The sequence below is a fragment of the Thermovenabulum gondwanense genome (assembly GCF_001601575.1).
In the GTDB taxonomy this organism is placed as follows: domain Bacteria; phylum Bacillota; class Thermosediminibacteria; order Thermosediminibacterales; family Thermosediminibacteraceae; genus Thermovenabulum; species Thermovenabulum gondwanense.
In genome coordinates, this window is the sequence record NZ_LOHZ01000037.1 from 1 (window position 1) to 44602 (window position 44602).

The window sequence follows — 44602 nt, forward strand, 5'->3', positions numbered from 1 at the left end:
ACAACGAGCTACGTAAAGCTTATTTCTTTCTTCTGGATTCATTGATAATATCATCCTTTCATTTTACCACAGTGAGTGACATTTTCACTGAGAAATTTTAAGATGACATTATCACAGAATAACTACATAGTTTTAATTAATTTCTTGACAGAAAATTAAAAACAACATATAATTTTTAGTAATATATTAAAGCAATGAAGGGTGTAAAAGGAATTTCCCCGGTGAAAAGAGAGGGAAACTCATGGGCTGAAAGGTTTCCTGCACCGGTTTTCCGATCCCGACCCTGAGCAGCTGGCGATGAGCTCAGCCGGTATTCCTTACCGTTAAAAAAGGAGGGTATATCCCCAGCTGCTGGGGCGTACCTTAATTGAGCGGGCTGTTTGTAAAATCCTTATTTTTTGCAAACAGTCAATCAAAGGTGGTACCGCGGAGAGAACCTTCCGTCCTTTTTACGACGGAAGGTTTTTTTATTCATCATATTCAAGGGGGAATTAAAAATGGATGGTAAAAAACTGGGTTTTTTTGGAGCCGGTTCAATGGCTCAAGCCTTAATTAAAGGAATATTAGGAGCATTGACTTTTCCGCCGGAAGGGATATATGTTACAAATAAAAATAACGAAGAAAGGCTAAGATTTATTGAAAAAAATTTTTCTGTCAGGACTACACGAGATCACCAGGCTTTATTAAAAGAGTGTGATGTAATTATTATTGCTGTAAAACCCAGGGATATTAATGAGCTTTTGTGTAATATAAAGAATTATATAACCAGGGATCATCTGGTTATTTCCGTAGTTGCCGGCGTCACCACTTCAATGATAGAAAAGTTAGTGGGAAAAAATATAAAGGTTATAAGGGCGATGCCCAATACCTCATGTCAGGTAAAGGAATCGGCCACAGCAATTGCCACCGGAAGATATGCGAAGCCTGAGGATGAAGAAGAAGCCTTTAGAATATTTTCTTCGGTAGGTAAAGTGGTGAAAGTTGATGAACAATGGATGGATGCGGTTACTGCACTTTCGGGAAGCGGACCGGCATATGTTTATCTTATGATTGAATCCTTAACCGAAGCCGGCGTAAAAGCAGGTTTACCCAATGAAATTGCATTAAATCTATCAATTCAAACGGTTTTTGGGGCTGCAAAAATGGTGGTAGAGACCGGGGAAATGCCGGAAAACTTGCGTAAAAAAGTAATGTCCCCGGGAGGTACCACTGTAGCCGCTATAGAAACTTTAAAGAAAATGGGTTTTGGGGACTCAATTATTCAGGCTGTAAAAAATGCAGCACATCGTTCAAAAGAGCTTATGAAGGAAAGGGAAAATTACAATGGTAATTAAAGTAAAAAATTACTCCAATAATTACAAATAATTAATAGCATATAGCTTAATTTTAAATTTAATGCTAATATTTATATTGTAAATTTTTATTAATACTTCACTTTTTTGATCAAATATTTCATAATTATAAGAGATTTTAAGAGATAAATCGATAAAAAGGGTTGATAAAATTTGTATAGATTTTTTCTCAATGTTACAATAGCAATGATTACAGGATATTTAACGGCTTATTTTCTCCCCGATGCCGGGAGATTTTTTTATTATTTTGCCTCAATCTTTATTTTAATTTCTCTTTCTTTATTGTTTTATTATTTAAACACCAGAAAATATAATCATATTATATTAATAACTGCCGTTTTTTTATTAAGCCTTTTATATTTTCATTATTATGAATTAAAGATGCAAAATGATTTTATTGATTACAATGGTCAAGAATTAGAATTAATAGGATATATAAAGGATTTTCCCGAAGTAAAAAGTAATGAAGTGATCTATTCTATAAACACCCTATATATTAAAAAAGATAGTACATATAAAAGAATAAAAGGTATAATAAGGCTTAAAACCGTAGGCAATAAAAACCTTTTCAACTACGGTGATGTTTTGAGGTTTAAAGGGAAGATAAGAATTCCAAAAGAAAGAACCAATCCTGGAAGCGCTGATTATAAAGCTGTGATGTTGCAAAAAGGAATTTTTGCAACGATTTTTTCCCGGGAAATAGAAAAAATAGGTGAGTATAATGAAGGCTTATTAAGGACTTATATTTATAAAGTAGCTTATAATTTAAGGGAGCATTATCGGAAGGTATTACAAAGTAATTTAGATTTAAAATTTTCTTCAGTGATGATGAGCGTGATTTTTGGTATAAAATCAAATGTGGATTCGGAGTTGCTCAAGGAAATGGGAGAAGGGGGCATTATACACGTTCTTGCTGCCTCGGGGCTTAATGTAGGGATAATTTATACCGCTTTCTATAGTTTGCTAAATTTTATAAAAATTAAACGTTCTATTAAAGCCTATATTTCTTTATTTATAGTGTTCATTTATGCTCTTGCAGCAAATTTTTCCCCTCCGGTTTTCAGGGCATTTATTATGCTTCTAATTATGGTTTTGGGAAATATTATAAACAGGAGATCGGATCCGGTAAATAACTTATCCTTTGCGGCTTTTTTAGTATTAATTTTTAACCCTTTTTTATTATTTTCCATTAGCTTTCAATTTTCTTTTTTAGCTACTCTGGGTTTAATCTTATTTTACGGTTATTTTAAGAGGATGTTTTCTTTCTTGCCGAATTTTTTAAATACAACTTTTTCTACTACCCTTTCCGCACAAATATTGTTAATACCTTTTTTGATATACTACTTTCACTATATTTCCTTAGTGAGTATTTTTACAAATATTATAATCGTTCCCATTATAAGTTTTTGTTTATTAATCGGACTGATCTCAGGAATAAATATATTCCCCATTTTTAATTCTATTTTATTAAAATTGAGTGAATTGCTTTTAAAGTATTCCTTGATGTTTAACAGTATTGTAATTAAATTTCCTTATGCAGTGGTACCCGTAGAGGATAAAGGTCTTTTACCATTAATACTGTATTATCTAATTATTGCGATACTGTTTGATTTTCCTAATAATATGTTAAGTAAAGGAAATTATTATATATATTATTACAAGAAATTTAAAGTAACAACCCTAATTTTAAGTATTCTTTTAATTATTTTTATATATTTTCAAAAAAGTCCTCTTCAAATAACTTTTCTCGACGTTGGTCAGGGGGATTCCTGTGTTATAAAAACTGAAGATAATAAGGCGTTTATAATAGATGGTGGAGGAACACCAGGGTATTTAACCGGAGATTTCGATACCGGAAAAGATATTCTTGATCCTTTTTTAAAAAGTAAAGGTTTAAATAATATTGAAGCGTTAATAATAAGTCATTTCGATGATGATCATGCCAGGGGTCTTTTATATATACTTAAAAATTATAAGGTTAATTATCTGATTTACGGTGCCAGAAGTAGTGCAATGCTTTATGACGAAATTATTAGGGTTGCTATAAAGAAAAACGTTAAAGTATTGAGCATAACCGGAGGGGATGAATTTAAATACAGAAATATAAAATTTGAAGTTCTGAATCCTTTAAAAAAATACGACTATAAAGATGAAAATGATGCATCTATTGTACTCAAAATGGATTATAAAGGTTTCAAAATATTATTTACCGGTGATTTGAGCGTGGAGGGAGAAAAACTGCTTTTACAGCAAAAAGCCGATTTAAAAGCCAATGTATTAAAAGTTGGACATCACGGCAGTAGGACTTCCAGTTCCCAAGAGTTTGTTAAAGCGGTAAGCCCTCAGTTTGCAGTGATATCTGTAGGGGAAAATAATTTTGGGCATCCTTCGGAAGATGTGCTTAATTTATTAAAAAAACAAAAAATTTCTATCTTAAGGACAGATGAATTAGGAGCTATTACCTTTAAAATTTTTGATAATAGAATACGTATAGAAACCATGAGAGATAATTAAAGATTTACATGAAATTATGTGAAAGCTAAAATATAAATGGGGGGTGGTTTAAATTTCAAAGGATTCGATGAATAAAAATATTTTTTTATTGTATGGTAGTGAAGGATTGCTAATTGAGGAAGCAGTAGAAAAAATTAAAAAAAAGTATTTAAATAGCAGTTCTGATGAAATAGACTTTATTAAATTCGATGGAGAAGAAAATAATGGATCGGATATTATAAATGCGTGTCTTGTAGTACCTTTTATGAGTAAAAAAAGAGTTGTGCTTGTTAAAAATGCAAGCTTTCTAAGTGATTTTAGAAGCAACAAAAAAATTGAAGAAGAGAAGCTTGCTAATTTTCTTGAAGAGGATTTTCCCGAATACGCATGCCTTATTTTAACCTGCGAAAAAGTTGATAAGAGAAAAAAACTATACAGGACAATTGAAAAAATAGGGTTTATAAAGGAATATAAAATAAATAATCAAAAAGAAAAAATTCAATGGATAAAGAAAAGGGCAATGTTTTATAACAAAAATCTGGATGAAACAGCTGTAGCATATTTAGCATATTATACCGGAGATTTATACCAAACGGAAAACGAGATAAAAAAAATTGTTTTTTCTTTTGACGAAAATAAAGTTATAAAAACAGAGGAAATTGAAGAAATAATTTCTAAAAATGATGAAACAAATATTTTCGAACTTATAGACTGCATAATGGAAAATAAAAAAAATTTAGCTCTCTCAAAGTTGACAGAGCTATTTAAAAAAGGAGAGAAAGGAATATTAGTTTTGCATATGATTTCTAAACATTTGATTAATTTATTCTGTATAAAGATTGCAGGTGAAGAGGGAGAAAAAATTGGAGAAAAATTGGGCTTACATCCCTTTGTATTTAAAAAGCTTAAGAATCAAGCCAATAATTTTTCTATTGAGAGGTTAAAGTACGCCTTACATTTATGCGAACAACTGGACTTTGAAATAAAAAAAGGAAAGATTAATGATAAAATGGGGCTCGAGATTTTAGTAAGTAAATTGTAATTTTATCCTATTAAGTTAAGATATCCTTTTGGTGCCGAATCTGGTTTTTATTACCAAACCTATAGATAGTAAAAATACGAATAGGTTTATTAAAAAGCCTACTATTGGAACAAACTGGAGAAGCCAGATTACTAACGCACCGAAGATAAATTCAATAAACAAATTTTTATTTACTCTTATATTTTCGTTAATTTTTTTTCCTAAGTAAATGCAAATTCCTATATAACCGAAAAAATAGGCTGTTGAAACAAATATAATTACCATCGGAATTAGTGGTATTCCAATAATTGAAAGGACTAAAAGAAAGATTACTAAAGGTGTCAAAATCAATCCTGCAAGACCTAACAGAAAATTATACCCTATGCTTTTATCTACGGATTCAACAATATTGCCGAGAATGTTTGGGAAAAAAACAAGTACAATAATTCCAAGAGTTAAAAGTCCTAAAAGGCGCATAATTTTAAAAAAGAATAGTTGATTGGTATAGAAATTGCCTGTGAATCCGGGTCCGAAATAAATGTTATTTTTGTTAAAATTTCTAAAAATTCCGTTGATGCTATTACCCAGGCTTATTTCATTTGTGTTACCTAAAACCTTACCCGTTGGTTCAATTGTAACCTTTCCGCCTATTGCTACTGCATCCCCATCTACTCGGCCTCTTACCACAACATCGCCCATTATTGCTACAGCGTCTTTTAAAACTTTTCCTTCTACAATTACGTTACCCATTATCGAAACTGCGTTGCCGTAAATTGCTTCATCATTTTTGATATACAAATCTTTGCCAATGTTTACCCTGTCGTTGCTATTAGCAAAAACTATTGAAGGTAAGGCAAAAATAAAAATTAAAAATATAAAGAATATGGATTTAAATTTCATATTTTTTTCCTCCTTTGAATTGGTATTAATATTATATCGTTAAACATCATTATTAACAACAAAATTATAATTATTTAAAAAATAATGCTAAAAATAAAAAAATACCGCTTTTTTAAGCGGCAAATTAATATTAATAAACTATATAAAAAGGTAAGATTTTAATACCAGGGTTGCTGCTGCTGTTTGGCTGGAGGGACTTCCTTGGCTGTATGCTGGCCGTACTCTTGATTATAGGCCTGCTGCCTGTATTCATTGAAGTTTTGCCTTGCAGGAGGAACTTCCTGAGCTTTATAATAAGGTGCTTGATACTGGGTGCCCTGGTATTGGGTTGCGTATTGCTGCGGGGTGATCATCTGCATTACCAGATCCCTTGTTAAACTGTTTAGTTGTTGCAGCTGCTTTACCATATCGTTGAACATTCTCTGCATCTGGTTTAGCTGATCAGTGGCCTGTTGTTCAGCTCTCTGTATTTGCTGTAACCTTTGGGCGACAGTTTGTTCCTCGCTGACTATCTGAGCAAGCTGGGAAACGTGGGAACTTTCCATGCGCTGGAGGTTATTTACAAGCTGAGAGAAATTGTTAATATTATTTTGCAAATTCTGAAGCTGACTCTGAATCTGATTTACCCTGTTATCCATAAAAACACCTCCAGATAAATTTATTTTATTTTCATTATTAGGATTGCCTGAGAACATCTTTTTTAAGCTGGAAATAAAAAACGCGTAAGACATATCTTACGCGTTTTTTAAATTGCAATATTTTGTTCCTTTAACCTTCTGTAAAGGCTGGACTTTTTTCTTGCAGCGGCGTTCTTATGTATAACGCCTTTTGCTGCAGCTTTATCTAAAGCCTTTATAGCATTTTTAAGGGCGATTTTTATTGTTTCTGCGTCTTTTGATTTTAACGCTTCGTTGAATTTTTTTACGGCGGTTTTTATACTGGCTTTTACAATTCGATTACGAATGGTTCTTTTAATTGCTTGGCGAAGCTTCTTTTTTGCAGATGCAGTATTTGGCAATTTTTCACCCCCTTGAAAGCACTAAACCTATTTTATCATTTCAAAAATTAAATTGCAAGAGAAAAGACCTTTTAAATTAGTATATTTAATATTTTTATAGGTTATTATATAAAAAGAAATTAAAAAATAAAGCTAAAGAGGTGAAAATACAAATGATAGGTATGATAATTAGGTTTATAGTTTCGGCTCTGGTGTTGATGCTGGTAAGTTTTCTAATACCCGGATTTCAGGTGGCCGGGTTTACTGGAGCTCTTATCGCTGCAATTGTAATAGCAATTCTGGGGTTTATCGTGGAAAGCTTGCTTGGTAAATCCGTTTCGCCTCAGAGCAGAGGAATAGTAGGGTTTATTACCGCTGCAGTGGTTATTTACCTTGCACAGTTTATAGTGCCTTCCATGAGGGTAACTTGGTGGGGAGCTTTGCTTGCTTCTTTGGTAATAGGTATAATTGATGCCTTTGTGCCTACTGAATTAAGGTAGGAGGGATCGAAAATAAATATTCGCACCGATTTGGCAATTGAAGCCCGGGAGATGGTGGGTAAAGGAGAGGTTCCCGGGGTTTTGTTTGAAAAAGAGGGAACACTAAGTTTAAGAATTAGCAGGGTAAGGGTATTAAATGAAGAGGGGAAAAAAGCTATTGGCAAGCCCATTGGCACTTATATAACTATTGAGACAGATGGTATCAGGAATAAGGAGCAAAAATTTATCAAGAGAATATGTGAAGCCATTGCCAGAGAAATAAACAAAATGCTAAACATTTCTTTAAATTCTACCGTTCTCGTTATAGGTCTTGGAAACTGGAATGTTACACCGGATTCCTTAGGGCCAAAGGTTATTGAAAAAATATTCGTCACAAAGCATCTTATAGAATATATGCCCGAAAGTTACAACCCCGAAGAAGGGATAAGGCCGGTATGTGCCCTTTCGCCCGGAGTGCTGGGTATTACAGGCATTGAAACCGGAGAAATTATAATGGGGGTTGTAAACAGGGTAAAGCCATCCGCTCTTATAGTTATAGACGCCCTTGCCTCAAGAAGCCTTGAGAGAATAGGAGCAAGTATTCAGATATCCGATACGGGGATTCACCCCGGATCCGGGGTGGGAAACAAAAGGATGGGGATTACAAAAGAAATTATAGGAATACCCGTTATTGCTATTGGAGTTCCTACTGTAGTTGATGCAGCCACCATTGCTAACGATACTTTGGAAAAAGTTTTTGACTCCATTGAGCGTGAAATTAAACCCGGAACGGAGCTGTTCAAACTCGTGACAAATCTCAGTAAAGAAGAAAAATATAGAATGATAAAAGAAGTATTATCACCTTATGTGGGAGAGCTTGTTGTAACTCCAAAAGAAATAGATTCTTTGATAGAAGATGCTGCGCACGTACTGGCTCACGGGATTAATTTAGCCCTGCATCCCGGAATTAAATATGAAGATTTAAATAATTTATTGATACATTGAAGCAAAAAAAAGAGGCAAAAAAAGCCTCATTTTTTTTTCTATTTATGAATATCTTTAATCGGAGGGTGATTTAATGCAGGGTATAAAGGTGATAAAAATTAAAAGAATTACTGTTAAAATACTTTTATTAATCTGTTTTTTATTTTTAATATCAAATTTAGGTTTTTTAATTTATAAAAGAGCTTTTTTGCAAGAAACCATTACTGCTTTTAACGAACAAAGACAAATTCAAGTATTTGAGTACATAAAAGCCTTTGATGACAGATTTTTTGAATTCATTTTTTCCCAGACGATTCCCAGTTACGAAGTCTTAGTTGAAAAAGCCCAGCTGGATAAAAAAACAGGAAACAGAAGTAATACACCAATTGCGAGGAGTATTTTAAAACTTGCATTAAATATTAATTCGTTTTCAGGGAAGGATATAATTAACTATCAAATGCCCATTTTAGGTCAGATCCGCTTGGAGGCTGCATCCACACCGGGAGTTGAAATTGACGGCAGCTCAGAAAATGAAGAAAATCCCTTGCCGGAACAAATTCCCGAAAATGAGCATGAACCGGAAAATGAAGAAAATGAAAGTCTTATTCCTCCTGAAGTGGAGCCCGAACAAATTGATGAGGTTGTACCGGTAAAAGGGGCACCTATTGTTCTTATTTATCACACCCATACCACCGAATCCTATATGCCGTCAAAGGCTTACAATTATAAGCCCAGGGACAAAGCCTTTCATTCAGATGATTTGAATTTTACGGTGGTGAAGGTAGGAGAGATTTTAAAAAAGGAATTGGAAAATTACGGGATAAAGGTTTTGCATGATAAAACGATCCATGACGTGCCTACATATATGTATTCCTATTCTAATTCTTTAAATACCGTGCAGGGATTATTAAAAAAATATCCTACTCTTCAGATTCTTATTGATCTACACAGGGATGCTCCCTACTCCGATCCCGATAAGTCCAGGGAATTGACTACTGTTAAGATAAACGGAAAACTTTATTCAAGAATTATGCTGGTTGTAGGGACGGATAAAATGTTTCCGCATCCAAATTGGAAAGAAAACTATAAATTTGCATTGCTGATTCAAGAAAAAATGGAAGAGCTCTTTCCCGGTCTTGCAAGAGAAATAGATCTGAGGGAACAGCGATTCAATCAACATCTTTCTAAAAAGGCCATTCTTGTAGAGATTGGAAGTCATGGAAATACAATGGAAGAATCCATAGAATCGGCTAAGGCTTTTGCCAAAGTACTGAATGATGTGATAAAATCCCTTTCAAAGAAATCGTAACAAAAAAGAATAATTACTACCACCCGATGAAAAAATAATAAAAAATTTAAGAATCCGGGTGGTATAAATGTATGATGATGTCAAATTGATAGTTGTTATATTTCTTATCTCGTTAATTTTATTTTTACATTTTGCTGAAAAAGGCGTTATGGAAATAATGGGCGTACATTTTGATCCTATGATTTTTGATTTTAAGGTAGAAGATAGTGGAATATACATAATAGAAGTGTTAGGCGAAAATTTTGTACTTACGAAAAATATAAAAATTTTTGATATAACTGTGGAAAATAAAAATATTGTAATCAAAAGAGGCGATAAGGAATACTCCTTTTCCCCCTTGATAAAAGTGTATGAAATAGAAAGTGCTACGGAGATTTTTAGCAGGTTGATAAAAAAAATGAGTGAATGTATAATTAAACTAACTGCTGCGATAAATCATTTCAAATGAATGAGGGAGGAAAATGGATGCCGATACCCCAGGAGAGGATTAGAAATTTTTGTATAATCGCTCATATAGATCATGGTAAATCTACCTTGGCGGATAGATTATTGGAATTTACCGGGACCATTTCCCAAAGGGAAATGAAAGAACAGGTCCTCGACAGAATGGATATTGAAAGAGAAAGAGGAATTACCATAAAGGCTCAGGCAGTAAGAATGATCTACAAAGCCGACGATGGTCTGGAGTACCTTTTAAATCTTATAGATACCCCCGGTCACGTAGATTTTAATTATGAAGTTTCCAGGAGCCTTGCTGCCTGCGAAGGTGCTCTCCTGGTAGTGGATGCAACGCAGGGAATAGAGGCTCAAACCCTTGCCAATACTTATCTTGCTTTGGAGCACAATCTGGAAATTATTCCGGTCATTAACAAAATAGATTTACCCAGTGCTCATCCTGAAGAGGTGAAGAAGGAGATTGAGGAAGTAATTGGACTTCCGGCAGATGACGCCTTATTAATTTCAGCAAAGGAAGGGATAGGAATTAAAGAGGTATTAGAGGCGGTTGTCAAGAAGATCCCGGCGCCAAAAGGTTCTGAAGATGATCCTTTGAGGGCTCTTATTTTTGATTCCCTCTACGATTCTTATAAAGGTGCTATTGCATTTGTAAGGGTTATGGAGGGTTCGATTAAGCCGGGGCAAACTATAAAGATGATGTCTACCGGAAAAACCTTTCTGGTGACAGAAGTGGGCATATTCAGTCCCGATATGGAAACTACCGATTGCCTGAGAGCAGGTGAAGTCGGTTATGTGGTGGCAGGCATAAAAAACGTTAAGGATACCCGGGTGGGAGACACCATTACTGATGCGGAGAGACCCGCGCAAAATCCCCTTCCGGGTTATAAAAAAGCCGTGCCTATGGTTTTTTCAGGAATGTATCCTGCCGATGGGGAAGATTATGAGAAATTGAAAGAAGCTTTAGAGAAGCTTCAGTTGAATGATGCGGCTTTGTATTTTGAACCCGAGACTTCTGCAGCCTTAGGGTTTGGCTTCAGGTGCGGTTTTTTGGGTTTACTTCACATGGAAATTATTCAAGAACGGCTGGAGCGTGAATACGATATAAATATGATCACTACTGCTCCAAGCGTTGTGTATAAAATAAAAAAGACCGATGGGGAGGAAATTATGGTGGACAATCCCACCAATTTTCCGGATCCCTCAAAAATAGAGTACATTGAGGAACCTTTTGTGGAAGCTCAAATTATGCTCCCTACCGAATACGTAGGTCCGGTAATGGAACTATGCCAGGATAAGCGTGGAATTTTTAAAGATATGCAATATATAAATGAGAAAAGAGTAATTTTAAGATATCATATGCCCCTCTTGGAGATTATTTATGATTTTTTTGACCAGTTAAAATCAAGAACTCGAGGATATGCATCTTTAGATTACGAATTTATCGGGTATTTCAAATCGGATTTATGTAAAGTGGATATTCTGGTTAACGGTGAAATAGTAGATGCTCTGTCTTTTATAGTTCATAAGGATAAAGCGTATTACAGGGCAAGGCAAATAGTTGAAAAATTGAAGGAAGTCATCCCAAGACAACTTTTTGAGATTCCAATTCAAGCTGCAATTGGTGGAAGGATAATTGCGAGAGAAACAATTAAAGCTTTAAGGAAAAATGTTCTGGCGAAGTGTTATGGCGGTGACGTAACGAGAAAGAAAAAATTATTGGAGAAGCAAAAAGAAGGCAAAAAGCGTATGAGGCAGTTTGGAAAGGTAGAACTTCCTCAAGAGGCCTTCATGTCCGTATTAAAGATGGGGTAAAGTTATGCTATTAAAGGATATTTCTGTTTACATTCATATACCTTTTTGTATAAAAAAATGTTTTTACTGCGATTTTAATTCTTATTCTAATTTTGATTTAGTGGATGACTATTTAAATGCTCTTTTTTATGAGATAGAACGCTATAAAGATTTAAAAAGACCTGTAAAAACTTTATACATTGGTGGCGGGACTCCTACAGTTTTAAATGAGAAAAAATTATATCTGTTGATAAACACCCTGTATAAAAATTTTAGTATAAATAACGAAGTAGAATTTACAGTGGAAGCAAATCCCGAAACCCTCACAAAAAATAAAATTAAGGTTTTAAAAAAAATGGGAGTAAACAGGCTGAGCATTGGTTTGCAGGCTTATGATGATAAGCTATTGAAAGTCCTCGGGAGGATTCACGATGTAAAAAGATTCGAAAAAGCCTATTTTGAAGCAAGGGAAACTGGATTTGAAAATATTAATGTAGATATAATTTTCGGTATTCCCGGTCAGACAAAGGATAAATTTGAAAAAGAATTGAAAAAGTTGATAAAGTTAGAACCTTCCCACATATCCTGCTACAGCCTCACCCTGGAAGAAGGGACAGTTCTTCATTTAATGATGCAAAAAGGATTACTGGAATTACCTGATGAAGATGAAGAAAGGTACATGTATCATACGGCTAAGGAATTACTCGAAAATGAAGGTTATATTCACTATGAAATTTCCAATTTTGCAAAGCCGGGAAAAGAATGTGTGCACAATATAACTTACTGGAAGTGTGAGGAATATCTGGGCTTCGGAGCGGGAGCCCATTCTTTTATTGGAAATTTAAGGTTCAGCAATTATAAAGGAATAAAGGAATATATTGAAAGCATATTTAATAAAAATTTGAGAAGGTATGAGGAGATTTATGTCCTTAGCCAAAAGGATAAAATGCAGGAGTTCGTGTTTATGGGACTTCGAAGGGTGGAAGGGATTTCAAAAAATGAATTTAAAAATCGATTTTGTAAACAAATTAATGATATTTATGGGTCAAAAATCCTTGAGCTGAAAGAAAAAGGCCTAATTTATGAGGATGAGGAAAAGATTAAACTAACCCTAAAAGGGCTTGACCTTGCCAATCTTGTTTTCATGGAATTTATAGATTAGCCTTATCTTGACAAAGAAAATTGAGAGTGCTATTTTTTAAAGTAGGATTTTAGCACTCTCTCTATGAGAGTGCTAAAAAAGAGGTGTATTTTATGCTGGATGAAAGGAAAATAAAAATTCTAAGAGCAATAATAGATGATTATATAGCAACTGCAGAGCCGGTTGGGTCCAGGACAATAGCGAGAAAATACAGAATGGGGATCAGCCCGGCAACTATAAGAAATGAGATGGCGGATTTAGAAGAACTCGGTTATATTTCCCAGCCTTATACTTCTGCAGGAAGAATACCCTCCGATAAAGGTTATAGGTTTTACGTTGATTTCCTGATGAATTGCAAAAAGCTTGATGAGAGGGATATTTTCATAATAAATCAACTGTTGAAAAAAAGAATAAGGGAATTAGAAGACTTTATTGAAGACACCAGCAAAACAATTTCAAACCTTACCAATTATACTGCTTTAATTTTAGGGCCGGAATTGAACAACAGTTTTTTGAAACATATTGAAATAATAAAAATCGAAAATAAGAAAGGTCTTGTGGTAATTATTACTAATCTGGGGAATGTTGTGCATCAAATTATCGATATCCCGGACGGACTCAAAGATAATGAACTTACCAGGATAAGCAATTTGTTAAACACTTTTCTAAAATATAAAACTATAGATGAAATTACTCCCGAACTTATGGAAAATGTAAAACACGAAATAATTGAACATGAAGAAGTCGTATGCATTTTAATGAACATTTTAATTGACACTTTAAATCAATTCAGAGAAGGCGGAAAGGTATACTATTTTGGCAGCTCTAAAATGCTGGATTTTCCTGAATTCAGGGATTTAGATAAAGCAAGGAGCTTTCTTTCATTATTAGAAGAGGAGGACCTTATCTCAAATATTCTGAAATCCATCACAAAACCTAATAAAATTTCTATCAGCATAGGCAATGAAAACCCCTGGAAGGAACTTCAGGATTACAGTATTATTACAACCAATTTTTCCGTAGATAGTAATAATCTTTATATTTTAGGGGTTCTTGGACCTACAAGGATGGATTATTCAAGGGTAGTAACAATATTAAAGGAACTGGTGGAATCTTTAAAAGAGAGAATTAACAATATTCTTTAACAGATAGGGAGGTATTTATTTTGACTTACAAAAACAGCGGCGGTCAGGAAATGGACGAAAGATTTGCTGCTTATATAACAAATGCTAATGCGGTTAGAGCGGTTGCATCGGCAGTGGAAGGCACTATCGGTCCAAAGGGACTGGATATAATGCTTGTGGATAGGTTTGGAGAAGTTACCATTACTAACGATGGAGTTACAATTTTAAAGTTAATGGATATAAATCATCCTGCGGCAAAAATGCTTATTAATATAGCTAAAGCCCAGCAAGAGGAAGTGGGGGATGGTACCACTACCGCCACAATAATGGCTGGAACTCTTGTCACGGAAGGGGTAAATCAAATTATTCGAGGAGTTCCTGTAGCCAGGGTGATAGAAGGAATAAAATACGGAGTAAAAAAGGCTCAAGAAATTATGAAAACGAAAGCAACTCCTGTAAAAGGCATTAATGATGAAAATCTAAGGAAAATAGCATATATTGCAGGAAGGGAACACGACGATATTGCAGATTTGGTTTTTGAGGCTGCAAAGCTGATAGGAGAGGAAAAGTTAAAGGAGAAGAATTTTAGACTAAGAGATATAATAATTGCCAAAGCTGGAGCCGAGAATGAGGTCTTCTTAGGTCTAATAATAGATAAAGAAAAATTGAATAAACAGATGCCGAAAGAAGTATATGGGGCAAAAATTCTACTTATAGATGATGCACTGGAACCCGAACATATTGAAGAAGAAGCGCTGGGTACAGAGGCTGGCTTTGCAAGGTATATGGAATTGCGGGAAGAATTTAAGAGAAATATTGAAAAGATTGTGGAATTAGGAGTTAATGTAGTTTTTGTAGGTAAAAATATAAGCGACAATGCAGAAGAATTGTTTGTAGATAAAGGAATACTGGCTGTGGACAGGGTGTCCAGCAGGGATTTAGAAAAAATTGCAGAACATACCGGGGCAAGGATGATTAAGCGATCGGGTCTTAAAAAGTCTCAAGAAGAGATAAAAAACTACATAGGATTTGCAGAAAAAGTCTATGAAGACGAAAAGTTAGAACATATAAGAATTGTGGGCGGGAATGGAAGAAGAATGGCCACTATACTGGTGGGAGCTGCAACCTCAGAGATAGTCGGCGAAAGGGAAAGAATAGCAAAGGATGCAGCCTCTTCGCTTCAGGCCGCAATTAAAGGCGGTATTGTAGCTGGAGGTGGTGCGGTTGAAATCGCAGTTGCCCGGGAGCTGGAGAGAGAAAAGGAAAAGCTGAAAGGAATGGCTACTTATGGTATTGATTGTGTAATTTCTGCTTTAAAAAGACCCCTTGGACAAATTGTATATAATGCGGGATTTAATCCTCTCGAAAAAGTAGAAGAGGTAATATATACCCAGGCAGAAAAAAATCTGGATTCCATTGGAGTAAATTGTGATACCGGTGAGCTTTCGGATATGTTGGAACTGGGAGTGCTTGATCCTGCACCGGTCAAAATTCATGCTATAAAAGCTGCAGGAGAAATTGCGGAGGCCATCCTTCGCATTGATACTATTATTAAGAAGAAGGACGAAGATGTGGGAAGGGCAAATGTAGATTCAACTCAAGGGATTAAAGATTTAGATTTTTAGAAAGAAGGTGGCATTAATGGAAGAAAGGGAAGAAAGAGAAACCATAGATGACAGAGGTTCCGAGGAGAATAAAGGGAAAAATCCAGATGAACAAATTCAAAACGAAAAAGAAAATTTACTTAACCAATTAGAAGAAAAAGAAAAAATAATTCAAGATTATAAAGAAAGATGGCTCAGGGCGCTGGCGGATTATGATAACTTTAGAAAAAGAATGGAAAAAGAAATAAAAGAAGTCAATTTATATGCGGGAGAACAGCTTATAAAGGAAATCCTTCCCATTCTTGATAATTTTGAAAGGGCTTTAAAATCCGCTGAAAATGATTTAAATTCTACCATTGAAGGAATAAAATTGATCTACAATCAATTAAAAAATCTTCTTTCAAAATACGGTGTTGCCGAGATCGAAGCAGAGGGTAAACCTTTTGATCCTTATTACCATGAAGTCGTCATGCAGGTACAGAATCCCGAGTATGACGATAATATAGTTTTGGAAGTTCTTCAAAAAGGTTACACCTTTCATTCAAGGGTAATTAGACCGTGCCTTGTAAAGGTAGTAAAAAATAATTAAATCCGGAGGTGGCATAAATGGGTAGAATAATTGGTATCGACCTTGGAACTACTAACTCTGTAGCTGCTTACATGGAGGGAGGGCAGCCCGTAGTAATCCCGAATGCGGAAGGATCAAGGCTTACACCTTCAGCTGTTGCCTTTACAAAAGACGGGCAAAGATTGGTGGGGCAACTGGCAAAGCGTCAGGCAATTTTGAATCCCGAAAGGACCATACTCTCCATAAAAAGACATATGGGAACCGATTATAAAGTTCACATAGATGGTAAGGCGTATACTCCACAGGAAATTTCTGCAATGATTTTGCAGAAAATAAAACAGGACGCTGAAAGTTATCTCGGAGAAAAGATTACTCAAGCAGTGATAACTGTACCGGCTTATTTTACCGACAGCCAGAGGCAGGCTACGAAAGATGCGGGAAGGATCGCAGGACTTGAGGTATTAAGAATTATAAACGAGCCTACGGCTGCAGCGTTAGCTTATGGACTTGATAAAGGAGAGGACCAAATTATTCTTGTATTTGACTTAGGTGGTGGCACCTTTGATGTTTCTATTTTAGAACTGGGAGATGGGGTATTTGAAGTTAAAGCTACCAGCGGGAACAACAGGCTGGGCGGAGATGATTTTGACCAGAGAATAATTGATTATATAGCCAATGAGTTTTATAAAGAACACGGTATCGACCTGAGAAAGGACAGAATGGCCCTTCAAAGATTGAAGGAAGCTGCTGAAAAGGCAAAGATTGAACTTTCAAGCATGCTTGAAACTACAATTAGCTTACCGTTCATTACGGCAGATGCTTCCGGTCCGAAGCACATAGAAATGACTTTAACACGGGCTAAGTTTGAAGAATTAACAAGGGATCTGGTAGAAGCTACCATGGGGCCGACCCAGCAAGCTTTAAAAGATGCGGGACTTACCCCACAGGACATCGACAAGGTTATACTCGTTGGTGGTTCTACAAGGATTCCGGCTGTTCAGGAGGCTATACGGAGATTTATAGGTAAGGAGCCCTGCAAGGGAGTAAATCCCGATGAAGTTGTTGCTATGGGCGCAGCTATACAAGCGGGTGTCCTTGCGGGTGAGGTAAAGGATATAGTCTTACTTGATGTAACTCCGCTTTCCCTGGGTATTGAAACCCTTGGTGGAGTATTTACGAAAATAATTGAAAGAAATACCACCATTCCGGTATCCAAAAGTCAGATCTTTACCACCGCCGCCGATGGTCAAACAACTGTGGATATCCACGTACTCCAGGGAGAAAGGCCAATGGCTGCCGACAATGTAACCTTGGGAAGGTTCCAGCTTACGGGTATTCCGCCTGCTCCTCGAGGGGTGCCCAGAATAGAGGTAAAGTTCGATATTGATGTAAACGGCATTGTTCACGTCTCAGCAAAAGATTTAGGGACGGGTAAGGAACAAAAAATTACCATTACTTCTACAACAAATCTGAAAGAGGAAGAAATTCAAAGAATGATAAAGGATGCGGAAAGGTTCGCGGAGGAAGATAGAAAGAGGAAGGAAAAGGTTGAGGCCAAAAATCATGCCGATTCACTGATTTATCAATCGGAGAAAATGTTAAACGATTTAAAGGATAAAATAAATAATGAAGAAAGAGAAAAAATACAAAAAGAAATTGAAAATGTAAAAAAAGCTATTGAAAGCGATGATATTGATAAAATAAGAAAGGCAACCGATGACCTTACCAAAGCATTTTATGATATTTCTTCAAGACTGTACAGTCAGGCAGATTCACAAACTCAAACAGGAACGGGTACAAACGCCGGTGGTAGCACCAATTTTGGTTTCAGTGCTGCTAATGATAATAAAAAGGATGAAAAAGTATTTGATGCAGATTACAAATTTGTAAATGATGATGAAAAAAAATAAAAAAGTCAGCCCTTATTAAGGGCTGACTTTTATTGGAGTGATGATTTTGGCTAAGAAGGATTATTACGAAATACTCGGAGTTTCCAGAGATGCAACGGAAGAGGAAATTAAGAAAGCATATAGAAAGCTGGCGCGGCAGTATCATCCGGATGTGAACAAAAGCGAAGATGCTCAGGAGAAGTTCAAAGAAATTAATGAAGCTTATGAAGTGTTAAGCAATCCGGAAAAAAGAGCTCTTTATGATAAATTTGGTCATGCGGGAGTCGATCCAAACTCTGCAGGAGGGTTTGGTCAGGATTTTCATCAAGGCAATTTTGATTTTGGTGATTTTAGAGGTTTTGATTTTGGCAGCGACATTTTTGGAGATATTTTCGAAAGCTTCTTCGGAGGAATGGGCCGCAGGGAAAACAAAGGGCCAGTCAAAGGAGCGGATGTAAGGTACGATCTGGAAATTACTTTAGAGGAAGCTGCTTTTGGTGCTGAAAAAGAAATAGAAATAATCCGAACTGAGACCTGTGTGAAATGTGGTGGGACCGGTGCAAAAGGAAATTCCCTTAGAAACTGCCCCGTATGTAATGGTACCGGTCAAATAAGACATGAAAAAATGACTCCTTTTGGAAGGTATATCAATATTACTACCTGTTCAAGGTGTGGAGGGAGTGGTAAAATAATCGAAGAACCCTGCAACGTATGTGGGGGCAGGGGCTATACCAGGGTGCCGAGAAAGGTCAAGATAAAGATTCCCCAGGGAGTAGATACGGGAGCCAAACTGCGAATAAGTGGAGAAGGTGAACCCGGCATTAGAGGCGGCCCGCCGGGAGATTTATATGTGGTTATTCACGTCAAACCGCACAAACTCTTCGTAAGACAGGGGGATGACCTTATATACGAAACATACATTTCTTTTGTTCAAGCGGCCCTGGGAGACGAAATTGAGATTCCTACGTTGAATGGAAAGGTAAAATTAAGAATACCGGAAGGGACCCAGCCGGATACCAGATTCAGAATTAAAGGGGAAGGAATGCCGCGTTTAAAGGGATATGGTAGAGGCGATCTTCATGTGAAAGTAAATGTGGTTATCCCCAAAAAGTTAAACGAAAAACAAAAAGAACTTTTAAGAAAATTTGCAGAAATAAGCGGAGAAGAACTTGCGAAACATCAGAAAAGTTTCTTTGATAAAATGAAAGACGCTTTTGGTGTTTAATGTTAAGGAGGAAAAGAATGGACTGGATAGAAATTAAAGTGGATACTACCACCGAGGCTGTGGAGTCTATAACGGGAATATTTTACGAAAAAGGCGCTCAGGGCGTAGTTATAGAAGATCCGAAGGATTTTCTACGTCAGAAAGAAGATGGGGATTGGGATTACATGGAGGTCCCCGAAGGTCTGGATTTCGAAAAAGCGGTAGTAACGGCATATTTACCCGAAAAGGAAGGAATCTACGATATAATAAGTGAGATTGAAAACAAAATTAAAAAACTTCCGGAATATGGTTTGAATATTGGAACCGGTAAAATTACGATAAATTCCGTATCCGATACCGACTGGGCGAATGAATGGAAAAAATATTATGATATATTGCATATAGGTAAAAAAATTGTTATAAAACCTTCATGGAAGGAATATTTTAAGAAAGAGGATGAAGTGGTAATAGAATTAGATCCTGGAATGGCTTTCGGCACCGGTACTCATGAAACAACTATAATGTGTTTGGAATTTATAGAAAAATATATAAAGGATGGCTTTCAAGTAATTGATTTTGGATGCGGTTCCGGGATACTCTCCATAGCCCTGGCTAAATTGGGAGCTAACAGGGTATTTGCTATCGACAAAGATGAAGTGGCGGTCAAGGTTACAAAAGAGAATGTAGATAGGAATGGACTGAAAGATATTGTAGAAGTAAAAGTAGGAGATACACTTGATATAGTAAAGGAGACAGTTGATTTAATAGTATCTAATATTATAGCGGATGTAATAATAAAAGTGTCAGATAAGGCGGCATTTTTACTTAAAGAAAAAGGAATATTCATTGCATCCGGAATCGTAAAAGATAAAAAGGAAAGGGTAAAACAAGCAGTAATGGGAAAAGGGTTAATCCTGCTTGAGGAACAGGTAAAGGGAGATTGGGTTGCACTGGTTTTTATGAAAAATACCGATCAGTAAAAGGGGGTTGACATGATGCCCCTGTTTTTTATAAAAGAAACTCCTGTTGCAGGGAAGGTTGTAAAGATTACCGGAGAAGATGCACATCATATTTCAAAAGTATTGAGGTACAAAAAAGGTGATATTATAGAAGTATCTAATGGCATTTCATATTCAGGAGAAGGCATAATAGAGGAGATAGATAATAAAAACAATATAATTAAGGTAAAAATAATTAAAGAAGAAAAGGATGAATCAGGTTTTACGGAGATTACGTTGTTTCAGGCAATACCCAAAGGTCAAAAGTTTGATCTTATTGTTCAAAAAAATGTAGAAATCGGGGTAAAAAGAATAGTACCGGTTTTTACTAAAAGAATTATTCCCAGATATGAAGAAGTAAAAATATCGGATAAAATTGAGAGATGGAATAAAATAGCAATGGAAGCAGCCAAACAGTGCAAAAGAAAGGATATTCCCTTAGTGGAAAAACCTTTAAATTTTCAACAGCTGCAGGAAAAAATCAAAAATTTTGATTTTTTTTTAGTTCCATGGGAAAATGAAAAGAGTTTAACTTTAAAACAAGTAATGAATAACATAAAAAAAGGAGAAGCTCAAAAAATCGCCATATTTATAGGCCCCGAGGGTGGTTTTGATGAAGAGGAAATAAAAAATTGTGTGGAAAAAGGGGCAATACCTTTAACGCTCGGCAAAAGAATATTAAGAACGGAGACGGCAGGCTTTGTGGTAAGTACAATAATGATGTACGAACTTGCAGATTTAGGAGGTTGATGAATGCCAAAAGTTGCCTTTTATACCTTAGGATGCAAGGTAAATCAGGCTGAAACAGAAGCCATGATGGAACTTTTCAGAGAAAAGAATTATAATATAGTAGATTTCGATGAAATCGCCGATATATATGTAATTAACACCTGTGCGGTTACCAATGAAAGTGAAAGGAAATCCCGTCAAATAATAAGGAGGGCCATAAGAAATAACCCCCTTGCAGTGATAGCAGTCGTAGGTTGCTATTCCCAGCTTGCAGCGGAAGAAATAATGAAGATCCAGGGGGTAGATGTGGTAATAGGTACCAGAGACAGAAATAAAATTGTAGAACTGGTTGAAAAAGCACTTTTCGATAATGAAAGGGTAGTCAGAGTTAGTAACATAATGGAAGTTAGATCCTTTGAAGAAATTGCTTTCAGAGGTTTCAGGCAAAAAACAAGGGCTTTTTTAAAAATTCAGGAAGGATGTAATTTATTTTGTTCTTATTGTATTATTCCATACGCCCGGGGTCCTATTAGAAGCAGGAAGATGGAAAGTATTATAAAAGAAGCGCAGGAGCTTGCTAAAGATGGCTTTAAAGAGGTGGTTTTAACCGGAATTCATTTAGGGCTTTACGGGGAAGACTTTAAAAAAGATCCAAATCTTTTAGATGTTGTAAAAGAAATTTCCAAAATACCGGTTATTGAGAGAATACGATTGAGCTCTATAGAAATCTTTGAGATTGACAGGGATTTTATTCAGGAGGTTTCTAAGCTGAAAAACTTCTGCAGACATTTTCATATACCATTGCAGAGCGGTAGTAATGAAATTTTAAAAAAAATGAATAGGCGTTATACAACTGAGGAATTTTTAAATAAAATAGAAATGATACAAGCATATATGCCGGATGTGGCTATCACCACCGATGTTATTACCGGATTTCCTGGAGAAAAAGATGAAAATTTCAAAGAAACATTGGAATTTATTAAAAAGGTGGGATTCAGTAAACTACACGTTTTTAAATTTTCAGCTAAAAAAGGAACCCCTGCTTATGAAATGAAGGAACAAATACCCGAGAGGATAAAAGAAGAAAGGAGCAAGATATTAATAGAATTAAGCCATCAATTGGAAAAAGATTTCAGAGAAAAATTTAAAGGAAAAATACTCAGGGTTTTGTTTGAAGAGGAAACACAAGAAAGTCTATACGAGGGTTTTACGGATAATTATATACGGGTTGCCGCATTTTCCGGGGAAAATCTTCATAATAAAATTTACAGTGTATTGCTTAAAGAAAACGGCGACGAATATATTTTGGGAGAAGTAATTTCCAGATAAAAAATTTTGTTTTAAGCAGGAAATTTATAATTTTTGTGGAATAAAAAAATAATAGCCATGTGATTTTTCTTAAAAGGAGGTGGAAGACTTTGGAATGTATATTTTGTAGAATAATCCGAAAAGAGATTCCCAGCAATATTGTTTATGAAGATGATAACATCATTGCTTTTAAAGATATAAATCCTCAAGCCCCCGTCCATCTCCTTGTGGTTCCTAAAAAGCATATTCCAAATTTACTGGAAGTTGAAGAAAAAGATAGTTTTCTTATATTGGAAATAACAAGAGTAATAAAGGAATTAGCAAAAACATACAATATCGATGATAAAGGATTTAGAGTAGTAATAAACACGGGTGATGAGGGTGGCCAAACGGTACACCATCTCCACTTCCATTTGCTGGGTGGTAGGTTCATGACATGGCCTCCAGGATAATATATGGCCTTTAATTTTTCTCACGTTAAGCGGAGGGAGGGAAGTTCATGACAGAAGTGCGCATTGGTGAAAATGAATCGCTGGACAGTGCATTGAAGCGTTTTAAACGTGAATGCCAGAAAGCCGGTGTTCTCTCTGAGTTAAGGAAAAGAGAGCACTATGAGAAGCCCAGCGTAAGAAGAAAGAAAAAATCTGAAGCAGCACGCCGCAGAAAATTTAAGTAGTTTTTGAGGAGGTATAAAATTTGTCTATAAAGGATGTTTTAACTGAAGACATGAAAAGGGCATTAAAAGAGGGCGAGAAGGAAAAGCTTTCGGTAATAAGGATGGCAAGAGCAGCAATATTAAATGAAGAAAAAAACAGATTGCACGAACTTGATGATGGTGAAGTAATTGAAGTATTGTCGAGAGAAGTAAAAAAACTAAGAGAAAATAAAGAGGAGTATGAACGCCTTAATAGGCCCGATGTAGCAGCACAGTTAGAAAGAGAAATTGACATCCTTTTAAGTTACCTCCCTCAGCAGTTGACCGAGGAAGAAATAGAGGAAATTGCTCGGCAAGTTATTTACGAAACAGGTGCTAATAGCGTCAAAGATATGGGAAGGGTAATGACTGCCATCATGCCCAAGGTAAAAGGTCGGGCAGATGGCAGGGTGGTAAATCAGATTGTTAAAAAATTATTGGAATAAAATTTTGTGAAAGTTATAACCCTGCAGAAAAAAACTGCAGGGTTTTTTAATTCTGTAATTTTCTCTTCACAAAAAGAATAAATTTAGAAAATAAGGAACAAAAATTGGATAAAGAAGGGAAAAGCATGAATTATAACGAGTTTATGGAAAAACTTGCCGATAAGCTGGATTTGCCCAAGGACGTACTTATAAATTTGCCTGTTATAACCCTGACCGGAGACTTAGTATTAAATGTGGAAAATTTTAAAGGAATAGTTAGGTATGAAGAAAATTCGGTAGTTTTGAATAGCACAATTGGCGATATAGAAATTTTAGGAGAAAATCTATTTATAAAATATCTGGTCTCTGATGAAGTAAGAATAGAAGGGAAAATAAAAAAAATAATTATTAAAGATTGATGAATTAAGGGGGATCCCCGGTGATTTTTTTCAAATTATGGAATTGTTTCGGCGGTTATGTTATTATTAAAGCAAAGGGAGAGTACGTGGAAAGGCTGTTAAATCAAGCTTCAGTAAATAACATCTTTCTTTGGGACATTAAAAAGATTAGTGAATTGGAATTAGAGGCTAAAGTAGATGTAAAGAGCTATTTTAAACTGGTAAAATTATCAAAAAAGGTCAAATGCAAAATAATAGTTGTAAAAAAAGCGGGACTTTATTTTTTGTTGTCCAATCTTAAAAAGAGAAAAATTTTTGTACTGGGGATAGCAATTTTTATTTTGTTGATGTACGCCTTGTCTTCTTTTATCTGGGTAGTTCAGGTAAATGTAAATAATGACGAACTTAAACAGAAAATTGAAAAAGACCTTCAGGAATGGGGTTTAAAACCCGGTATAAACAAATACTATATTGACAAAAAATACGTTATTGATAAAATACTTTTAAATTATAATAATATTTCATGGGTGGAAATTTATTTTAAAGGGACAAGAGCTATAGTGGAAATAGTACCCAAGGGACCGGCTCCCTCCCTGAAAGAAAAAAATCCATGTAATATTGTTGCTTCAAAGGATGGCGTGGTTGAGGAAATCCTGGCGTTAAATGGAGAAGCTAAGGTAAAACCTCATGATTTTGTTAGGAAGGGAGATGTGCTTATATCGGGGAATATTAATCTCGGGGAAGGGAAGGGAGCACTTCAGGTTCCCGCTGAAGGTATTGTCAAAGCCAGAGTATGGTATGAACGTTCTATAAAAGTTCCCCTTATTAAGGTTAGAAAGGAATATACCGGCAGGGAAAGAAAAATTTTAAGGTTGCAAGTAAAAGGTAATGAGATGTATATATATTTTAGTAATATGGAGTTTAAAAAATATGAAGAAACTCTTTTAAAGAGAATCACCCTTTTGCCCGAAGCTTTTGGAAATGTAAAATGTGATTTGGTTTTAATTAAAGAATATGATGAAAAAAAAGAATTTCTTGGGGTTGAGCAGGCAAAGAAAGAAGCAAAAGAAGGGCTTGAAAAAGAAATTGAGGAATTGTCAAAAGCCGGAGAAATTGCGAGAAATAATATGGAGTTTTTTCTGGATAATGACAGCAATGCTGTAATCGGAATATTAAATTTAGAGCTTATAGAAGACATAGGGCAAAAGGAAGCTATAAAATAACATGTATAATTTGAGGAGGAATGTTTTTTTGGGTAAAAATTTGGCACAGGCAAGGTTTACCATTGACAATTTTCAAAATATGTTAAGTCTTTTTGGAAACAGGGATGAGAATATTAAATTCATCGAAAAAGAATTTAACGTTAGGGTAGTGACGAGAGATGGGGAAATAACAATTTTAGGCGAAAAAGAAGATGTATTTTCTGCGGAAAAACTTCTATCCAACCTGTTAAATATAATAAAAAGTGGTAATTATATTACCTTTGCTGACATTAAGTACTTTTCAAAACTTGCAAAAGAGGGGCAGGAAGAGAAAATAAAGGACTTGTTTGATGATATAATTTGTGTTACTCACAGAGGAAAATATATAAAACCTAAAACCTTAGGGCAAAAGCTTTATGTTAATGCTATAAAGAAAAATGATATTGTTTTTTGTATAGGGCCTGCGGGTACGGGGAAAACTTATTTAGCAATGGCAATGGCGATTACCGCCTTAAAGGAAAAAGAGGTAGGGAGAATTATATTAACAAGGCCTGCAGTAGAAGCGGGAGAAAAGCTTGGTTTTTTACCGGGTGATTTGCAGGAAAAGGTGGATCCCTATCTCAGGCCTTTATACGATGCATTGTATGATATTATGGGAATAGAGACCTTTCAAAGGTATATGGAAAAAGGCATAATAGAAGTGGCACCTTTGGCTTATATGAGAGGGAGAACTCTCGATGATTCTTTTATAATTCTGGATGAGGCGCAAAATACCACTGCCGAACAAATGAAAATGTTCTTAACCCGATTGGGATTTGGCTCCAAGGCAGTAATCACCGGGGATATTACTCAGGTAGACCTTCCCAAGGGCGTTGATTCAGGTCTGGAGGTTGTGCAGCAAATTCTTAAAGGGATTGAAGGTATTGAGTTTATATATCTTAATGATAGGGATATAGTTAGGCACGAAGTTGTCCAGAGGATAATAAAAGCTTACGAAAAGTATGAGGGGAGTAAAAAGCTTTTATAGGGAGCTGAGATTAAGTGTCTTTGGATTTAAAGCGAGACAATCGCCGGATCATAATGAAAATCAAATTATTGCAGAACAATAAAGCACAGAAAGTTTTATTAGGCTTGATCTTCTTTTTATCGATAACTTCCCTGGTAATTACAAATGCACTACCCAAAAAATACGACTTAAAAGTCGGGGATGTATTGCAGGAGGATATTATAGCAGAAAAAGAAGCGATAGACACTATTGCTACTAAGAAACTTCAGGAGGCTGCAGCGGAATCGGTTCCTCAAAAGTATACCCTGGACCAGACGGTGGTAAAAGAGGTAAAAGCGCAGCTTACGGAACTGTTTGAAAACGTCAGGGAAATACGATCAAAAGATTATTTAGATATTAAAGAAAAGGCAAAAATTTTAAAGGAAAATGTTACTCTTTCATTATCCAATGAATCCTATTTGACCTTTTTAAATATGGATCTCGTGCAATTAAAAGAACTGGAAACTATAACCAAAGCGGTAATAGAAACAGTAATGGATAGCGGTATAAAGGACGATTCGATTGATAGAGCAAAGGCCTTTGTTATAGAAGAATTTAAAAAGGTAAATCTCCCTCAAAATGTAAAATCCCTGGGAATGGAAATTGCAATTAGTGTAATAAAACCAAATATGGTACTTGATAGAGAAGCTACAGAAAAAGGGATCAAAATGGCCATGGAAGCCGTCGAGCCCGTAAAAATATCAAAAGGACAAGTCCTCATTGAAAAGGGGAAACCCGTAACAGCTGAACAATTAGCCCTTCTTAAAGAACTTGGACTTCTGGCCCAGGATAATAGAGTTAACTTAACAATAATATCCGGTATTTCCCTTTTAGTATTAATACTCGAACTGATTCTGGGCTATTATATTTATTTCTATTTCAGAAATTATTATGATAACAATATTGACCTTTTACTGCTAACAATAGTAATTTTTTCTACATTGGCTTTATCGGTTATTTTTAAACATATATCGCCTTTTCTACTTCCATTGGCGGCCGGGGGCATGCTAATTACAGTTTTATTAAACCCTCAGATTGCTCTTGTTTCTTTGTTTATAATGAGCATAATAACGGGAATTTTAATGGGAAATGAATTTTCCTATTCGATGATGAGTGTCCTCGGAGGAATAATAGGGATACTATTTACCTCCAAAATTTCACAAAGGCCGGATTTGACCAAAGCCGGTGGGGTTGTAGGACTGGTAAACTCTCTTGTAATTTTGTGCGTTGGGCTTTTAGATCATCTTCCCTGGATTGAAATAGCAAGAAATGCTTTCTGGGGTATGCTGGCAGGTATACTTTCCTCAATACTGACAGTAGGAACATTACCCTTCTTCGAGAATGCTTTTGGTGTAACCACATCGGTAAGATTGCTGGAACTTTCAAATCCAAATCAACCCTTACTTAGGAAACTTCTCGTTGAAGCGCCGGGAACTTACCACCATTCTATAATCGTGGGGAATTTAGCTGAGGCCGCTGCCGAAGCGGTGGGAGGAGATTCCCTTCTTGCGCGCGTTGGAGCCACCTATCATGATATTGGAAAATTAAAAAGACCTTACTTTTTCATCGAAAATCAATTTGCTCAGGAAAATCCCCATGATAAACTTAACCCATCTTTGAGCGCTTTAATTATAGTTTCGCATATAAAAGATGGATTGGAATTGGCAAAACAATATAAATTACCCAGAATAATAATGGATTTTATAGCCCAGCATCACGGCACCTCTCTTTTGACTTATTTTTATAGCAAGGCGCTTTCTCAGGAAAAGACTACCGAAGAAGTAAGTTTTCGATACGACGGGCCCAAACCGCAAACCAAAGAAATTGCAATAATAATGCTTGCCGATTCGGTAGAAGCAGCCGTACGTTCAATGAATAAACCTACTCCCGGAAAAATCGATGGTCTCATCCGACAGATAATTAAAGAAAAGTTAGCCGATGGTCAGTTAGATGAAAGCAATTTAACCTTAAAAGATTTAGATAAAATTGCCAATGCTTTTTCAAAGGTATTGACGGGAATCTTTCATAATAGAATTGAATATCCTGAAAAGGTAAAGGAATTGGAAAGGAAGGGGAAATATGTCAACGGTGATAATAAACAATCTGCAGGATGCAATTGAAATTGGAGAAGAAACGGAAGAAATTATTAAAAAAGTATTAATGAAGGCATTAGAAATTCATGGGGAGAGCGGCGTAGAAGTAAGCGTGGTGCTGGTAGATAACGAATATATAAGGGAATTAAATAGAATTTACAGGGGAAAAGATGAACCAACGGATGTGCTTTCCTTTGCGATGCGGGAAGGTGAGGATGAGATTGAAGATGAAATAGGAGAAGAACTGGGAGAAAATGAGCTTCTCGGTGATATTGTTATTTCCTGTGAGAAAGCAAAGTCTCAGGCAGAGGAATACGGACATTCGTTTCAGAGAGAAATAGGATATCTTGCGGTGCACGGAATTCTACATCTTTTGGGATATGATCATGAGACGGAAGAAGAAAAGCAGGAAATGAGGTCAAGAGAGGAAGAAGTGCTGTCATCTATCGGTTTGGTTAGAGAGGATAATTTAAAATGAAAAAGTCGAGGAATATATTTGAGAGTTTTTATTACGCCTTCAGCGGATTAATCTTTGCCTTCAGAACTCAGAGGAACATTCGCATTCATTTTTTTATTGCAATATTTGTCATCATTATTTCCCGGTATTTAAAACTTTCAAATTTTGAGCTTTTAGCTGTAATTTTATCTATTACCTTAGTGATAACCGCAGAAATGATAAATACGGCGATTGAGGCTACCATTGATCTTGTTACGAAAAACTATCATCCCCTTGCCCGTATAGCAAAAAATGTAGCCGCGGGTGCAGTTCTTATTACAGCTATAAATGCTATTGTGGTAGCCTTTTTTGTATTTTTCCCCAAAATTCAAAAAATTTTATTTTAATAAAATAATTGCAGGGGAGAATTTATATGTGGTTCAAAAAAACAATATTTTTATTCATTTTGTTTCTCGTTTTGATCGTAATGGTGCTAAGCGCTTGCGGCAGTAACGGTGGAAATTTAAAAAATAATGGTGAAAATAATTCTTTGCCGGCCAATGAGATTCCTCCCGAGAATAACAGAAAAACGCCGGAAGAAAAAATAATTAATCCTTTGACGGGACTTATGGTCCCCAAAGATAAATTATTAAAAAGACCTTTTGCGGTGGTAATTGAAAATGAAAAAAAATCAAGGCCTCAATCGGGTCTTTATAAAGCCGATGTGGTTTATGAAGTACTTGCTGAAGGCGGAATAACCCGTTTTCTTGCTTTGTATTTAAGCTACGATCCTGAAAAAGATTTGGAAATCGGTCCTGTAAGGAGTGCAAGGCCCTACCTTATAGACTTTGCCAAAAATTACGGTGCGGTATTCGTACATTATGGTGGAAGTCCCCAGGCGTATAGCTATTTTAAAGAAGACAAAAAGTTCCCCCATATTGATGGTATTTACGATAATATTACTTTTTATAGGCAGAAAGAAAGACCTGCACCTCACAATGCATATACCTCTATGGATAAAATTGTAAGTACTGCAAACAGGTTAAATTTACATAAAGATGTGGATATTAAACCCTTCGAATTTTCTGACGCAGAGTCGGATATTAATAACGATTTTCAAACTGCAGAAAAGGTTGAAATACCTTACAACAATAGTTATAAAGTCACATATATTTTTGATAAAAATGAAGGGATTTATAGAAGGTTTATGAACGAAAATATTCATGCGGATAAAAATACAAATAATCCTATAACGACCAAGAACCTGTTAATTTTATACATGAATACTAAGGTAATAGATAAAGTAGGACGACTGACAATTGAAACTTACGGTTATGGCAATGGATTTTATGTTTTCAACGGGAAATGTGTTAAGATATTTTGGGAAAGAAAAGAGGATGGGAATTTAAAATTACTTTCCCAGGACAAAAAGAATATCAAATTAAGAAAGGGAAATATCTGGATTCAGGTAGTACCTCAGAATACAAAAATAAAATTTGATAGTAATAACAATTAAATATCAAAAAGGAGTTTATAAAATGGCTCTATACAAAACAAAGGGAGTTGTTTTAAACCATAGAGAGCTTGGAGAATCAGATAAAATATTGACCCTGTATACTTTAGAAAAAGGTAAAATACACGTGGTGGCAAAAGGGGTAAGAAGACCGCGGAACTCATTGATTGCAGGAACTTTAATCTTTTCTCACAGCAATTTTCTGATTGCAGAAGGAAAAAATATGGATATAATTATTCAAGCGGAAGTCATTAATTCTCATTCAAAAATAAGGGCTGATTTAAAAAAGATGGCGTACGGTGCTTATTTCAGCGAGCTATTAAGGATTTCAACCCCTGAAAGAAATAAAAATGAAAAGCTATACCATTTTTTTTTGAAAACCATAAATTTAGTGGAACGATTCGATGAACTGGATGTTTTAGCAAGGTGTTTTGAAGTAAAATTTTTATCTATTCAAGGTTATACACCCAATTTGAGCCAGTGTGTGGTTTGTGGCAGAGAAAAATCTTCCAGGTTTTATCTAAGTTCATTGTTTGGCGGCTTACTTTGCGAAAACTGTTTTGAAAAGGATAAAAACAGTAAAATTTTAAGCAAACAATCTATTTTACTTATATTAACCCTGCTGTATTCTCCTATGGAAAAAGTGCAATTAATTAACATCGATGGCAAAATACTTAAAGAAATGGAAGATGCGCTGATAAATTTTATTTCAAATATATTCGATAAGGACATAAAAACATATAAGTTTTTGGATGCTGTAAGGAAATTGTGAAGAAGGAGGTTAATATGGAACCAATTTTAAATTCGTTTAAAGACAAAAAAGGATACATAATTTTTTCCATTTTACTTTTTACCGCAGGAGCAGCAATTGGATATTTTGCTTTTAAGCAAGATCCGGAATTTATTCTTTCGAATTTAAATAATTTAATGGGAAATATAATTAATATCGGTAAACAAATTATGGGTAAAAAGAAGTTATATGCTATAGGTTTAATATTTCAAAACAATGTAAAAGCACTGCTTTTAATGATGTTTGGCGGGATTTTTTTTGGTATTATTCCGTTAATAGGAATGATTTTTAATGGTTTATTAATAGGAATAATGCTGGCTATGGTTTTTTATGAAGGAAAGACCCTTGCATTTTTTCTTGCGACCTTGCTTCCTCATGGCATATTAGAACTTCCGGTTATAATTTTGGGTGCGTCCTTTGGTTTAAAAACCGGTTTTGAAGTCATTATTCCCAGTAAAAAACAGAACAGAATGGAAAACTTAAAAGAAAATTTAACAAAATCCGTTTTATCTATGGGAATACTGGTTCCTTTACTTTATATAGCTGCTGTAATCGAAACATTGATTACTCCGTATTTTGCAAAATTGTTCTAAACGGACAAATAAGATAAATTTTCCTTTAACTCTTTTATAAATGTGTTATACTAAAAATTAATATTACTGCATAAATATTTGGAAGGGAGTGAAGTTCGATAGAATTAACTCCAAGACAATTACAAATTATTGATATAGTTAAGGAGAACGAGCCCATTACCAGTGAAGAGATTGCTGAAAAACTAAATATTTCCCGCGCGGCTTTGAGACCCGATCTATCAATATTGACCATGGCAGGAATTTTAGAAGCAAGGCCAAGAGTAGGATACTTTTATGCGGGAAAACACACAAAAAACCTCATTGCTGAAAAAATACGGGAGATAAAGGTTAATGATATTAAATCTGTACCCGTTGTCGTGAGAGAAGATGCATCGGTTTACGACGCGATTGTAACATTATTTGTTGAAGATGTAGGGACTTTGTTCGTCGTCCATGAGGACGGAAGCCTTGCCGGGGTTATTTCAAGAAAAGACCTTTTAAAAATTGCCATAGGAAATGCCGATATAAGACAGATTCCTGTAAGTGTGATCATGACAAGAATGCCCAACTTGGTCACGTGTAATCCTGAAGAATCTGCATATGATGCGGCAAGAAAAATAGTGGTTCATCAGGTAGATGCGCTTCCTGTAGTCAAAACGGAAGAAATCAACGGTAAAGTAAAGTATAAAGTGATAGGGCGGATAACAAAGACGATTATTACGAAACTTTTTGTAGAACTGGGTACCATTTGATTTGAAGGAGGGATTCAAAATAAATAAAAGTGCAAATCCAATCATATTTGCAGTATCTGATTCTATTGGAGAGACAGCCGAACTCGCTGCGCGCGCAGCGACGGTACAGTTTGATTCCGGTAATATTGAAATTATTAGATTTCCTTATGTTACGGATACGGAGTATGCCAGTGAAGTTATTTTGGAAGCGAAAAAACATGAAAGCTGTGCTATAGTTTGTACAATTGTATTGCCCGAAGTTAGGGAATACCTTATTGAAAAAGCAAGGGAAAACAATATTCCTTTAGTTGATATTATGGGTCCTCTTATTGAGACCATAGGCAAAATAACACCTTTAAAACCCAAATTGGAGCCCGGATTAGCCAGGCGTGTAGACGAGGAGTATTTCAAAAAAGTAGAAGCTGTAGAGTTTGCCGTAAAATACGATGATGGTAAGGACCCCAGGGGGTTAGCCAAAGCGGATGTAGTGCTGATAGGAGTATCCAGGACTTCAAAAACCCCATTAGCAATGTATCTTGCACATAAAAGAATAAAAGTGGCTAATTTGCCTCTCGTACCGGAGGTAAGTCCTCCGGAAGAATTGTTTGAAGTTTCTCCTAAAAAAATAATAGGGCTTACTATAAATCCTCAAAAACTTTATGAAATTAGAAAAGAAAGATTAAAAGCCTTGGGGTTAAATGGTGAAGCAACTTATGCCAGTATGGAAAGGATTTTAAAAGAATTAGAATATGCCGATGCGATAATGAGAAAGATAGGATGTCCTAAAATTGATGTCTCAAATAAAGCTGTGGAAGAAACTGCAGCTAAGATTATTGAGATAATAAAGAAAAATGAAGAACCAATCTTATGAAAGATCAATAGTTCTAAAATTTAAGAGGCCTCTGAGCCTCTTTTTTCGTACAAAAGTAATGGCAAAAAGGAGGAACCCAAAATGAGAGAATTTACCCTGAATCTGAGAGAAATAACCGAAGAGAAGGAAGAAAATAATCTATCCCAATATGCCTGCAAGAGCAAATATACAAAGGGAAGGATGTCTCCTGAAGATAAATGCCTGGTAAGGACTGATTTTCAGAGGGATAGGGACAGGATACTTCATTCGAAAGCCTTCCGCCGGTTAAAGCATAAAACTCAGGTTTTCATCTCGCCGGAAGGAGATCACTTTAGAACCCGTTTGACACATACCTTAGAGGTTTCCCAGATAGCTCGGACTATTGCAAGGGCTTTAAGGTTAAATGAAGACTTAACGGAAGCAATAGCCTTAGGGCATGACCTGGGGCATACTCCCTTCGGTCATACGGGTGAAAAGGTCCTTGATGAATTGATGCCTGGAGGTTTCAGGCATGAGGAACAAAGTTTAAGGATTGTGGATAAACTGGAACAGGGGCGAGGATTAAATCTTACCTTTGAAGTAAGAGACGGAATATTAAATCATACAAGCAGGGGAAATCCCGCCACTTTGGAAGCTCAAGTTGTAAGGATTTCCGACTGGATTGCATATATTAATCACGACATTGACGATGCTCTAAGAGCAGGAATATTAAAGGAAGAAGACCTTCCCCGGTGGCCAATAGAAATACTGGGAGAAAAACATAGAAAAAGAATAGATACAATGATAAAGGATATTATAATAGAAAGCTTTGATAAACCTTTTATTAAAATGAGCGATGAAGTGTATAAAGCTACTTATACTTTGAGGGAGTTTATGTTTGAGAGAGTATATATCGGCTCTAAAGCAAAATCCCAGGAAGAAAAGGCTCAGCGGATGCTTGAATTGATGTACAAGTATTTCGTTAACAATGTCGAGAAACTTCCCGAGGAGTATAAAAAAATTGTAGAAAAAGAAGGGAAGGAAAGAGGAGTATGCGATTATATTGCCGGAATGACCGATAGCTTTGCTATATACAAATTCAGGGAAATTTTTTTACCATCTTCATGGCCTATAAAAAGTTAAATATAGGTTAAGTTTATATTAAAAATTTTTGATTCTGATAAATAAAGAAGGAATATTTAATATTAGTGTAGAATATTCATTTATGAAAAATGGGAGATTTATTTATTTTTATTTTTTCGCTGCAAGACTCCTCTTAAAATATGTTGGAGGAGTTTTTTTGAATTAGGTAGGTGTAAGGATGGGTTTATTTTCTGAGGATATTATTAGAGAAATACAAAGCAGGGTAGACATAGTGGATTTGATAGCGGATTATGTCAAACTAAAAAAAAGTGGAGAAAATTATGTAGCTCTATGTCCTTTTCATAGTGAGAAAACTCCCTCTTTTACCGTTAGTCCTAAAAAACAACTATTTTATTGTTTCGGATGCGGAACGGGTGGAAATGTTTTTACTTTTATTATGAAGAAAGAAAACTTGAATTTTCCCGAGGCAGTTCGATTTCTTGCTGAAAAGTACGGTCTCGAGATAAGAGAATATGACGACGCTATAAGCGATTCCTTTAGATTGAAAAGAGAAATTTATAACATAAATAAAATTGCTGCAGATTTTTATACTGATGTATTGCATAATAAATATGAGGGAGAGAAGGCTAAGGATTATTTGAAATCCAGGGGGATTGTTATACAAACAATCGAAGAGTTTTCGCTGGGATACGCACCATCTAACTGGGATAGCCTTTACAACTTTTTGGTAAAGAAAGGCATACCCCCCGAACTTATTTTTCAGGCTGGACTAATTATAGCGGGTAGGGTTAAAGGTTCGTATTTCGATAGATTCAGAGATAGAATTATCTTCCCAATAAAAGATATATACGGACATATAGTAGGATTTGGAGGCCGGGTAATTGGAGAGGGAGAACCAAAATATTTAAATTCTCCTGATACACCGGTTTTTAGTAAAGGATCAATACTATATGGTTTAGATAAAATTAAAAAAGAAGAAGGAAATGGAATATTGCTTGTAGAAGGATATATGGACGTAATAAGTCTTTTTCAATCAGGATTCAAAAGAGCTGTAGCATCCCTGGGGACTTCTCTTACTGAAACCCAGGCAAAGCTTTTAAAAAAATATACGGATGAAGTAATTATTGCCTATGACATGGATTTAGCCGGCAGAAACGCTACAATGAGGGGACTTGAAATTTTAAAAAAGGAAGGACTTAATATCAGGATTTTAACACTTCCGGAAGGTAAAGATCCAGATGAATTTATCCAAAGATATGGGCGCGATGAGTTCCAAAAGGAGCTTCATAATTCAAAGAGCATTATCGATTATCTAATAAAAATGGAAGCAGAAAAATTAGATTTAAATAACAGCACTAACAGGTTAAAGTTCATAAAAAAGGCTGTGCAGATTCTTTCGGAAATTGTGGATGAAGTAGAAAGAAATTTTTATATAGATAAACTTTACAAAGATTATGAGATTCCAAAAAATATTTTAATAAAAGCTTTAACAGGCAAGAATACGGGAAATATTCCAGAGATTGGCTTAAAGTATAAAAATAGCCAATTTAGAAATAATAATAAAGAACTGTTAAGGAAACATTCACCAGTTAAATCATTGAACGATAGCATATACATGGCTGAAAGGGAGTTTCTTAAAATTCTTCTAAATGATCCCGAAAACTGTAAAAAAGGAGCTATAAAGCTCTTACCCATATACTTTCTTTATAAAAATCACAGGGAAATATTTAATGTCATCATGGATCTTGTTAAAAATGGCGAAGTCTTATCCCGGGAGAAAATATTTTTAGCAATAAGCGATAAACAGGAAATTGCTTCTGAAATGGCTAAGTTATTAATGGAAAGTGAATCTGTTCAGAAGGAGGAAAATATTGAAAAATTGGTGTTGAAAATAAAGAAAAATTATCTGAGGTTTGCAATGAAACAATTAAAAGAAAGGATTAAAAAAGCAGAAACCATAGGTGAGTATAATAAGGTATTAAACCTGCTCAATTACTACCAAAAACTAAGAAAAGAAATGGAATTATTAAATGACAAGTTTACAGAGAAAGGGGGAATGTAAATGGCAAAAGAAAAAGTAGAAAACAACAAAGCTGATTACGCAGAAGAATTAAATACTATTGAAAATAACGGCGATGTTTCAAACAAGGTAAAAGGAGAATCCAAAGCAAAGGAAAAAAAGGATGATAGAATTAAAGCTGTAAAGGAACTAATTGATAAAGGAAAAAAGGCAGGAGTATTAAGTTATAAAGAAATAATGGATACACTAAGCGAGTTTGAAGATTTAGACTCGGAATCTATTGATAAAATATATGAATCCTTTGAAGAGCTGGGAATTGAAGTAGTTAATGATGCGGATGAATTATCGGAATCTTTGATTGAGGACCTACCGGAAGATGAATTGGATATTTCTATCCCAGAAGGGATTGCAATAGATGACCCGGTAAGAATGTATCTTAAAGAAATTGGCAAAATACCATTGTTAACTCCTGAAGAAGAAATAGAATTAGCAAAACGCATAGAAAAAGGCGATAAAGAAGCAAAAAGAAGGTTAGCGGAGGCCAATTTAAGACTTGTGGTTAGCATAGCAAAAAGGTATGTGGGCAGGGGGATGCTTTTTCTGGATCTCATTCAGGAAGGCAATTTAGGTCTTATGAAAGCAGTAGAAAAATTTGATTACAGAAAAGGGTATAAATTCAGCACCTATGCTACCTGGTGGATAAGACAAGCCATAACCCGTGCAATTGCCGATCAGGCAAGAACGATTAGAATTCCCGTTCATATGGTTGAAACCATTAACAAACTGGTAAGGGTGTCCAGGCAACTTTTACAGGAATTGGGGAGAGATCCTACTCCCGAGGAAATTGCGGAAGAAATGGAAATGCCAGTAGAAAAGGTTAGGGAAATCATGAAAATAGCTCAGGAGCCTGTTTCACTTGAAACTCCTATTGGTGAGGAAGAAGATAGCCACTTAGGAGATTTTATACCCGATGAAGAAGCTCAGGCTCCGGCTGATGCAGCTGCTTTTCAACTTCTTCGTGAACAACTGGAGGATGTACTGGAAACTTTAACTCCAAGGGAAGAAAAGGTGTTAAGGTTAAGGTTTGGACTCGATGATGGAAAACCGAGGACATTGGAAGAAGTAGGGCAGGTTTTTGGAGTTACCAGGGAAAGAATACGCCAGATTGAAGCAAAGGCTTTGAGAAAATTAAGACACCCAAGTAGGAGTAAAAAATTAAAGGATTTCCTTGAATAATAAGGGGATATTTCCCCTTTTTTTGTTAAAATCGTACAAAATTAAAGGAGAAAATATGAAGGATATTTATTTAAGTGAAAGATTAAAAAAAATTGCTGAAATAATACCTCCAAATTCTATAGTTGCGGATATAGGTACGGATCATGCGTATCTTCCAATTTTTCTGGTAAAAAATAAAATTTCTCCCCGGGTCATCGCGGTAGAAGCCAAAAAAGGACCCTATGAAAGGGCCCTGAAAAACGTTTTTTACTATCATTGCGAAGGGAATATTGAAGTAAGGCTGGGGCAGGGACTAAAAACCATACTTCCCGAAGAAATTGATGTAGCGGTTATTGCAGGTATGGGAGGAGAAACCATAAAGAAAATATTAGTTGAGTCCAAGGGAAAATGGGAGGTTATACCGGGTTTTATTCTTCAACCTATGAAAAACCTTTGTGAACTGAGAAGGTTTTTATTGGAGAATCGATTCTTATTTAAAGATGAGCTGGTTATAAAAGAAAGTAATAGATTTTATGAAATATGGGTAGTGACACAAAGTAAAGATATGGAATTTAGTTTTGATTATGTGGATATCCTTATAGGACCGATTTTGAAAAATAAAAGAGAAGAGATAGTAAAAGAGTATTTAAATGACAGAATCAATAGATTAAAGGAAAATTATAGATTAAGCGCTAAAGGCAAAGATAAGGTAAAACAGGAAGAAATACTAAAGAAACTAAAAATATTAACGGAGGTTTTAAATAATGCCTTCTTGTGCCACGATTATCAATATAATAGAAAAACTTGCTCCTAAAAACTTAGCCTTTGATTGGGACAATACGGGAATTCAGATAGGTAATTACAATAAAGAAGTAAAAAAAATATTAATAGCCCTTTCGGTAACGGAAGATGTGGTGGAATACGCTTATGAAAAGGACTTTGATATGGTGGTTGCTCATCATCCTTTAATTTTTAAACCTCTAAAAAACGTGAGAAAAGATCAACTCCTGGGAAGAATTATTTATAAAGCGATAGAGAAGGACATTACAATATACTCAGCTCATACAAATCTTGATGTGGCCGAAGAAGGTGTGAACGAGATATTGGCGCATTTACTGGGTCTGGAAAGAATAGAAATACTAAAAGAAACCTCTACGGAGCCGTTAAAAAAGATTGTTGTTTTTGTTCCTGAAGGATATGAAGATAAAATCGTGGAAGCGATGGGTAACGCAGGGGCAGGGTTCGTAGGGAAATACAGCAATTGCTCTTTTAAGGTAAAAGGAGAAGGTACTTTTAAGCCTGAAGAAGGGGCAAATCCCTTTATAGGCAAAAAGGGCAAATTAGAAAAAGTGAAAGAATATCGGATTGAAACAATCGCTCCTGAAAATAAAGTGAAAGGGGTAATTAATGCGGTTTTAAAAGTGCACCCTTATGAAGAAGTGGCCTATGATGTATATCCTGTGGATAACGAAGGGAAAAAATACGGTATTGGGAGGATAGGATTTCTAAAACAAGAAATGTCCTTAGAGGAATTTGCCTGCCTGGTAAAAGATAAATTAGACCTTTCAACAATTAGAGTAGTAGGAGAGTTAAATAAAAAAGTAAAAAAAATAGCCGTATGCGGAGGAGCGGGCTCAGACCTTATCGGTACGGCCATTTTTAAAAATGCAGATGCATTTGTTACAGGAGATGTAAAATATCACGATGCTCTGGATGCTTTTATGCACGGTATAGCTTTAATTGATGCGGGACATTCGGCTACAGAAAAAATCGTCTTGAATAGAATAAAAGAGTATATAGAAAAGTCTCTCGATGATATCAATCAGGAGGCTTATGTTGAGGTTTATATGGAAAAGGAATTATTTAAGTACTTGTGAAAGAGAATGGGGAAATACCTATTCTCTTTTTTTGATTTATTAAAGAAAAAGGAGGATTTTTATGGGAAAAGAGATGGAACTTTTATGGGAACTTCAGCAAATAGAACAAGAAGAAAAAAAATTAATAGAAGTCTATAATGTTCTTGTGAAAAACGCCGAACTGAAGAATCTTTATCAAATCATTTTATCGGAAATGAAAGAATACGAAAGATTGGAAAATGCTTTAAAGGATAAAAGGGAAAAACAAATGCATATTGAAAAAGAAATCAAGGAAATTGAAAAAAAATATATTGAAAATGAGACCTTTTTGTACAGCGGGAAGATCAGAAATTATAAAGAAATGGAAATGTTATCGGATAATCTTAAAAAGCTAAAAGACGTAAAAACAGAAAAGGAAGAAATATTATTAAGGTATATGGAAGAAGTTTACCAATTGGAAAATTTAATAAAGCAAATTTCAAATAAAATCAGAAAAATGCAAAAAGAATATAAAGAAATTAGATTGAAAAATAATGAGGATATTGATAAAATAAAAAAAGAAATTGAAAAATTAAGGGATCGGAAACTTGCTCTTACTGAAAATATAAAACCCGAATTGTTGACCATTTATAAGAAAATTAAACTTACAAAAACCGATCCTGTAGCCAAGGTAATCGATTTTAAATGCAGTGGTTGCAATACAATTTTGTCATTTGCTAAAATGCAGGAGGTGAGCCAGCCCACTCTGCCGGTATATTGTGAAAGTTGTGGACGATTAATTTTTGCTGAATAATCATCTAAATCTTTATTTCAATTAATAGAAAGATCGGGAGGTATTATGAAGAAGTTAACATTGTACACCGATGGAGCATCCCGGGGTAATCCGGGGGATGCGGGAATTGGAATAGTAATTATTGATGAAGAAGGAAATATAGTTAAAGAAATCAGCGATTATATCGGACAGACTACAAACAATATTGCAGAGTATAAAGCTTTGATTACTGGATTGAAGGAAGCTCTTGAATTGGAATGTGAAGAAGTAAATGTTTTTACCGACAGCGAACTCATGGTAAAACAGATCCAGGGGGAATATCAAGTAAAAAACGAAGGTTTAAAGCCCCTTTACAAAGAGGTATTTGAGTTAATAAAGGAATTTAAAAAATTTTCTATCTGTCATGTAAGAAGAGAAATGAATAAAAGAGCAGATGAACTGGCTAATGAGGGTATTGACCTTGCCTTAAGCGAGGATGAAATAGAAGTGGACTTTTAGGTTGACATAATATTGTTTCCGTGATAAAATGTAGGAGCTGTGAGTAGGTCGGATGGTCGCGGATGTTTACATCCGAGGAAAGTCCGAGCTCCACAGGGCAGGGTGCTGGGTAATACCCAGTGAGGGCGACCTCAAGGAAAGTGCAACAGAAATATACCGCCTAACGTTTAACCGTTAGGTAAGGGTGGAAAGGTGAGGTAAGAGCTCACCAGCACACTGGTGACAGTGTGGCTCTGTAAACCCCACCCGGAGCAAGACCAAATAGGGGAGCTATGTGGTGGCCCGCCACGCTCCCGGGTAAGGTCGCTGGAGGTGTCAGGCAACTGACGCCCTAGATAGATGACCATCCAAGACAGAACTCGGCTTATAGACCTGCTCATAGTCCTTAAATAAATTTGCTAAAAAAGAGATGAAATCTTTCATCTCTTTTTTTATTATCCATGAATACCATTAAAGCTAAATTTTAAGAAAAATTTCCTTTAATTTGATTCAACTTTATATTATGTCTTCACTTCGTGAAATTTTCGAAAATGGAATAGTAATAATATTAAAAAATTTAAGTTATAATTAGATTAGAATAATCAATTAAAAGGGGAGCATAGTATGAACATTTTTTTAAAAGCCTTTATTTTTATTGTTATCTTCAGCGGTTTACATTTTGGATATGACCTTACAAAATGGGAGTTTTTAAAACCCATATGCGGCATTAATGAATCGGTTTTTCAACATTTAAAAATGGCTTTTTGGGCTTATTTTTTGGCAAGCATTATCGATTATTATTTTTTCAGGAATTACATAAGAAAGAAGGATTCTTTTTGGTATTCCAGGTTATTATCTTCAGTCATTGTACCCTGGATTATTTTTTTGATATGGTACTTTATAGCTGCCATATATGGTAAAATAGAGCCCCTCTTTTTAGAGATATTGCTGGCTTTAATCGAGAGTTTTATTGGAGGTATTATAGGAGGAATAATTGAGAAAAACATTGAAAAAATTGATTACACCTTTGGTTTTAAAATTGCGGTTTTACTTTTATTTTTTATTTCCGGGTTTTTATATGTAAGGTTTACATATAAACCGCCCTGGATAGATTTATTTACTGAACCTAATAATTTATGAAAATATTGGATATTTTTTTCAAACCTTGCCCAACATAAATATAAACAAACTTTTTGTTGCAATTTAGATCACTTTAACAAAACTATGTGCACAGATCATGACCATTATATTAGTTTCTTAACGAGAGGCTATAATTCACTCACAGATGTTAAAGGATAGATTATTATATTTAAGACAATTTCAAAATAAATATATCATTGGGTAGATTGTATGTAATTTTGAAGGCATAGCAAAAATTAATATAAAAATATAAAAATAATAAATAAAAGGCTTGGAATTTTCTCTAATTTCCAAGCCTAATTTTATTACCTTTATGGAGCTGATGGAGGGATTCGAACCCTCGACCTGCGCATTACGAGTGCGCTGCTCTGCCGGCTGAGCTACATCAGCAAAATTACAAATATTATTTTATAGATTTTAGCTGAAATAGTCAATAAAAAATTAATATCCATATATTAGGGTAAAAATAGTAATAATTTTATAAAGACTATAAAAATACGGAAAATTATTTTATAATAAATAATAAAGAAAGTTATGGAGGTGTTTTTATTATTATTTTCAGTTATTTTTATAATCTAAACCCATGGAAGGATAATCGTAAAATGGGAACAATAATCTTGGAAGGTTAAAAGAATAAAAATCTAAATTTTTCAACTGGGCAATTAAATTATTTATGCTAAATATTAAACAAAAAATGGGAGGAATAAAAACTATGGAAGTTAAAAAACAATTGATAAAAAACATTAATAAATCGGAGATCTATAATTTAAAGGAATTGGTAGATTACAGGGAGGGAATAATTGAAAGCAGAACGCTTTCCCAGGGGAAAAATTTGAGCATTACTTTGTTTGCCTTCGATAAAAATGAAGAGATAAGTGCTCATTCTTCCCCCGGCGAAGCATTCGTCTATATAATAGACGGAGAAGCGGAAATAATTATAGGAGAAAAAAAATTCTGTTTAAAGGAAGGACAAACTATCATTATGCCTGCAGGCATACCACATGCCTTATTTGCAGTAGAAAGGTTCAAAATGCTTCTAATAGTAGTATTCGAAAATTGAAAATTTTAAAGGGAGGGTTTTTATGTCCGAATTAATACATAACAGGGAATATAGAATAAAAACATTAAAGGAATTAATAATGAAACTTCATCAGGGCGCAAGTATCGAAGAAGTAAAAGAAAAATTTAAAGAAGTAATCAAAGATGTATCAGCCGAAGAAATTTCTTCCATGGAACAGGAGCTGATTCAAGAAGGAATGCCAGTCCAAGAAGTTCAGAGGCTTTGTGATGTCCACACTGCAGTATTTAAAGAAACATTGGAAAAAGGGAAGGAACCTGTTGAGATTCCGGGGCATCCATTGCATACATTATTAAAAGAAAATCGTGCAATTGAAAATCTAATTGATAAAGAAATATATCCCTTACTGGAAAGGTTAAAAAATTATCTTGAACTTGGAAAACGGGATATAGTTTTTGCGTTATTAGAAAAAATAAACTTGTTATTTGATATTGATAAACATTATAAGAAAAAAGAAGAACTATTATTTCCCTATCTTGAAAAATACGGTATATATGGCCCTTCAAAGGTTATGTGGGGCGTAGATGATGAGATAAGAAGCGATTTGAAGCATTTAAAAGATTTGTTGACGAATTTTAGAAATGAAATAACAAAAGAAGTAGTCCAAAAGACGGAAGAGTTAACCAAAAAAATAAAAGAAATGATTTTCAAGGAGGAAAAAATTTTATTTCCTACTGCTCAGCAAAAGCTAACGGAAGATGAATGGTACAACATATATTCTTCTGAAGGAGAGATAGGTTATTGTCTCGTAGAACCGGAAGGGGAGTGGACGCCGCAAAACATCGATGTGAATAAAATGGTAAACACTATTGCGGATGATACTACAAAAGGATTTATTAAATTTCCAACGGGGTTTATGACACCGAAGGAAATTGAAATGATTTTTAATACATTACCTATTGATATAACCTTTGTAGATAAGGATGATACTGTAAAATATTTTTCCTCGGGAAAGGAGCGTATTTTTACCCGGCCCAAAACTATTATCGGTAGAAAGGTACAGAATTGCCATCCGCCTGCCAGCGTGCATATTGTAGAAAAAATTTTATCGAATTTTAAGGAAGGCAAAAAGGATGTGGAAGAGTTCTGGATAGACATGCAGGGAAAATTAGTATATATTAGATACTTTGCATTAAGAGATGAAAACGGAAATTATATGGGCACAATTGAAGTTACCCAGGAAATAAGTAAAATTAAAGAAATAAAAGGAGAAAAAAGACTTTTAGAAGAATAATTAATAGGGTATATTTATCCAGGAAAAAATAAAAAATATGTTGACATAAAAGTGTATATTGAATATAATAATAATTGCTGTTGCAAAGAAATAAAGATTTCGGTGGCCATAGCGGAGGGGAAACACCGGTTCCCATACCGAACACACAGGTTAAGCCCTCCTGCGCCGATGGTACTGGGTTATCCCGGGAGAGTAGGTCGCTGCCGAAATCTTTAATTTAGTTTACAAAATTAATAGCAAACCTGAAGGGCATTCCTCGATAGCTCAGCGGTAGAGCATCCGGCTGTTAACCGGAGGGTCGCAGGTTCGAATCCTGCTCGGGGAGCCATTTTTATTTTGACAAATACTCAAAAATTTTAAAAATTGATGTTGACAAAAGACGAAGCAGCTGATACAATATAAAACTGTGGCGCTGGAAAGCGCCATGGACCTTGGAAACTGAACAGTGTCACGCCTGAGAGTTTCAAAGAAAAGGTGTGTAAGAGAAGAAGAGCTTAAAGGATTTAACTTGAGAGTTTGATCCTGGCTCAGGACGAACGCTGGCGGCGTGCCTAACACATGCAAGTCGAGCGGAGGTGTTGGAAGGTGAAAGCCGGAAGACACCTTAGCGGCGGACGGGTGAGTAACACGT

At 35.3% G+C, this 44602-nt stretch carries 44 protein-coding genes, 2 tRNA genes, 2 rRNA genes and 1 other RNA gene; 45 read left to right on the plus strand and 4 right to left on the minus strand.

The annotated features are described in order from the left end of the window. Positions 1–497 precede the first annotated feature (497 nt). The 3 genes from proC to holA all read left to right on the plus strand — a co-directional run bounded on the left by proC (position 498) and on the right by holA (position 4887). A complete protein-coding gene (gene proC, locus ATZ99_RS08680; RefSeq protein WP_068748850.1) occupies positions 498–1334 on the plus strand; it encodes a pyrroline-5-carboxylate reductase in 837 nt (278 codons plus the stop codon). A 171-nt stretch (positions 1335–1505) separates the two neighbouring features. Further along, positions 1506–3866, plus strand: a complete 2361-nt coding sequence (locus tag ATZ99_RS08685; RefSeq protein ID WP_068748851.1) for a DNA internalization-related competence protein ComEC/Rec2 — start codon at positions 1506–1508, stop codon at positions 3864–3866. Positions 3867–3933: 67 nt separating this feature from the next. Then, entirely contained in the window at positions 3934–4887 is a 954-nt protein-coding gene (holA, locus tag ATZ99_RS08690; protein ID WP_068748852.1) for a DNA polymerase III subunit delta, read from the plus strand. 15 nt (positions 4888–4902) lie between these two features. Here the strand turns inward: holA and ATZ99_RS08695 are convergent, their stop codons facing one another. The 3 genes from ATZ99_RS08695 to rpsT all read right to left on the minus strand — a co-directional run bounded on the left by ATZ99_RS08695 (position 4903) and on the right by rpsT (position 6784). After that, entirely contained in the window at positions 4903–5766 is an 864-nt protein-coding gene (locus ATZ99_RS08695) for a DUF8173 domain-containing protein (protein WP_068748853.1), read from the minus strand. Between the two features lie 158 nt (positions 5767–5924). Continuing rightward, positions 5925–6497 carry a hypothetical protein gene (locus ATZ99_RS08700; protein WP_157074742.1) on the minus strand — a complete coding sequence of 191 codons (573 nt, stop codon included), beginning with the start codon at positions 6495–6497 and terminating at the stop codon, positions 5925–5927. 14 nt (positions 6498–6511) lie between these two features. Further along, the gene (rpsT, locus tag ATZ99_RS08705; protein WP_068748855.1) at positions 6512–6784 is read right to left on the minus strand and encodes a 30S ribosomal protein S20; all 273 of its coding nucleotides are present in this window, start codon (positions 6782–6784) and stop codon (positions 6512–6514) included. 152 nt (positions 6785–6936) lie between these two features. On the opposite strand from rpsT, the gene ATZ99_RS08710 reads away from it, so the two are divergent. The 37 genes from ATZ99_RS08710 (at position 6937) to ATZ99_RS08890 (ending at position 41659) form a co-directional block, all read left to right on the plus strand. Beyond that, positions 6937–7263 carry a phage holin family protein gene (locus ATZ99_RS08710; protein ID WP_068748856.1) on the plus strand — a complete coding sequence of 109 codons (327 nt, stop codon included), beginning with the start codon at positions 6937–6939 and terminating at the stop codon, positions 7261–7263. A gap of 12 nt (positions 7264–7275) precedes the next feature. Further along, complete coding sequence (gene gpr / locus ATZ99_RS08715; protein ID WP_342669118.1) at positions 7276–8247, plus strand: GPR endopeptidase; 972 nt, start codon at positions 7276–7278, stop codon at positions 8245–8247. Between the two features lie 73 nt (positions 8248–8320). Further along, a complete protein-coding gene (gene spoIIP / locus ATZ99_RS08720; protein WP_068748857.1) occupies positions 8321–9535 on the plus strand; it encodes a stage II sporulation protein P in 1215 nt (404 codons plus the stop codon). 67 nt (positions 9536–9602) lie between these two features. Then, positions 9603–9983 carry a hypothetical protein gene (locus tag ATZ99_RS08725; protein ID WP_068748858.1) on the plus strand — a complete coding sequence of 127 codons (381 nt, stop codon included), beginning with the start codon at positions 9603–9605 and terminating at the stop codon, positions 9981–9983. A gap of 17 nt (positions 9984–10000) precedes the next feature. Then, positions 10001–11803 carry a translation elongation factor 4 gene (lepA, locus tag ATZ99_RS08730; RefSeq protein ID WP_068748859.1) on the plus strand — a complete coding sequence of 601 codons (1803 nt, stop codon included), beginning with the start codon at positions 10001–10003 and terminating at the stop codon, positions 11801–11803. 4 nt (positions 11804–11807) lie between these two features. Next, positions 11808–12944 carry a radical SAM family heme chaperone HemW gene (gene hemW / locus ATZ99_RS08735; protein WP_068748860.1) on the plus strand — a complete coding sequence of 379 codons (1137 nt, stop codon included), beginning with the start codon at positions 11808–11810 and terminating at the stop codon, positions 12942–12944. A 92-nt stretch (positions 12945–13036) separates the two neighbouring features. After that, entirely contained in the window at positions 13037–14068 is a 1032-nt protein-coding gene (gene hrcA / locus ATZ99_RS08740; protein WP_068748861.1) for a heat-inducible transcriptional repressor HrcA, read from the plus strand. A gap of 50 nt (positions 14069–14118) precedes the next feature. Then, positions 14119–15672 (plus strand): TCP-1/cpn60 chaperonin family protein, encoded by a 1554-nt coding sequence (locus ATZ99_RS08745; RefSeq protein ID WP_068748891.1) that lies wholly within the window; start codon positions 14119–14121, stop codon positions 15670–15672. Between the two features lie 16 nt (positions 15673–15688). Further along, positions 15689–16240 carry a nucleotide exchange factor GrpE gene (gene grpE / locus ATZ99_RS08750; RefSeq protein WP_068748862.1) on the plus strand — a complete coding sequence of 184 codons (552 nt, stop codon included), beginning with the start codon at positions 15689–15691 and terminating at the stop codon, positions 16238–16240. Between the two features lie 17 nt (positions 16241–16257). Continuing rightward, on the plus strand, positions 16258–18129 hold the full coding sequence (dnaK, locus tag ATZ99_RS08755) for a molecular chaperone DnaK (protein WP_068748863.1): 1872 nt from the start codon (positions 16258–16260) through the stop codon (positions 18127–18129). Positions 18130–18175: 46 nt separating this feature from the next. Continuing rightward, positions 18176–19333, plus strand: coding sequence for a molecular chaperone DnaJ (gene dnaJ, locus ATZ99_RS08760; RefSeq protein WP_068748864.1), 1158 nt, complete (start codon positions 18176–18178; stop codon positions 19331–19333). 17 nt (positions 19334–19350) lie between these two features. Further along, positions 19351–20292, plus strand: coding sequence for a 50S ribosomal protein L11 methyltransferase (gene prmA / locus ATZ99_RS08765; protein WP_068748865.1), 942 nt, complete (start codon positions 19351–19353; stop codon positions 20290–20292). 12 nt (positions 20293–20304) lie between these two features. Beyond that, on the plus strand, positions 20305–21060 hold the full coding sequence (locus ATZ99_RS08770) for an RsmE family RNA methyltransferase (RefSeq protein WP_245641353.1): 756 nt from the start codon (positions 20305–20307) through the stop codon (positions 21058–21060). Between the two features lie 3 nt (positions 21061–21063). Further along, positions 21064–22368: a tRNA (N(6)-L-threonylcarbamoyladenosine(37)-C(2))-methylthiotransferase MtaB gene (mtaB, locus tag ATZ99_RS08775; protein WP_068748867.1), complete on the plus strand. Its 1305-nt coding sequence runs from the start codon at positions 21064–21066 to the stop codon at positions 22366–22368. Positions 22369–22457: 89 nt separating this feature from the next. Further along, positions 22458–22799 carry a histidine triad nucleotide-binding protein gene (locus ATZ99_RS08780; RefSeq protein ID WP_068748868.1) on the plus strand — a complete coding sequence of 114 codons (342 nt, stop codon included), beginning with the start codon at positions 22458–22460 and terminating at the stop codon, positions 22797–22799. A 47-nt stretch (positions 22800–22846) separates the two neighbouring features. Then, positions 22847–23023 carry a 30S ribosomal protein S21 gene (gene rpsU, locus ATZ99_RS08785; protein WP_068748869.1) on the plus strand — a complete coding sequence of 59 codons (177 nt, stop codon included), beginning with the start codon at positions 22847–22849 and terminating at the stop codon, positions 23021–23023. A gap of 20 nt (positions 23024–23043) precedes the next feature. After that, the gene (locus tag ATZ99_RS08790; RefSeq protein WP_068748870.1) at positions 23044–23487 is read left to right on the plus strand and encodes a GatB/YqeY domain-containing protein; all 444 of its coding nucleotides are present in this window, start codon (positions 23044–23046) and stop codon (positions 23485–23487) included. A gap of 125 nt (positions 23488–23612) precedes the next feature. After that, positions 23613–23885 (plus strand): sporulation protein YqfC, encoded by a 273-nt coding sequence (gene yqfC / locus ATZ99_RS08795; protein ID WP_068748871.1) that lies wholly within the window; start codon positions 23613–23615, stop codon positions 23883–23885. Positions 23886–23905: 20 nt separating this feature from the next. Continuing rightward, on the plus strand, positions 23906–25087 hold the full coding sequence (gene yqfD / locus ATZ99_RS08800) for a sporulation protein YqfD (RefSeq protein WP_068748872.1): 1182 nt from the start codon (positions 23906–23908) through the stop codon (positions 25085–25087). Between the two features lie 28 nt (positions 25088–25115). Further along, positions 25116–26093 (plus strand): PhoH family protein, encoded by a 978-nt coding sequence (locus tag ATZ99_RS08805; RefSeq protein WP_222927103.1) that lies wholly within the window; start codon positions 25116–25118, stop codon positions 26091–26093. Between the two features lie 53 nt (positions 26094–26146). Further along, positions 26147–28231, plus strand: a complete 2085-nt coding sequence (locus ATZ99_RS08810; protein ID WP_245641354.1) for an HD family phosphohydrolase — start codon at positions 26147–26149, stop codon at positions 28229–28231. Then, positions 28191–28682: an rRNA maturation RNase YbeY gene (gene ybeY, locus ATZ99_RS08815; protein ID WP_068748875.1), complete on the plus strand. Its 492-nt coding sequence runs from the start codon at positions 28191–28193 to the stop codon at positions 28680–28682. Before ATZ99_RS08810 ends, ybeY begins: the two co-directional genes overlap by 41 nt. Further along, positions 28679–29047, plus strand: coding sequence for a diacylglycerol kinase (locus tag ATZ99_RS08820; protein WP_068748876.1), 369 nt, complete (start codon positions 28679–28681; stop codon positions 29045–29047). Before ybeY ends, ATZ99_RS08820 begins: the two co-directional genes overlap by 4 nt. Positions 29048–29073: 26 nt before the next feature. After that, the gene (locus ATZ99_RS08825) at positions 29074–30156 is read left to right on the plus strand and encodes a DUF3048 domain-containing protein (RefSeq protein WP_068748877.1); all 1083 of its coding nucleotides are present in this window, start codon (positions 29074–29076) and stop codon (positions 30154–30156) included. Between the two features lie 22 nt (positions 30157–30178). Further along, entirely contained in the window at positions 30179–30925 is a 747-nt protein-coding gene (recO, locus tag ATZ99_RS08830) for a DNA repair protein RecO (RefSeq protein ID WP_068748878.1), read from the plus strand. Between the two features lie 14 nt (positions 30926–30939). Beyond that, positions 30940–31536: a stage II sporulation protein M gene (locus ATZ99_RS08835; protein WP_068748879.1), complete on the plus strand. Its 597-nt coding sequence runs from the start codon at positions 30940–30942 to the stop codon at positions 31534–31536. A gap of 98 nt (positions 31537–31634) precedes the next feature. Continuing rightward, positions 31635–32267: a transcriptional regulator CcpN gene (gene ccpN, locus ATZ99_RS08840; RefSeq protein WP_068748880.1), complete on the plus strand. Its 633-nt coding sequence runs from the start codon at positions 31635–31637 to the stop codon at positions 32265–32267. A 1-nt stretch (position 32268) separates the two neighbouring features. Beyond that, complete coding sequence (locus ATZ99_RS08845; RefSeq protein ID WP_068748881.1) at positions 32269–33117, plus strand: pyruvate, water dikinase regulatory protein; 849 nt, start codon at positions 32269–32271, stop codon at positions 33115–33117. Positions 33118–33213: 96 nt separating this feature from the next. Next, positions 33214–34218, plus strand: a complete 1005-nt coding sequence (locus tag ATZ99_RS08850; protein ID WP_068748892.1) for a deoxyguanosinetriphosphate triphosphohydrolase — start codon at positions 33214–33216, stop codon at positions 34216–34218. Between the two features lie 178 nt (positions 34219–34396). Then, positions 34397–36241: a DNA primase gene (dnaG, locus tag ATZ99_RS08855; protein WP_068748882.1), complete on the plus strand. Its 1845-nt coding sequence runs from the start codon at positions 34397–34399 to the stop codon at positions 36239–36241. Further along, the gene (gene rpoD / locus ATZ99_RS08860) at positions 36242–37435 is read left to right on the plus strand and encodes an RNA polymerase sigma factor RpoD (protein WP_157074743.1); all 1194 of its coding nucleotides are present in this window, start codon (positions 36242–36244) and stop codon (positions 37433–37435) included. Positions 37436–37490: 55 nt separating this feature from the next. Continuing rightward, positions 37491–38228, plus strand: a complete 738-nt coding sequence (locus tag ATZ99_RS08865) for a tRNA (adenine(22)-N(1))-methyltransferase (RefSeq protein WP_157074744.1) — start codon at positions 37491–37493, stop codon at positions 38226–38228. Beyond that, complete coding sequence (locus ATZ99_RS08870; protein ID WP_068748884.1) at positions 38179–39291, plus strand: Nif3-like dinuclear metal center hexameric protein; 1113 nt, start codon at positions 38179–38181, stop codon at positions 39289–39291. Before ATZ99_RS08865 ends, ATZ99_RS08870 begins: the two co-directional genes overlap by 50 nt. Before the next feature lie 61 nt (positions 39292–39352). Then, positions 39353–40063, plus strand: coding sequence for a zinc ribbon domain-containing protein (locus tag ATZ99_RS08875; RefSeq protein WP_068748885.1), 711 nt, complete (start codon positions 39353–39355; stop codon positions 40061–40063). 45 nt (positions 40064–40108) lie between these two features. Further along, a complete protein-coding gene (locus tag ATZ99_RS08880) occupies positions 40109–40540 on the plus strand; it encodes a ribonuclease HI family protein (RefSeq protein WP_068748886.1) in 432 nt (143 codons plus the stop codon). A 40-nt stretch (positions 40541–40580) separates the two neighbouring features. After that, positions 40581–40923: RNase P RNA component class A (gene rnpB / locus ATZ99_RS08885), an RNA gene on the plus strand. 220 nt (positions 40924–41143) lie between these two features. Then, positions 41144–41659, plus strand: a complete 516-nt coding sequence (locus ATZ99_RS08890) for a DUF6512 family protein (protein WP_068748887.1) — start codon at positions 41144–41146, stop codon at positions 41657–41659. 314 nt (positions 41660–41973) lie between these two features. Here ATZ99_RS08890 and ATZ99_RS08895 read toward each other — a convergent pair. Then, positions 41974–42049, minus strand: a tRNA-Thr gene (locus ATZ99_RS08895). A gap of 322 nt (positions 42050–42371) precedes the next feature. Between ATZ99_RS08895 and ATZ99_RS08900 the strand changes: the two genes are divergently transcribed. From ATZ99_RS08900 to ATZ99_RS08920, 5 genes are all read left to right on the plus strand, one after another. Beyond that, positions 42372–42719, plus strand: coding sequence for a cupin domain-containing protein (locus tag ATZ99_RS08900; protein WP_068748888.1), 348 nt, complete (start codon positions 42372–42374; stop codon positions 42717–42719). Positions 42720–42741: 22 nt separating this feature from the next. Then, entirely contained in the window at positions 42742–43971 is a 1230-nt protein-coding gene (locus ATZ99_RS08905) for a DUF438 domain-containing protein (protein ID WP_068748889.1), read from the plus strand. Positions 43972–44069: 98 nt separating this feature from the next. Beyond that, positions 44070–44180: ribosomal RNA gene (rrf, locus tag ATZ99_RS08910) — 5S ribosomal RNA — on the plus strand. 44 nt (positions 44181–44224) lie between these two features. Continuing rightward, a tRNA-Asn gene (locus tag ATZ99_RS08915) sits at positions 44225–44299 on the plus strand. A gap of 176 nt (positions 44300–44475) precedes the next feature. Next, positions 44476–44602: ribosomal RNA gene (locus tag ATZ99_RS08920) — 16S ribosomal RNA — on the plus strand; the annotation flags it as partial.

Excerpts from the sequence above, each read along its gene's own strand:
- ATZ99_RS08890 (WP_068748887.1), top strand. The coding sequence starts at position 41,144 with ATGAACATTTTTTTAAAAGCCTTTATTTTTATTGTTATCTTCAGCGGT.
- ATZ99_RS08870 (WP_068748884.1), top strand. The coding sequence starts at position 38,179 with ATGCCTTCTTGTGCCACGATTATCAATATAATAGAAAAACTTGCTCCT.
- ATZ99_RS08695 (WP_068748853.1), bottom strand. The coding sequence starts at position 5,766 with ATGAAATTTAAATCCATATTCTTTATATTTTTAATTTTTATTTTTGCC.
- recO (WP_068748878.1), top strand. The coding sequence starts at position 30,179 with ATGGCTCTATACAAAACAAAGGGAGTTGTTTTAAACCATAGAGAGCTT.
- ybeY (WP_068748875.1), top strand. The coding sequence starts at position 28,191 with ATGTCAACGGTGATAATAAACAATCTGCAGGATGCAATTGAAATTGGA.
- ATZ99_RS08835 (WP_068748879.1), top strand. The coding sequence starts at position 30,940 with ATGGAACCAATTTTAAATTCGTTTAAAGACAAAAAAGGATACATAATT.
- dnaK (WP_068748863.1), top strand. The coding sequence starts at position 16,258 with ATGGGTAGAATAATTGGTATCGACCTTGGAACTACTAACTCTGTAGCT.
- ATZ99_RS08725 (WP_068748858.1), top strand. The coding sequence starts at position 9,603 with ATGTATGATGATGTCAAATTGATAGTTGTTATATTTCTTATCTCGTTA.
- hemW (WP_068748860.1), top strand. The coding sequence starts at position 11,808 with ATGCTATTAAAGGATATTTCTGTTTACATTCATATACCTTTTTGTATA.
- holA (WP_068748852.1), top strand. The coding sequence starts at position 3,934 with ATGAATAAAAATATTTTTTTATTGTATGGTAGTGAAGGATTGCTAATT.
- hrcA (WP_068748861.1), top strand. The coding sequence starts at position 13,037 with ATGCTGGATGAAAGGAAAATAAAAATTCTAAGAGCAATAATAGATGAT.
- rpoD (WP_157074743.1), top strand. The coding sequence starts at position 36,242 with ATGGCAAAAGAAAAAGTAGAAAACAACAAAGCTGATTACGCAGAAGAA.
- mtaB (WP_068748867.1), top strand. The coding sequence starts at position 21,064 with ATGCCAAAAGTTGCCTTTTATACCTTAGGATGCAAGGTAAATCAGGCT.
- grpE (WP_068748862.1), top strand. The coding sequence starts at position 15,689 with ATGGAAGAAAGGGAAGAAAGAGAAACCATAGATGACAGAGGTTCCGAG.
- ATZ99_RS08875 (WP_068748885.1), top strand. The coding sequence starts at position 39,353 with ATGGGAAAAGAGATGGAACTTTTATGGGAACTTCAGCAAATAGAACAA.
- ATZ99_RS08820 (WP_068748876.1), top strand. The coding sequence starts at position 28,679 with ATGAAAAAGTCGAGGAATATATTTGAGAGTTTTTATTACGCCTTCAGC.
- rpsU (WP_068748869.1), top strand. The coding sequence starts at position 22,847 with ATGACAGAAGTGCGCATTGGTGAAAATGAATCGCTGGACAGTGCATTG.
- ATZ99_RS08900 (WP_068748888.1), top strand. The coding sequence starts at position 42,372 with ATGGAAGTTAAAAAACAATTGATAAAAAACATTAATAAATCGGAGATC.
- ATZ99_RS08825 (WP_068748877.1), top strand. The coding sequence starts at position 29,074 with ATGTGGTTCAAAAAAACAATATTTTTATTCATTTTGTTTCTCGTTTTG.
- lepA (WP_068748859.1), top strand. The coding sequence starts at position 10,001 with ATGCCGATACCCCAGGAGAGGATTAGAAATTTTTGTATAATCGCTCAT.
- ATZ99_RS08865 (WP_157074744.1), top strand. The coding sequence starts at position 37,491 with ATGAAGGATATTTATTTAAGTGAAAGATTAAAAAAAATTGCTGAAATA.
- ATZ99_RS08700 (WP_157074742.1), bottom strand. The coding sequence starts at position 6,497 with ATGTCTTACGCGTTTTTTATTTCCAGCTTAAAAAAGATGTTCTCAGGC.
- prmA (WP_068748865.1), top strand. The coding sequence starts at position 19,351 with ATGGACTGGATAGAAATTAAAGTGGATACTACCACCGAGGCTGTGGAG.
- ATZ99_RS08905 (WP_068748889.1), top strand. The coding sequence starts at position 42,742 with ATGTCCGAATTAATACATAACAGGGAATATAGAATAAAAACATTAAAG.
- ATZ99_RS08810 (WP_245641354.1), top strand. The coding sequence starts at position 26,147 with ATGAAAATCAAATTATTGCAGAACAATAAAGCACAGAAAGTTTTATTA.
- ATZ99_RS08880 (WP_068748886.1), top strand. The coding sequence starts at position 40,109 with ATGAAGAAGTTAACATTGTACACCGATGGAGCATCCCGGGGTAATCCG.
- spoIIP (WP_068748857.1), top strand. The coding sequence starts at position 8,321 with ATGCAGGGTATAAAGGTGATAAAAATTAAAAGAATTACTGTTAAAATA.
- proC (WP_068748850.1), top strand. The coding sequence starts at position 498 with ATGGATGGTAAAAAACTGGGTTTTTTTGGAGCCGGTTCAATGGCTCAA.
- yqfC (WP_068748871.1), top strand. The coding sequence starts at position 23,613 with ATGAATTATAACGAGTTTATGGAAAAACTTGCCGATAAGCTGGATTTG.
- dnaG (WP_068748882.1), top strand. The coding sequence starts at position 34,397 with ATGGGTTTATTTTCTGAGGATATTATTAGAGAAATACAAAGCAGGGTA.
- ATZ99_RS08770 (WP_245641353.1), top strand. The coding sequence starts at position 20,305 with ATGATGCCCCTGTTTTTTATAAAAGAAACTCCTGTTGCAGGGAAGGTT.
- ATZ99_RS08710 (WP_068748856.1), top strand. The coding sequence starts at position 6,937 with ATGATAGGTATGATAATTAGGTTTATAGTTTCGGCTCTGGTGTTGATG.
- ATZ99_RS08745 (WP_068748891.1), top strand. The coding sequence starts at position 14,119 with ATGGACGAAAGATTTGCTGCTTATATAACAAATGCTAATGCGGTTAGA.